The sequence below is a fragment of the Hymenobacter aranciens genome, from assembly GCF_030580865.1.
Taxonomy (GTDB): domain Bacteria; phylum Bacteroidota; class Bacteroidia; order Cytophagales; family Hymenobacteraceae; genus Hymenobacter; species Hymenobacter aranciens.
Genome location: NZ_JAUQSY010000020.1, coordinates 1 through 57671, shown reverse-complemented (window position 1 = coordinate 57671; position 57671 = coordinate 1). Strand labels below are relative to the sequence as shown.

The 57671-nt window shown below is 62.8% G+C and carries 39 protein-coding genes, 3 tRNA genes and 1 riboswitch; of the genes, 21 read left to right on the top strand and 21 right to left on the bottom strand.

All coding sequences use genetic code 11. The features are described 5' to 3' along the window. Positions 1–136 precede the first annotated feature (136 nt). From Q5H93_RS22240 to Q5H93_RS22230, 3 genes are all read right to left on the bottom strand, one after another. The gene (locus Q5H93_RS22240) at positions 137–1927 is read right to left on the bottom strand and encodes a T9SS type A sorting domain-containing protein (RefSeq protein ID WP_305008913.1); all 1791 of its coding nucleotides are present in this window, start codon (positions 1925–1927) and stop codon (positions 137–139) included. 169 nt (positions 1928–2096) lie between these two features. Further along, a complete protein-coding gene (locus tag Q5H93_RS22235) occupies positions 2097–2342 on the bottom strand; it encodes a hypothetical protein (RefSeq protein ID WP_305008912.1) in 246 nt (81 codons plus the stop codon). 173 nt (positions 2343–2515) lie between these two features. Further along, a complete protein-coding gene (locus tag Q5H93_RS22230) occupies positions 2516–3535 on the bottom strand; it encodes a chemotaxis protein CheB (RefSeq protein WP_305008911.1) in 1020 nt (339 codons plus the stop codon). Between the two features lie 94 nt (positions 3536–3629). On the opposite strand from Q5H93_RS22230, the gene Q5H93_RS22225 reads away from it, so the two are divergent. From Q5H93_RS22225 to Q5H93_RS22205, 5 genes are all read left to right on the top strand, one after another. Beyond that, positions 3630–6701 (top strand): CheR family methyltransferase, encoded by a 3072-nt coding sequence (locus tag Q5H93_RS22225; protein WP_305008910.1) that lies wholly within the window; start codon positions 3630–3632, stop codon positions 6699–6701. Positions 6702–7273: 572 nt separating this feature from the next. Then, on the top strand, positions 7274–9265 hold the full coding sequence (locus tag Q5H93_RS22220; protein WP_305008909.1) for a PAS domain S-box protein: 1992 nt from the start codon (positions 7274–7276) through the stop codon (positions 9263–9265). 295 nt (positions 9266–9560) lie between these two features. Continuing rightward, positions 9561–9947 (top strand): hypothetical protein, encoded by a 387-nt coding sequence (locus tag Q5H93_RS22215; RefSeq protein WP_305008908.1) that lies wholly within the window; start codon positions 9561–9563, stop codon positions 9945–9947. Positions 9948–10049: 102 nt separating this feature from the next. Beyond that, a complete protein-coding gene (locus Q5H93_RS22210; RefSeq protein WP_305008907.1) occupies positions 10050–11114 on the top strand; it encodes an MbnP family protein in 1065 nt (354 codons plus the stop codon). 6 nt (positions 11115–11120) lie between these two features. Beyond that, positions 11121–12284, top strand: a complete 1164-nt coding sequence (locus tag Q5H93_RS22205; protein WP_305008906.1) for a cytochrome-c peroxidase — start codon at positions 11121–11123, stop codon at positions 12282–12284. A 73-nt stretch (positions 12285–12357) separates the two neighbouring features. Here Q5H93_RS22205 and bglX read toward each other — a convergent pair whose 3' ends face one another. From bglX to Q5H93_RS22180, 5 genes are all read right to left on the bottom strand, one after another. Then, positions 12358–14697 carry a beta-glucosidase BglX gene (gene bglX, locus Q5H93_RS22200; RefSeq protein WP_305008905.1) on the bottom strand — a complete coding sequence of 780 codons (2340 nt, stop codon included), beginning with the start codon at positions 14695–14697 and terminating at the stop codon, positions 12358–12360. Positions 14698–14903: 206 nt separating this feature from the next. Continuing rightward, positions 14904–16361: a glycoside hydrolase family 30 protein gene (locus Q5H93_RS22195; RefSeq protein ID WP_305008904.1), complete on the bottom strand. Its 1458-nt coding sequence runs from the start codon at positions 16359–16361 to the stop codon at positions 14904–14906. Between the two features lie 58 nt (positions 16362–16419). After that, positions 16420–16977, bottom strand: a complete 558-nt coding sequence (locus Q5H93_RS22190; RefSeq protein WP_305008902.1) for a hypothetical protein — start codon at positions 16975–16977, stop codon at positions 16420–16422. Next, the gene (locus Q5H93_RS22185; RefSeq protein ID WP_305008901.1) at positions 16949–17104 is read right to left on the bottom strand and encodes a hypothetical protein; all 156 of its coding nucleotides are present in this window, start codon (positions 17102–17104) and stop codon (positions 16949–16951) included. Before Q5H93_RS22185 ends, Q5H93_RS22190 begins: the two co-directional genes overlap by 29 nt. A gap of 94 nt (positions 17105–17198) precedes the next feature. Then, the gene (locus Q5H93_RS22180; protein ID WP_305008900.1) at positions 17199–17714 is read right to left on the bottom strand and encodes a hypothetical protein; all 516 of its coding nucleotides are present in this window, start codon (positions 17712–17714) and stop codon (positions 17199–17201) included. Between the two features lie 145 nt (positions 17715–17859). On the opposite strand from Q5H93_RS22180, the gene Q5H93_RS22175 reads away from it, so the two are divergent. From Q5H93_RS22175 to Q5H93_RS22160, 4 genes are all read left to right on the top strand, one after another. Next, entirely contained in the window at positions 17860–18834 is a 975-nt protein-coding gene (locus Q5H93_RS22175; protein WP_305008899.1) for a T9SS type A sorting domain-containing protein, read from the top strand. Positions 18835–18957: 123 nt separating this feature from the next. Then, on the top strand, positions 18958–19410 hold the full coding sequence (locus Q5H93_RS22170; protein ID WP_305008898.1) for a GNAT family N-acetyltransferase: 453 nt from the start codon (positions 18958–18960) through the stop codon (positions 19408–19410). A gap of 27 nt (positions 19411–19437) precedes the next feature. After that, the gene (locus tag Q5H93_RS22165) at positions 19438–21540 is read left to right on the top strand and encodes a glycoside hydrolase family 97 protein (RefSeq protein ID WP_305008897.1); all 2103 of its coding nucleotides are present in this window, start codon (positions 19438–19440) and stop codon (positions 21538–21540) included. 278 nt (positions 21541–21818) lie between these two features. Next, positions 21819–24317: a PAS domain-containing protein gene (locus Q5H93_RS22160; protein ID WP_305008896.1), complete on the top strand. Its 2499-nt coding sequence runs from the start codon at positions 21819–21821 to the stop codon at positions 24315–24317. A 29-nt stretch (positions 24318–24346) separates the two neighbouring features. Here the strand turns inward: Q5H93_RS22160 and Q5H93_RS22155 are convergent, their stop codons facing one another. Together Q5H93_RS22155 and Q5H93_RS22150 are read right to left on the bottom strand one after the other, a co-directional pair. Beyond that, complete coding sequence (locus Q5H93_RS22155) at positions 24347–26401, bottom strand: cation:proton antiporter (RefSeq protein ID WP_305008895.1); 2055 nt, start codon at positions 26399–26401, stop codon at positions 24347–24349. Between the two features lie 10 nt (positions 26402–26411). Then, on the bottom strand, positions 26412–27023 hold the full coding sequence (locus Q5H93_RS22150) for a hypothetical protein (RefSeq protein ID WP_305008894.1): 612 nt from the start codon (positions 27021–27023) through the stop codon (positions 26412–26414). 198 nt (positions 27024–27221) lie between these two features. On the opposite strand from Q5H93_RS22150, the gene Q5H93_RS22145 reads away from it, so the two are divergent. Then, on the top strand, positions 27222–28361 hold the full coding sequence (locus Q5H93_RS22145) for a putative sensor domain DACNV-containing protein (RefSeq protein ID WP_305008893.1): 1140 nt from the start codon (positions 27222–27224) through the stop codon (positions 28359–28361). Here Q5H93_RS22145 and Q5H93_RS22140 read toward each other — a convergent pair. Then, positions 28350–29627, bottom strand: a complete 1278-nt coding sequence (locus tag Q5H93_RS22140) for a chloride channel protein (RefSeq protein WP_305008892.1) — start codon at positions 29625–29627, stop codon at positions 28350–28352. The two genes, Q5H93_RS22145 and Q5H93_RS22140, sit on opposite strands and share 12 nt — an antisense overlap. Positions 29628–29678: 51 nt before the next feature. Then, a riboswitch (Fluoride riboswitch) is annotated at positions 29679–29752 on the bottom strand. A gap of 166 nt (positions 29753–29918) precedes the next feature. Between Q5H93_RS22140 and Q5H93_RS22135 the strand changes: the two genes are divergently transcribed. Beyond that, positions 29919–36068: an Ig-like domain-containing protein gene (locus Q5H93_RS22135; protein WP_305008891.1), complete on the top strand. Its 6150-nt coding sequence runs from the start codon at positions 29919–29921 to the stop codon at positions 36066–36068. Between the two features lie 177 nt (positions 36069–36245). Continuing rightward, positions 36246–36770 carry a gluconokinase gene (locus Q5H93_RS22130; RefSeq protein ID WP_305008890.1) on the top strand — a complete coding sequence of 175 codons (525 nt, stop codon included), beginning with the start codon at positions 36246–36248 and terminating at the stop codon, positions 36768–36770. A gap of 80 nt (positions 36771–36850) precedes the next feature. On the opposite strand, the gene Q5H93_RS22125 is transcribed toward Q5H93_RS22130, so the two are convergent. Together Q5H93_RS22125 and Q5H93_RS22120 are read right to left on the bottom strand one after the other, a co-directional pair. Continuing rightward, positions 36851–36994 carry a hypothetical protein gene (locus tag Q5H93_RS22125; protein ID WP_305008889.1) on the bottom strand — a complete coding sequence of 48 codons (144 nt, stop codon included), beginning with the start codon at positions 36992–36994 and terminating at the stop codon, positions 36851–36853. 285 nt (positions 36995–37279) lie between these two features. Further along, on the bottom strand, positions 37280–39613 hold the full coding sequence (locus Q5H93_RS22120) for an endonuclease (RefSeq protein ID WP_305008888.1): 2334 nt from the start codon (positions 39611–39613) through the stop codon (positions 37280–37282). A 183-nt stretch (positions 39614–39796) separates the two neighbouring features. Here Q5H93_RS22120 and Q5H93_RS22115 point away from each other — a divergent pair, with 183 nt between their 5' ends. Next, entirely contained in the window at positions 39797–40087 is a 291-nt protein-coding gene (locus Q5H93_RS22115; RefSeq protein ID WP_305008887.1) for a rhodanese-like domain-containing protein, read from the top strand. A gap of 78 nt (positions 40088–40165) precedes the next feature. On the opposite strand, the gene Q5H93_RS22110 is transcribed toward Q5H93_RS22115, so the two are convergent. The 3 genes from Q5H93_RS22110 to Q5H93_RS22100 all read right to left on the bottom strand — a co-directional run bounded on the left by Q5H93_RS22110 (position 40166) and on the right by Q5H93_RS22100 (position 44246). After that, on the bottom strand, positions 40166–42094 hold the full coding sequence (locus Q5H93_RS22110) for a RecQ family ATP-dependent DNA helicase (protein WP_305008886.1): 1929 nt from the start codon (positions 42092–42094) through the stop codon (positions 40166–40168). Between the two features lie 192 nt (positions 42095–42286). After that, on the bottom strand, positions 42287–43093 hold the full coding sequence (locus Q5H93_RS22105) for a hypothetical protein (RefSeq protein WP_305008885.1): 807 nt from the start codon (positions 43091–43093) through the stop codon (positions 42287–42289). Between the two features lie 496 nt (positions 43094–43589). Further along, complete coding sequence (locus Q5H93_RS22100) at positions 43590–44246, bottom strand: ABC transporter ATP-binding protein (protein WP_305008884.1); 657 nt, start codon at positions 44244–44246, stop codon at positions 43590–43592. 203 nt (positions 44247–44449) lie between these two features. Here Q5H93_RS22100 and sucC point away from each other — a divergent pair, with 203 nt between their 5' ends. After that, positions 44450–45643, top strand: a complete 1194-nt coding sequence (sucC, locus tag Q5H93_RS22095; RefSeq protein ID WP_305008883.1) for an ADP-forming succinate--CoA ligase subunit beta — start codon at positions 44450–44452, stop codon at positions 45641–45643. A 92-nt stretch (positions 45644–45735) separates the two neighbouring features. On the opposite strand, the gene Q5H93_RS22090 is transcribed toward sucC, so the two are convergent. Further along, positions 45736–46215, bottom strand: coding sequence for an organic hydroperoxide resistance protein (locus Q5H93_RS22090; protein ID WP_305008882.1), 480 nt, complete (start codon positions 46213–46215; stop codon positions 45736–45738). Between the two features lie 142 nt (positions 46216–46357). On the opposite strand from Q5H93_RS22090, the gene Q5H93_RS22085 reads away from it, so the two are divergent. Further along, positions 46358–46429: transfer RNA gene (locus Q5H93_RS22085), tRNA-Arg, on the top strand. A gap of 2129 nt (positions 46430–48558) precedes the next feature. Here Q5H93_RS22085 and Q5H93_RS22080 read toward each other — a convergent pair. Further along, the gene (locus tag Q5H93_RS22080; RefSeq protein ID WP_305008881.1) at positions 48559–49359 is read right to left on the bottom strand and encodes a hypothetical protein; all 801 of its coding nucleotides are present in this window, start codon (positions 49357–49359) and stop codon (positions 48559–48561) included. 574 nt (positions 49360–49933) lie between these two features. On the opposite strand from Q5H93_RS22080, the gene Q5H93_RS22075 reads away from it, so the two are divergent. After that, complete coding sequence (locus tag Q5H93_RS22075; protein ID WP_305008880.1) at positions 49934–51298, top strand: T9SS type A sorting domain-containing protein; 1365 nt, start codon at positions 49934–49936, stop codon at positions 51296–51298. Positions 51299–51486: 188 nt separating this feature from the next. Here Q5H93_RS22075 and Q5H93_RS22070 read toward each other — a convergent pair whose 3' ends face one another. Together Q5H93_RS22070 and Q5H93_RS22065 are read right to left on the bottom strand one after the other, a co-directional pair. Beyond that, a complete protein-coding gene (locus tag Q5H93_RS22070) occupies positions 51487–51843 on the bottom strand; it encodes a helix-turn-helix transcriptional regulator (protein ID WP_305008879.1) in 357 nt (118 codons plus the stop codon). A 110-nt stretch (positions 51844–51953) separates the two neighbouring features. Beyond that, the gene (locus Q5H93_RS22065) at positions 51954–52289 is read right to left on the bottom strand and encodes a type II toxin-antitoxin system RelE/ParE family toxin (RefSeq protein ID WP_305008878.1); all 336 of its coding nucleotides are present in this window, start codon (positions 52287–52289) and stop codon (positions 51954–51956) included. 415 nt (positions 52290–52704) lie between these two features. Between Q5H93_RS22065 and Q5H93_RS22060 the strand changes: the two genes are divergently transcribed. The 5 genes from Q5H93_RS22060 to Q5H93_RS22040 all read left to right on the top strand — a co-directional run bounded on the left by Q5H93_RS22060 (position 52705) and on the right by Q5H93_RS22040 (position 56457). Next, the gene (locus tag Q5H93_RS22060) at positions 52705–53412 is read left to right on the top strand and encodes a hypothetical protein (RefSeq protein ID WP_305008877.1); all 708 of its coding nucleotides are present in this window, start codon (positions 52705–52707) and stop codon (positions 53410–53412) included. A 325-nt stretch (positions 53413–53737) separates the two neighbouring features. Further along, positions 53738–53809, top strand: a tRNA-Gly gene (locus Q5H93_RS22055). A gap of 43 nt (positions 53810–53852) precedes the next feature. Beyond that, positions 53853–53925: transfer RNA gene (locus Q5H93_RS22050), tRNA-Cys, on the top strand. 20 nt (positions 53926–53945) lie between these two features. Continuing rightward, a complete protein-coding gene (locus tag Q5H93_RS22045) occupies positions 53946–55292 on the top strand; it encodes an SDR family NAD(P)-dependent oxidoreductase (protein WP_305008876.1) in 1347 nt (448 codons plus the stop codon). A 19-nt stretch (positions 55293–55311) separates the two neighbouring features. Then, a complete protein-coding gene (locus Q5H93_RS22040; RefSeq protein ID WP_305008875.1) occupies positions 55312–56457 on the top strand; it encodes a leucine-rich repeat domain-containing protein in 1146 nt (381 codons plus the stop codon). 54 nt (positions 56458–56511) lie between these two features. On the opposite strand, the gene Q5H93_RS22035 is transcribed toward Q5H93_RS22040, so the two are convergent. Further along, positions 56512–57228 carry a hypothetical protein gene (locus Q5H93_RS22035; RefSeq protein ID WP_305008874.1) on the bottom strand — a complete coding sequence of 239 codons (717 nt, stop codon included), beginning with the start codon at positions 57226–57228 and terminating at the stop codon, positions 56512–56514. Between the last annotated feature and the right edge of the window lie 443 nt (positions 57229–57671).

Here is a 57671-nt window from a genome sequence, read left to right as displayed (position 1 = left end):
GCCGCGCAGGGTTGCCTGCGCGGCGGAGCAGCCTGGAATACCCCCCCCGACCAGATGGGCAATGGCATTAAATACCAAACGGCCAGCCCGAACCCGAGGCGGGTCCGAACTGGCCGTTAGACAGTTCCTAGGCAGCTTATTCGACTACCAGTCGCGCCGTGGCCGCGCCCGTGCGCAGCACGTAGAGGCCGGGCGCCAGGCCCATCAGGTCGAGCGGGGTTTCGGTGGCGCGGGCGGGCACGGTGTAGTGGCGCACGGCCCGACCCAGGGCATCGAGCAGTGCTATGGGCTGAGCCGTGGCGGCAGCCGCCGGCAGGCGCAGCGTGGCCGTGCCGCGGGCCGGGCTGGGAAAGCAGCTCGGTGCGGCTGCAGCCGCCGCGCTGGGGCGGCTGCCCAGAATGGTGACGTTGGTGAGCTTGGCTAGGAAGACGTCGCCCCAGTCGTTGGTGGCCACGAAACTGCGTCCGCTGCCGCTGAGCGTAGTGCCGCCCAGGGTGATGTTGCCGAACAAGCCGCCGGTGAGCAGCAGGTTGCCGCTGCGGTCGAGGGCCTGGGCCTTGGGGTTGATGCCATCCTGCAGGGCCGGCTGGGGCACCGTAGTCACGTAGCGCCACTGCCCGGCTGCATCGAGCCCCGCCACGAACAGCAACACGTCGTCGTTGGGCGAGGTAAGCATCTGGCTGCCCAGCTGGCCCGTTACGGGGCCATTGTCGCCGCGCAGGGCGCCCATCACCACGGGCAGGCCGTTGGTGTCGAGGCTTAGCAAACCCAGCGCGCCCAGGCCATCGCCGGTAGCGGCAAAGGTCTGCACGGTGCCCCACTGCCCCGCGGCCGACAGCTGCCCCAGGAAGCCCGCCAGGTTATTGGCGTTTGGCCCACCGCCCGCCGTCAGCGTTTGCGAGCCTACCACAGTGCCGGTGCGGCCCCCGCCCACGGCCCATACGGTGCCGCCGGGCGTGTAGGCCAGGTCGTAGGTGCGGCTGTCGGTGCTGCCGCTGCCGCCCACGGCCCACTGCCACTGGTTGGTAGCATCAAGCTGGGCCACGAAGTAGGCGTTACTGTTGCTGCTGGCGATGGTCAGGCTATGCGCGCCGAAGCTCAGCGTGCCCGGCAGATACGCACCGCCCACCGCCACCTGGCCCGCGGGCCCCACCGCCAGCTGCACGCCGGAGCCGATGTTGGCCGCGCCGGTCGAATTAGTGGCAAACGACCATTGCCCACCAGCCCCTAGCCGGGCCACAAACACGGACCCTAGTTGGGCCGTTGGGGCGGGCAGCGGGTTGTTGCCAAAGCTCATGGGCACTTCGTAGAGGCCCGCCAGCACCACACCGCCCGTGCTGGGGTCGGCGGCTAGCTCGATGCCGCTGGTGATGCCTTCCACGATTTGCAGCCCCTGGCAGCTGCCCGCCGCGTCGAGCCGCGCCACGAACACGGCCTGGCCGGAGCCGGGCAGGGCCGCTGTGCGGCTGCCCACCTGCAGGCTGGTGCCTTGGGCCGTGCCGGCCGCGTACACCTCGCCGGTGGGCGTTACGGCCACTGCCGTTATGTCGGTAGCCGTGCCGCCGGTGTTGGCTACGCCAGTAGCTACGGCATTGGTCACCCAGGCCCACTGCCCGACGGCCGAGGCCTGCGCCACGAAGCCGCCCGCCGGCGCCGTCACGCTGCCCGCCGCGGCAAACTGCCGGCTGTACGGAATCAGCCCCGAGTTGCCGGAGCCATATTCGCCGCCCACGTACACGCGGCCGCTGGCATCGGTGGCCACGGCGTTGCCCTGGGCTTCGCTGCGGTCGGTGGGAGTGGGGTTGGTGGTTTGCAGGGCCCATTGCCAGGTCGGGGTTTGGGCGCGGGCCGGGCCGGCCAGCAGGCTGGCGCTTAGCAGGGCCGTGGCGCCCGCCAGCCGTCGCATGGTGGTAGAGTACATTAGCATAAGAAAGAAAGTGGGAGTGATACCAGCACCCAAAAGTAAGCCGGGCAGCCGTAGCCGCCAGCCATTTGGGGGCAGCAGGAAGATGCTGGCCCGGCCCCCGGGGTTGCAAGGCAAACGCCCCCGACACCAAAGATGCCGGGGGCGTTTGCAGGCAAGGCCTGAAGGGGGATTACGCGTTGCGCTTGGTGTCGGCGTCGCGGTTGAGCGAGGGGCGGGCCAGGCCGCCCTTGCGCCCGGCGGCGCGGGCCGATTCGCTGGTCCACTGGTGGCCGCGGCCGCTTTCGTGGGCGGCCTTGCCGCCGGCGCTGGCAATGCGCTGGCGGGTTTCGGCGCTCATGGCTGCAAAGCCACGCTTGGCGGGCGTGCGGGCCGGGGTAGGGGGAGTGGCGTTGGTGAGAGGAGTGCTGGCTTTCATATACTCAGAAAGGCTTGTGGAGTTTGTGGAATGGTTGGAACAAAGAACCACTGCCTCCAACGAGGAAAGCAAGCCCCCGGCTGCTGTTTTATGGACAAAAAGGAGTTTGAATACCCAAAATACCAACATCTACGGAGCCACAGCCGAGTTTTCTACGTAGGCTATGGCCGGGTTTACGTAGACGGTTGCGAGTTATCTCCGGGGCGCCCTTCGCCGGCCGCCCCGTTCAGCAAAAACTCCCGCAGGCGGTTGACGTGCCGCTTGATTTCCTCCACTCGCTCTTCCTGCTGAATGCTCCACTGCCCCTCGCCGCGGCTGGCCATGCTGGTGAGCAGGTTTTTGCGCTCCTCCATCGTGCGCAGGGCCACCCAGAGGGTTTCTTCGAGCTGGTGCTGCGACTTCAGCAGCAGGCCGTCGGCGGTGTAGGCGTGGCCGGTGTGGCAGCGGAAGCGTAGAATGTTGCCCTGCTGCATTTCCCAGAGCGTGCCGCCGCAGTCGGGGCAGCTGAGGGGCGCCAGGCGGCCAATCTGCTGCACGGCCTCGGTGCTGCCCACCACGCGCTCGGCAATGGCGGCCTCGGTCTGCAGGTCGGCGGGCACGGGCGCGGCGGGCGCGATGGGCGCCTGCACCAGCTGCTGGAGCAGGGCCCCCATGGCGTCGAGCGGCACGGTATAGTCCACGGCCACGTGGCGGATGGCGCTCTGGGGCATGCTGTCGAACTCGGCATCGTGCGGGTCCTGCACCACGGCCCGGCCGCCGCAGCGCTTGATGAAGTCGAGGCCGGCGGTGCCGTCGTGCAGCATGCCCGTCAGCACCACGCCGATGACCCGCTCGCCGTAGTACACGGCGGCCGAGCGGAACAGCGCGTCGGCGGCGGGGCGGTAGTGGTTTTCGTGGGGCCCTTTGGTCACGAGCAGCCGGTTGTCCTTCACCAGCAGGTGGTGGTCGGGCGGGGCTAGGTAGAGGTGGCCGGGCTCGATGGGCGTGCCGTCCTGGGCCAGGTGGCAGAGCAGGGTGGTGTGGTGGGCGAGGCGGTCGACGAGGTACGCGCCCAACGAGTCGGGGGCCAGGTGCTGCACCACCAGCACGGCGGCCGGCAGCGAGCCCGGCAGTTGCCCAATGAGCCGCACCAGCGCCGGCATGCCGCCCGCCGAGGTGCCAATGACGATGAGGTGATGGGGGGAAAGAGCCATAGGCAAAGAGTAGGTTGGACGCTCTACGTAAGCCAGCCTGCTTCCGGCAAGGCCCGTCGGGCTGGCGCTACCTTTGGCCAACATTCTCCCCACTATGACAACTCCGCCTCTATCTGCCGATGCCGCTGCTGCCCAGCCCGACCCCAGCAGCCCTCCCCCGAATGCGCCCGAGGCCGTGGGGCCCGCCGGCCCGCGCCCGGGTCGCATGGTGGGCGAGGCCGACAAGTTCCCGATAGTAGCGCTGGGCGGCTCGGCCGGGGCGCTGGCGGGCTTCGAGCTGTTCTTTAAGAATATGCCTGCCGACAGCGGCCTGGCCTTCGTGGTGATAAGCCACCTGCTGCCCGGCCAGAACAATGAGCTGCCCGCCGTGCTGCAGCGCAGCACCACCATGCCCGTGCAGCAGGTGCAGGACGGCCAGCGCGTGCGCCCCAACCAGGTCTACGTCATCCCGCCCGACAAGGACCTGAGTTTGCTGCACGGCGCGCTGCTGCTGCTGGCGCCCACCCAGCCGCCGGGCCGCCGCCTGCCCATCGACTACTTCCTGCAAAGCCTGGCCAAGGACGCCCGCGAGCGCGCCGTGTGCATCCTCTTCTCGGGCCTGGGCGCCGATGGCGTGATTGGCCTGAAGATGGTGATGGAAAACTTCGGCATGGTGATGGTGCAAAGCCCCGAAACCGCCGAGTTCGACGCCCTGCCGCGGGCGGCGCTGGGCACCGAGTTTGTGGACTTTGTGCTGCCCGCCGACCTGCTCCCCGGCAAGCTGCTGGAGTACGTGCGCAAGCCCCTGCTGGCCCGGCCCAGCCGCGAAGCCACCGAGGCCGCCGAGGGCAAGCCCGCCCACGCCCTGCAAAAGATTTTCCTGCTCATCCGCACCCAGACGGGCCACGATTTCAGCCACTATAAGCGCAACACGGTGTTCCGGCGCATTGAGCGCCGCATGAACTCGCACCAGATAAAGGAGTTTGCCAACTACGTGCGCTACCTGCAGGAAAACCCCCAGGAGGTGGAGCACCTGTTCAAGGAATTGCTGATTGGCGTCACCAGGTTTTTCCGCGATGCCGAGGCCTTCGAGCTGCTCAAGCGCCACCTGCGGCCGATGTTGCAAACCAAGCCCGTCGACAGCACCATCCGGGTGTGGGCCCCCGGCTGCTCTACCGGCGAAGAGGCCTACTCACTGGCCATGACGCTGCTCGAAGGCCTCGACAGCGTGGACCCCGCGCTCTACCTCAAAATCCAGATTTTCGCCACCGACATCAACGCCGAGGGCATCGACCAGGCCCGCATCGGCCTTTATCCCGGCAGCATCGAGGCCGACGTGAACCCCGGCCGCCTCCAGCGCTTCTTTCACAAGCTCAACGGCCACTACCAGATTCGCAAGGAGGTGCGCGATGTGGTGGTGTTTGCCCTGCACGACGTGAACAAGGACGCGCCCTTCACCAAGCTCGACCTGCTGTGCTGCCGCAACCTGCTCATCTACCTCTCGGCCGAGCTGCAAAAGAACCTGCTGCCCATCTTCCACTACGCCCTCAACCCCGGCGCGCTGCTGCTGCTGGGGCCCAGCGAAAACATCACCGGCTTTAATGATTTGTTTGTGCCGCTCGACGTGAAGTGGAAGCTCTCGCGCCGCACCGACGCCAGCACCTCGCTGCCCCGTATTCTTAACTTTCCGTTTTCGATGGCCCGGCAATACGCCAGCGGGCCGCAAGCCTCCGCCATGATTGCCGCTTCTTCCTTGGCCCGCCGCGACGGCGGGCCCTTTGCCACCCTCGTGCAGAAAGCCCTGCTGCGCACCTACGCGCCCCCGGCGGTAGTCATCAACCAGAAGGGCGAAATCCTGTACATCAACGGCCGCACCGGCAAGTACCTGGAGCCCGCCCCCGGCCTCAGCGGCATGAACATTTTTGACATGGCCCGCGAGGAGCTCAACTTCGAGCTCAGCGGGGCCGTGCACCGCGCCTACCAGCAGCACGAGGAAGTGGTGGTGGACAACGTGAAGGTGCGCACCGACACCGGCCACCAGCTGTTGCGCCTCAGCGTGAAGCCCCTCGGGGAGCCCGAAGCCCTGGCCGGGCTGGTGCTGGTGGCGTTTGAGGATGTGCCCACGCCCCGCAAGGTGCGCGTGGCCAAAGCCGACCCGGCTGCCCCCGCCAACAGCCGCGACGCCGCCGTGGCCACCCTTGATAAGGAGCTGCAGTACACCAAGCACCGCCTCCAAACCACCATTGAGGAGATGGAAAGCAGCCTGGAAGAGCTCAAAAGCACCAACGAGGAGCTGCAAAGCGCCAACGAGGAGCTGCAGAGCACCAACGAGGAGGCCATGACCAACAAGGAGGAAATGCAGAGCCTCAACGAGGAGCTTATGACCCTCAACATGCAGTACCTGAGCAAGACTGAGGAGCTGAGCGAGGCCGCCAACGACATGAAGAACCTGCTCGACGCCACCGAAATCGCCACCATCTTCCTCGACCACGACCTCACCATTAAGCGCTTCACGCCGCCCGTCGGCCGCATCGTGAACCTGATGCCCAGCGACGTAGGCCGCCCCCTGGCCCACTTCGCCTCCAACCTGCGCTACGAGGGCCTGATGGCCGACGTGCAGCAGGTGCTCGACCGCCTGGTGAGCATCGAAACCAACATCCAGACCGTGGCCGGCGAGCGGTACGCCATGCGCATTCTGCCCTACCGCACCCTCGATAACTACATCAGCGGCGCCGTCATCACCTTCACCGACGTCACCAGCCTCAAAACCCTCGAAGCCCGCCTCCAGGAGGCCGCCCGCTACACCCAGACCCTGCAGGACGCCATGCGCGAGCCCGTGGCCGACTTCGACCACGACCTGCGCCTGGGCTTCCTCAACCGCGCCTTTGCCGAGCTGCTCCAGCGCCGCCCCGCCGAGCTGCTGGGTCAGTCGCTGGCCGCCCTCGGCCCCGCCGCCACCTGGGACCAGCCCGCCCTGCGCACCGCCCTGCTGGCCCTGCTCGACCCTGCCTCCGGCAGCACCGGGTTCGACGGCCTGCCTTTGGACGTGGAGCTGCCCCAGCAGGGCCGCCGCCGGGTGGAGCTATATGGCCGCCGCTTGCAACACGAGGGCCAGCCCACCGGCCGGGTGCTGCTGGGCGTAAGTAGGGTGGGGGGAGAACCCAATGAAGACCGAAATAACTATTAGCAGTCAACAGCTAGTAGTAAAATGGTGACTACTTAACGTGTCGTGGCAACAAGTAGCACTATCGGAGTGTCAACCGACCGTGTTAGTAGCAGTAGTAAGTGCATCGGAAGTGTAAATAGCTAAGTTAGTGCCGCTGCTAGTCGTAGCGGCAATAGCAGTAACCGCAAAGGCGTCACTAGTCACCGCATTGGTGTAACAAGCAGCTGCGTTGGCAGTATTGGTAGCTGTATTGGCAGTACTGGTAGCTGTATTGGTGGTACTAACAGCTGTATCGGTGGTACTAGTAGGCCTATCGGCGTGGCAAGCAACCGCATTGGTGCTACTTGGCGAACCACGGTCCACAGCCGCTAACAGTCGCATTGCTGACGGTGATGCTAGGGTTAGTTGCAGTACGGACCGCTACGTCGCCGCTCGCTGCTGCTCCGAGAATAAGCAGCGACCAGAACTGCCCTCCAATGGGGTTTAGGAGAGGCAAGGGGAGCGAGCCCCGATAGGGCACCTTGGCAGCTCTTTCGGAGTGCAGCTCCAAAAGATCCGCCCGCACCTCCCCCCCAAAATCGTACCTTGCGCACATGGACGAAACCGCTACCCCGGACCCCGCCGACCGCACCCCCTTGCCGGAGCAGGCCGCCCTGCTGCGCCTGCGCGAGCGCGCCGACGAGCGCCGCCGCCTGGCAACGGCCGCTGCGCCCCACGCCCCCGAGGAAGTGCAGCGCCTGCTGCTGGAGCTGCAAACCCACCAGATTGAGCTCGAAATGCAGCACGAGGAGCTGCTGCTGGCCCGGGCCGAGGCCGACGCCCTGCGCCTGCAATACACCGACCTCTACGAGTTTGCCCCCGTGGGCTACCTCACCCTGCGCCCCGACGAAACTATTGCCCAGCTCAACCTTTTTGCTGCCCGGCTGCTGGGTGGGGTGCGTCAGCGCCTGCTGCACCAGCACTTTCTGCAGTTTGTAGCCGCCGCCCACCGCGCCCGTTTCACCGGGTTTATGGGCCAGGTGCTGCACTCGGCCGACACCCAATACACCGAGCTGGAGCTGTTGCGCGACAACGGCCGGCCCTTCTTCGCCCAGCTGCAGGGCCTCAGCCGGCCCGATGCCCAGGGCCGCCCCCAGTGCCAGCTCGTCATCCTCGACATTGAGGAGCGCCGCCGCGCCGCCGACGCCCTGGCCGCCAGCGAGGCCCGCTTCCGCGCCACCTTCGAGCAAAGCGCCGACGGCATGCTGCTGCTCGACGGCCCCCGGATAGTGGAGGCCAACCGCGCCGCTGCCCGCCTGCTGCAGCTGCCCAACCCCGCCGCCCTGCGCGGCCAGTCCCTGGCCCGGTTCTGGCCCGAGCACCAGCCCGACGGCCGCCGCTCCCACACCCTGCTGGCCGAGTGCCTGCACCAGGCCAGCACCACCGGCTGGAGCCGCCTGGAGTGGACGCGCCGCCCCGCTGCCCCCGGCCCGGAAGTGTGGGATGAGCTGTCGTTTAGTCCCGTGGTGGTCAATGGCCAGCTGCTGCTGCACTGCCTCTGGCGCGACACCACCGCCCCGCGCGCCGTGGCCCAGCGCCTGCGCCAGGAGCAGGAGTTCAGCAACCGCCTGCTCGAAAACAGCGTCGATGGCATCGCCGCCGTCGACCGCCACGGCCGCCTCACCGCCTGGAACGCCCGCATCGTGGAATACACCGGCCTGCGCGCCGCCCAGGTGCTCGGCCGCCCGGTCATCGACGTGCTGGGCCACTTCAATACCGCCACTCACAAGGATGGCTTCCAGCGCGTGCTGGCCGGCGAGGCCGTGACGCTGCTCAGCCAGCCCTTCCGCTACCGCGAGGGCCGCTACGACGCCTACCTCGTGCCCATGCGCGACGGCGACGAGCTGCCCATCAACGGGGTACTCTGCATCGTGCGCGACGTGACCGAGCGCGACCGGCTGGCCGAAGAAGCCACCCAGCTGCGCCTGCGCCAGCAAAAGGAAGTGCTGGCCGCCGTGCTCGACACCCAGGAAAGCGAGCGCAAGCGCATTGCCGAAGCCCTGCACAACGGCCTCGGCCAGCTGCTCTACGCCACCAAGCTCAACCTCGAAGGCCAGCACACACCCGCCGCCGAAGCCGCCCAGGAGCTGCTCAAGGAGGCCATCCAGGCCACCCGCCGCATCTCGTTCGAGCTCACCCCCGGCATCCTCGAAGACTTCGGCCTGCGCGCCGCCCTCGAAGAAATCGTCAAGCGCATCGGCGCCCGCCAGCTGCGCGTGAGCCTGCACCCCGTGGGCCTCGAAAAACCCCTGCCCGCCCCGGTCGAAATTGCCGTGTACCGCATCACCCAGGAGCTGCTCAACAACGTGATGAAGCACGCTCAGGCCACCGAAGCCCGCATCTACGTGGTGCGCGAAAACGCCCGCCTGGAGCTCACCGTGGAGGATAATGGCGTTGGCTTCGCCGCCGCCCGCCTGGCCACCGAGCCGTTGGGCGGCATCGGCCTCACGGGGGTGCGCAACCGCGTGCTGCTGCTGGGTGGCACGCTGGATATTGACTCGCGGCAGGGAAAGGGAACGATTGTGAGTATCGAGTTGGGGTTTTAAAAAACGGGAGTTGGGAGTTGGGAGTTGGGAGTTGGGAGTTGGGAGTTGGGTGTTGGGAGTTGGGAGTTGGGAGTTGGGTGTTGGGAGTTGGGAGTTGGGAGTTGGGAGTTGGGTGTTGGGAGTTGGGTGTTGGGAGTTGGGAGTTGGGTGTTGGGAGTTGGGTGTTGGGTGTTGGGTGTTGGGTGTTGGGTGTTGAGTAACTGTTATCCGAATACCTAAAACCAAACACCCAACACCTATTTGTAGGCGCGATTTTTGTTAAGCCCAGTCCTACATTTGAGCTTGTATTGTTTCTATGGCGCGCCTCCTGGCCTGGTTCTTCACTGTCCTCATCCTGCTGCAGTCGTTCAGCCAGGAGTTGCTGGTGGTGAACTACCAGGTCAATAAAACGCGCATTACCCGGCTGTTCTGCGTCAATAAAGCCCGGCCGCGCCTGCATTGCAACGGCAAGTGCTACCTTGCCCGGCAGCTGCGCAAAGCCAGCGGCGGCTCCGAGAAGGCCCCCGCCACCGCCCGCGCCAAAGTGAAGTGTGAAGTGCTGCCCACGGCCTTTATCTGCCTGCGTGCCCCGCGTCGGCACCACTGGCTGCCGCCCGCCCGGCGCTGGCCCGCCGCCCCGGCCCCGCCCTACGCCTTCGAGTGGGCCGCCCGCCTGCTACGCCCCCCGGTAATGCTCGGCTGAACCCGCGACTTACTGCGCCGGGCGCACCTTTTTGCCGCGCAGCGTGTCTGCTACTGGCGGCGCCCGGGCTGGTTTCACCTGAAATTTTACCGCTTTCCGTTTATGAAAATGCCTTTTCCCAAAGTATTGCTGCTGGCCCTGGGCCTGCCCGTCGCCCTGAGCTTATCGGCTGGCCTGAGTGGCTGCAGCAAAGAGGATATTCCGCTGCAAGCGCCCGCGCCCGTCACCAGTACGCTGGCCGGCACCACCAGTCCCCTCGGCTCGGTGAGCACCGTCACGGCCACCGCGCCCAACGGCACTACCTTCACCGCCACGCCCGACCCCCTCACCGGCAATTACTCGCTGGCGGGGCTGACGGTGGGCACGGCCTATATCATCAGCTTCACCCCCACCACCAACTACGCGGCCCCGGCTACCCAAACGGCCACGCCGGCGGTGGGCACCATCGTCGTGGTGCCGGCCGTGACGCTCACTACTGCGTCCACGGCCACCGCCGCTAGCTTCACCATCGACTTCGATACGCAGGTAAACGGCAACGCCTTTGCCCTCGACACCGACTACACCAAGGCCGATGGGCAGAACGTCAAGTTCAGCAAGTTCAAGTATTTGTTTTCGAACATCCGTTTGTTCAAGCCCGATGGCAGCAGCTACCTCGTGCCCGAAAGCTATTACTTATTTGACGCCACCGTGCCTGCGTCGAAGCGCCTGCTGGTGCAGAACGTGCCGGTGGGCAGCTACACCGGCATGAGCTTCATCGTGGGCGTCGATTCGGCCCGCAACTTCTCGGGCGCCCAAACCGGCGTCCTCGACTCTGGCAGCGACATGTTCTGGAACTGGAATCAGGGCTACGTGTACCTGAAAATGGAAGGCACCTCGGCGCAGTCGGGCGCCCAGGGCGGGGCGCTTGTCTTCCACGTGGGTGGTGTGCGCAACATCCGCACGGTGAAGCCAAGCTTCGGCGGCAGCACCTTGCCGGTGGCGGGTGGACACCTGCCCGCCGTGCACGTGCGGGTGAACCCGCTGGCTATGTTTGAAAACGCGGCTAACCCGGCGGCCAACATCAACTTCGTGACCACCTACACGCTGGGCCACGTTGGCGGGGCCACATCCCTAGCCGACAACTACGCCGCCGGCATGTTCAGTGTCGACCGCATCGAAGCCAACTAAACTCCTATGAAAGCACTGCAAACCACTGCCTGGGTGCGCCACGGCCTGCTGGCCGTCCTGCTGACTACCGCGCTGGCCTGCTGCCGCGACAAGGAGCCGGTGACGCCCGACCAGCCCGTGTCCGACCCCACGCCCTACAACCTGGTGCTGCCCGCCAACTTCAACCAGACGCCCACCCAGCCCCTCGACAACCCCCTGACGGTGGAAGGCGTGGAGCTGGGCCGCCACCTGTTTTACGAAAAGGCGCTGTCGATTGACAACACCGTGTCGTGCGCCAGCTGCCATAAGCAGGCGCTGGCCTTCACCGACGGGCTGGCCCGCGCCACCGGCGTACACGGCAGCCAGCACGCCCGTAGCACCATGCCTATTCAAAATATGCTCTGGGAAAAGGACATGGCTTGGGATGGGGCTACCAAAACCCTGGAAACCCAGGCCCGCGTACCGCTGCAAAACCCCATCGAAATGGGGCAGTCGGTAGAAGCCAGCGCCGCCAAGCTCCAGCAGATGCCGAAGTACGTCACGCTGTTCAACAAGGCGTTTAAAACCAAGGTCATTACTTCCGACAACCTGCTGAAAGCCCTGGCCCAGTTTGAGCGCACCCTTATTTCGGGCAACTCGCGCTACGACCGCTACATGCGCGGCGAGTTCAGCGCCCTGACGGCCGAGGAAATCGATGGTGAGAAGCTTTTTAATCAGCATCCGCAGAATGAGTGGGTTAACGGCCGGCAGGTATTTGTGCGGGGGGCCAACTGCGGTGACTGCCACAAGGGCAACCTGCAAAACGGGGGCAGCCTGCAAAGCGGCAACATCATCAACAATGGCTTGGATGTGACGTTCACCGACCTGGGGCTGGGGGCCGTGACTGGCAAAAGCTCCGACAACGGCAAATTCAAGGTTGCCTCGCTCCGCAACATCAACCTGACCGCGCCCTACATGCACGATGGCCGCTTCAACACGCTGGAAGAAGTGCTCGACCACTACAGCGACCACGTTAAGCGCAATAGCCCCAACATCGAAGTCAATATGCTGACTTCCAGTAATGACCCCGACGACGCCCGCGCCCAGCTGGGCATGACAGCCGCCGAGAAGCGTAAGGTCATTGCCTTCCTGAAAACGCTGACGGATGAGGACTTTGTGCGCGACCCACGCTTTGCCGCGCCGGCACCGTAATCTATTGGCTTGCTACCAAAAAGGGCCTCCCGCACGGTGCGGGAGGCCCTTTTTTACGCTGAAATAAAACGAATCAATTCTGCAGCGTGAACGACAATTCCTGCACATCGCGCGAGTTGGGCCCCACGAACACGCGGAACTCGCCCGGCTCGGCCCCCAGCATGAGGTCGTGGTTGTAAAACTTTAAGTCGTCGGGCGTGAGGTGGAAAGTGAGCGTGCGGCTCTCACCTTTCCTGAGCATGATTTTCTGGTAGCCTTTGAGCTCCTTCACTGGGCGCGTTACGCTGGCAGCCACGTCGCGCAGGTACAGCTGGGCTACTTCCTCGCCGTCGTAGCTGCCGGTGTTTTGCACGGTCACGGTCACGTCGAGGCCTTCACCGGGGCGCAGGCTGGCTTTGCTGAGCTGGGGCTTGCCGTAGCTGAATTTGGTGTAGCTCAGGCCGAAACCGAAGGGGTAGAGCGGCTCGTTGACTACGTCGAGGTAGCGCGACTTGTACTTGTCGGGCGCCACGCTGTCGTAGGGGCGGCCGGTGCTTTTGTGGTTGTAGTAGATGGGAATCTGGCCCACGTTCTGCGGGAAAGTCATGGTGAGGTGGCCGGCGGGGTTGTAGGCCCCGAAGAGCACGTCGGCAATGGCATTGCCGCCCTCGGTGCCGGCCAGCCAGGTTTCCAGGATGGCGTCGGCGTTGGCCTGTTCCCAGGGCAGGGCCAGCGGGCGGCCGTTCATGAGCACGACAACCAGCGGCTTGCCGGTTTTCTTCAGTGCCTTCAGCAACTCCAGCTGCTGGCCGGGCAGGCCGATGTCGGAGCGGCTGGCGGCCTCGCCGCTCATGCCGGCGGCTTCGCCCACGGCGGCCACCACTACGTCGGCCTGCTGGGCGGCCTTCACGGCCTCCGCAATAAGCTGTTCGCTGGGGCGCGGGTCGAGGTCAAGCAGGCCGTTGTCGCGGTTGAGACGCTCAATGAGCTGCGGGTCGTCGATGACGTTGGCACCCTTGGCGTAGATGACTTTCACGCCGTTACCGGCCACGTTCTTAATGCCTTGTTCCAGTGACACGGCCTGCTTCCAGTCGCCGGCCGCGCTCCACGGGCCGATGAGGTCGCGCTGGCGGTTGGCTAGCGGGCCGACCAGCGCAATAGTGCCGGACTTTTTGAGCGGCAGGGTCTGGCGCTCGTTTTTCAGCAGCACCATCGTCTTGCGGGCAATGTCGCGGGCGCTGGCCCGAAACTCGGGCTTGAGCATGGTGGCGGCGGCGCGCGCGGGCGTCACGCCTCGGTAAGCATCCTGAAAGAGGCCGAGCTTGTACTTGGCTTCGAGAATGCGGCGGCAGGCCTCGGTAACCTGCGCCTCCGAGAGCTGGCCGCTTTTCACGGCCGCGCCGAGGTGGTGCAGGAAGGTTTCGCCCACCATGTCCATGTCGGAACCGGCGGCTAGGGCCTGGCGGGCGGCCTCGGCCTCCGTAGCGGCGTAGCCGTGGGTCGGAATCTCGTTGATGGAAGCGTAGTCGGTGACTACGACGCCCTTGAAGCCCCATTCTTTCCGCAGCAGGTCGTCGAGCAGCCAGCGGTTGGCAGTAGCCGGAATGCCATCGATTTCATTGAACGAGCTCATCAGCGAGCCCGCGCCGGCGTCTACGGCGGCTTTGTATGGGGCCAGGTACTCGTTGTACATGCGCACGCGGCTCATGTCGGTGGTGTTGTACTCGCGGCCGGCCTCGGCGGCGCCGTAGAGGGCAAAGTGCTTCACGCAGGCCATCACGGCATTGTTGGCGCTCAGGTCGGGGCCCTGGTAGCCGCGCACCGTGGCGGCGGCCACCAGGGCGCCGAGGTAGGGGTCTTCGCCGGCGCCTTCCATCACGCGGCCCCAGCGCGGGTCGCGGGCAATGTCCACCATCGGCGAGTACACCCAGTTGAGGCCGTCGGCGCTGCTTTCTTCGGCGGCCACGCGGGCGCTGCGCTCCACGGCGGCCATGTCCCAGGACGCAGCCAGCCCCAGCGGCGCCGGGAAGATGGTGCGGTGCCCATGCACCACGTCGTAGCCTAGGATGAGCGGAATGCCCAGCCGGGTTTGCTTCGTGGCCAGCTCCTGCAGCTTGCGGGTGGCGTTGGGCGTGTAAGTATTGAACACGCCGCCCACCAGACCTTTGCGAATGTTCTCGTCTACGTTTTTACTCACCATGGGGCCGGTCACGTCGAAGCCGATGGTGAGCAGATTGAGCTGACCGATTTTTTCGTCCAGCGTCATTTTGGCCAGCAGGGCGTCCACGTAGGTACGCATGGCCGCCGCCTTATCGGCGGGCGACGCGGTGGGGGCGGGGGCCTTGGTTTTGGCGGGTTTGGTTTTTTGGGCGGCGGCGGGCAGGGCCAGCAGCGCCCCGGCTAGCAGCAGCGGCGAAAGGCGACGGGAAAGCAACGGTCCGGGTGGGGTTTTGGTGAAGGAGAGAACGTGCCGCGAAGCTACGGCGGGAAACGGAAGAAGTGGAACGTGACAAACGCCTGTCATGCTGAACGCAGTGAAGCATCCTCTCGCGCTTGAACGATTGGGTTACTGCCTCGTTCCGGCGTGAGAGGATGCTTCACTGCGTTCAGCATGACAGGTGTTTTGTCAGATTCCTGTTATTACTTAATCAGATAAGTAGAAATCGAGTGCGGCAGGCTCTCCGTTTTGGCGCCTTGGCCTTTCACCCACAGCTGCAGGTCCTGCTTCTGGTTGCTGTTGTTCATCACCACCACGGCCACGCTGCCGTCGGGGTTCACGAAAGCGGTGGTTTGCAGGTGGTCGCGGTTCGAGCTGCTGCTGACGCGCTTAGCGCCGGGGCGGATGAACTTCGAGAAGTGGCCGATGTAGTAGTAGCTGTTGGTGTAGATGAGCTTGCCGGCCTTGATGTCGGCGTGCACGGGGGCGTAGCAGAAGTTGCCGACGTGGTTGGGGCCGCCGGTTTCGTCCAGCAGCACGTTCCAGTCGGTCCAGGCCACGGTGCCGGCGTTGAAGTCGTTAATCATCGAGTGGCCGTAGCGCTCGCCCAGGGCCCAGTCGTTCACCTTGGTGAGGTCGAATTTCTCGACGCAGCCCTCGGTGAAAATCAGGTTTTTGTCGGGATAGGCCTCGTGGGTGCGGCGCAGGTTGTCGAACAGCATCGTGCTGCCGGTCCAGGTTTCGTACCAGTGGTAGCCGATGCCCCACACGTACTTGGCGGCCTCGGGGTCGTCGAGCATCGTGCTGGCGCGCTGGTAGATAAGGTCGCGGTTGTGGTCCCAGGCAATGAGCTTCTTATCAGCCATCTTATTCTTGTGCAGCGTGGGGCCGAGGTAGCTTTTCACGAAGTCGCGCTCCTCCTCGCCGGTGTAAATGCACGACTCCCAGGTCTGGGTGGCCATCGGCTCGTTCTGCACCGACAGGCCCCAGATGGGGATGCCCATCTTCTCGTAGGTCTGAATGAATTTCACGTAATAATCGGCCCACACCTGGCGGAATTCCGGCTTCAGCTTGCCGCCTTTCAGCATGCTGTTGTTGGTTTTCATCCAGGCCGGCGGGCTCCAGGGGCTTACGTACATCGTCAGCTTGCCGCCCGCCGCCGCAATGGCCTGCTTGATGAACGGAATGCGAAACTGCTCGTCGTGCTTCACGCTGAACGACTGCAGCTTGGTGTCGTTGTCCTGCACGTAGGTGTAGCTGCCGCTCGAAAAGTCGGAGCTGTGAATGGTGGTGCGGCCCAGCGAGTAGCCGATGCCGTCGGTGGCACTGTAGTAGGCTTTCAGGAATTCCTGCTGCTTGTCCTTGGGCAGCTTGGCGAAGGTTTCGGCCGCCGCATCGGTCAGTGCCCCGCCGATGCCGGTGAGCGTCTGGAAGGTATGGCTGGGGTCGACGAATACGCAGACCTGGGTTTCGAGCGGCTGTTGGGTGGGAGTCAGCGTTAGCTCCGGGCCGGCGGCGATGCGCAAGTCGGTGTTGGCGGCAGTGGTGTACACGCGCACTTTTTTGCCGGCCGGTGAGTAGGGGACAATCTTATGCTGGGCCAGGGCCGGGGCGGTGCCCAGCGCCGACAGTAGCAGGAGGGGTAGGAATTTGTTAGCCATTGAGGGAGGAAAAGAGAGAAACAGTGGTGTAAAGTCAACGTGTTTGCTATGGGAGGGGCTACTTTTTGCCGGTCGTCAGGCCCGGCCACGCATCAGTGCGGAAGGGCGGCGCGGGCAGTCCTTCCTGGTTGTACAGATTCACAAACGGCATGTTGCCCCAGGCGTAGCGCACCGCTACCGGCGCGGCCACGGCCGCACTACGCAGCACCAACGTGTTGCCCTGCACCTCGCCCTGCGCCCACACAAACTTACGGTCGGCCCCGGCAATGGCGAAGCCTTTCAGGTGGGGGCCGCTGGCGTCTTTCAGTACCAGCCCGGTGCCTTGGTTTTTAAAGCTGACCCGCAGCGTGTTGCCCTTGATGACCAGCTTGTCAAACTCTGGCCCGCTGGCCACGGTTTTGGCTTCGCCATATGCCACGCGGCGGGCCTGCAAAGCCAGTCGGCGGCCCACTTCCTGCTTGTTGCGCGGGTGGATGTCGGTCGAGTCGCCCACATCGATGGCCGTGGCCATGCCGGTGGCGGGAAACTGCAGCGCCAGCTGCTGGGCCTCGCGCAACTCGGAAAAAGTCGATTCGACGGGTTGGTTGCTATCGGGCTGGTAGCCGGAAATCTGCACAAACAGAAACGGCAGCGTCGGCTGCTGCCCCGCCAATGGTGTTGCCGCTGATAGTAGCGCCGGTGGCGTTGCCGACCACCGCAATACCAAACACCGTGCTGCCCAGGCTGCCGGTGGTATGGTACACATTGTTGTTGGTAATGACGTGGCTCCTGCCCCCGTGAGGCGAATGTAACGCAACGCGCCGGTGCGGCTGGCCGTTTGGTAGAGGTTGTTGCCGCTCACCGTCCAGCTCTGCCGCCGGCGCCGGTGTCGCTCATGTACACGCCGCCCGCCGTGAAATCATACACGTTGCAGCTTTGCACGGTGTTGCCGCTGTTGGTAGCGGTGGTGCTGGCGGCGCCCGACGTAAACACGGCGTAGGCCGGCACAGCCGCGCCGGCTCCATGTATATCACAGTTTGATAGTGTATTATCGTCGTTGCTGCTCGTGGTGCCCGTGCTAAAGAACGCCGTGCCGCTACTGCCGTTAATGGTGGCGCTTTCCAGGTTGAGGTAGCGCAGGGCGTTGCTGGTGGCATCGGCTTGCAGCAGCACCGCCGCCCCGGTCGTGGCTGTGTTGCGAATGGTGATGTTGCGGGCGCTGGTGCTGCCGTTGTAGCCGTCGAAGCGGAGGTTGTCGGCGCCGTTCAGCACAATCAGGCCCGTCGTGGCCCCGGCCACGCTGCCCGAAATTACCGGCGTCACGCCCGTAGCCGGCACGAAGCTGATGGTGTTGGCGGCGCTGGCGCCCGTCACGGCTGGAATAGTCAGCGTCGCACTCAGCGTGTAGCCAGGCCCAGATTACCTCGACGGCGTAGTCGACGCCACCGAAATCGGGGCGGGCAAATACGCGTCGCTGGGCGCCTTCACGCCCACGCACATCCCCACGGCCGGGTTTGGCATGTTTGGTTTGCTGCATATGTACGGCGCCAACACCGGCCGCAAGCTCTGCGTGGCGCTGGCCGGCAACCCCGAGCCCAGCGGCAATAACTTTCAGATATACATGGACTTGCCGGGCCGAACGGGTGTGCCGGACGGTACCCCGCTGCCCGACATCACCGGCCCCGGCACCGTATTTGACCCCAACGACCCGGCCAAAAACTACGGCGGCACCAAGCTGGACATGGAGGTAGATGCCGCCTTCGCCATGCAGGGCTCGGGCGACGTGCAGGCCGCCGTCTTCAGCTCGGCTACCAGCGCCACGGCCAAGTCGCTGGGCGGCGGCGCCGCCATCCTCACCGACGGCACCGTAAACCCCTTTCCGGCCTCCGAAACCACCGGCGCCTACGCCCTCTTCGCGGGCACACAGGTGGCCTACATGGCTTCACCCACCAACATGGACGGCAACCCCGGCAGCCAAAACAGTGGTGGTGCGGGCTCGCTAGCCTTCGAAATGGATTTCGACAACGCCGCGATGGGCCTGCCCTCGGGCGCTTCCATCGTGCACCTGCTGGCGGCCTACGTGAGCGGCGACGGCTACTGGTCGTCGGACGTTATCCCGGAAGTTACTGGCAACGCCAACAACAATCTCGGCTTCCGTCCCGACTTCTCGGCCCTGGCCGGCACGCAGTCGGCCACACTCAACGTGGTGCTGGGCACCCGCCAGGCCGATGAGGCCGTGGTGGCCATGAGCGTGTTCCCGAACCCGGCCCAGGGCTTGTCCACCATCAGCTACCGCGTGCTCGGCGGCGCCCAGCCGGTGGCGGTGGTAGTGTCTGATTTGGTGGGCCGCCAGGCCAAAACGCTGCTGAGCCAAACCCAGAGCGCCGGCATCCACGACCTGAAGGTGCAAACCGGCGACCTGGCCGCCGGCACTTACCTGGTGAAGGTGCAGGTGGGCGACAAAGTGGCGACCCGCAAGCTGGTGGTGGAATAGTTGGTTGAGTTGAAATGAGAAGCGGCCAGCGGCGGAGTGATTCGCGGCTGGCCGCTTTTAGCGTCTGCGCATTCGCCGCGACGGGCGCAGTACATTCGTGCTTTCCTACCGCCGTTCCCGCCGATGCTACTCCGAGAAGCCCAACTGGCCGACATTCCCCAACTGGCGGTTATTCGCTTCGCCGTCACCGAAAACGTACTTTCCAACCCCGGCCTCGTCACCGAAGCGGATTACGTAGAGTTTCTGACGCAACGGGGCAAAGGCTGGGTGGCCGTCATAGAAGGTCAGATTGTTGGCTTTGCCATTGTTGATTTGATGGGCAGCAACGTGTGGGCCTTGTTTATGCAGCCGGGCTACGACCGCCAGGGCATCGGCCGCGCCCTGCACGACACGATGCTGGATTGGTACTTTGCGCAAACCTATGAAACACTGTGGCTGGGCACCACGCCCGGCACCCGCGCCGAAGGCTTTTACCGGCACGCCGGGTGGCACAGCTCGGGTTTGCGGCCAAATGGAGAAGTGAAGTTTGAGATGACGGCCGATAAGTGGCGCGGCTTCTATAGAGTTGAAGAATAAATTGATTTCTGGTTGGAAATAATCTGCATGCGAACCCTCTTCGTTTCTTTGCTTGTGGCCCAAATCACTTTTGCGCAAGCCCAAACCATCCACTCGCCCAGCCACAAGCTGGCTCTGCGCTTCGCTCTCAACGCCGCGGGCGAGCCCACTTACCAGCTCAGCCACGGCAAGAAAACAGTGCTGACGCCCAGCCGCCTGGGTATTTTGTTGAAAGACCAGGCCGGCTTCGATAAAGGCTTTACCGTGGCCGGCATCGACAGCAGCCGGCACGACGACACCTGGGCGCCAGTGTGGGGCGAGGTGAAGCAGATTCGCAACCACTACCAGGAGCTGGCCGTGACCCTGCGGCAGGCCGGCGCGCAGAACCGCCGGCTGGTGCTGCGCTTCCGTTTGTTCGACGACGGCCTGGGCTTCCGCTACGAGTTTCCGGCGCAGAAAAGCCTGAACTACTTCACCGTGAGCGACGAGTTGACCGAGTTCAACCTACCCGCCGACCACACCGCTTTCTGGATTCCGGGCGACTACGACACCAACGAGTACGCCTATACCCGCTCGCGCCTGAGCGCCGTGGACAACCGCCCCGTAGTGGAAGCGGGCAAGAGCATTGCCGTGCGCGACGCGCCCGATGCCCAGGCCGTAGCCACCCCACTGATGCTCAAGGCCGACGACGGCCTGTACGTGAACATTCACGAGGCGGCGCAGGTGAACTACCCGGCCATGCAGCTGCACGTCGACCGCGCCACCCACCACCTGAAGGCCCAGCTGGTGCCCGATGCTGTGGGCACCAAGGCCTACCTGCAGGCCCCGGCCCACACGCCCTGGCGCACGCTGGTAGTGAGCGACAAAGCCACCGACATTATTGCCTCGAAGCTCATTCTCAACCTCAACGAGCCCAGCAAAATCGCGGACACCGGCTGGATTAAGCCCATGAAATTCGTGGGCGTGTGGTGGGAAATGCAAATCGGCACCGGCACCTGGAGCTACGCCGACCGCACCGACACGCTCGACGCTAAGGGCCAACTGATTCCGCACGGCCGCCATGCCGCTAATACGCAGAACGTGAAGCGCTACATCGACTTTGCGGCGAAGCATGGCATCCAGGGCGTGCTGGTGGAGGGCTGGAATACCGGCTGGGAAGACTGGTTTGGCAACTGGAAGGAGGAGGTGTTCGACTTCGTGACGCCGTACCCGGATTTCAACGTGACCAACATTCAGCAGTACGCCAAAAGCAAGGGCGTGAGCATGATAATGCACAACGAAACCTCCGGCTCGGTCACCAACTACGAGCGCCGCCTGGAGGCCGCCTACGATTTTATGAACAAGCACGACTACCCGGCCGTGAAGACCGGCTACGTGGGCCGCATCATCCCGCGCGGCGAGCACCACGACGGCCAGTGGATGAGCAACCACTACGTGCACGTGGCCCAAGTGGCTGCCAACCACCGCGTGATGGTGGATATGCACGAGCCCGTGCGCCCCACCGGCCTGCACCGCACCTACCCCAACTGGCTGGCCTGCGAAGCCGCCCGCGGCAACGAGTTCAACGCCTTCGACCCCGCCGGCAACCCGCCCGAGCACGAAACCATCCTGCCCTTCACCCGCCTCATGGGCGGCCCGATGGACTACACGCCCGGCATCTTCAAGCTCAAAAACCACGTGCCCGGCCACCCCGAGCGCCAGATGCACACCACCTTAACGAAGCAGCTGGCGCTGTACGTGACCTTGTACTCGCCCCTGCAGATGGCCGCCGACCTGCCCGAAAACTACGAGCCGCACCTCGACGCCTTTCAGTTTATCAAGGATGTGCCGGTGGACTGGGACGATACCCGCGTGCTGCTGGCCGAGCCCGGCGACTACCTCGCCATTGCCCGCCAGGCCAAGGGCAAGGACGAGTGGTATCTCGGCGCCATCACCGACGAACAAGCGCGTAATCAGGAAGTAAAGCTCGATTTTCTGAAGCTTGGCCAGCAGTACGAAGCCACCATTTACGCCGACGGCAAGGGCGCTTCGTGGGATAAAAACCCTGAGGCGTACCAGATTCGGAAGCAGAAAGTGAGCAGCAAAACCACCCTGAAGCTGCAGCTGGCCGCCGGCGGCGGCACGGCCATTAGCATCAAGCCGTTGCGCTAAGCTCAACCGTTGGAGTGGCCGAAACGGCAGGTTTCCTAAATTTTTGGGAAACCTGCCGTTTTTTATTTATCAGTCAGCTAATTACATAGGCGCATTAGGGCGGCGGTTGGTCTGAAAATTGGCAACGCAGTTGCTTCTTTTCCGGTACGCAAGTAGTAGTTTAGGTAGCAAAACTGCGAGTTTTCCAATAATGCCGCTGAATTGCTGCTAGTTGTCAGGTTGACAAAGGCATTGACTTACGGGCTTTCTACTTCTCACCCCTCTGGTTATATGGCGCCATGGATACGCATCTACCTTCCGACCCCATATCCTGGGCTGCCCAGTTGGCCGCCGAACGGGAGCGCCGCCAACAGGCCGAAGCGGCGCTGGCGGCGGCCGAAGCCCGTATAGCCGCCCTGGAGCAGCAGCGCGACAATGTCGCAAACGCCCTAATGCTGAACCAACAGGAGGCACAAAAGCTGTTCGAGCGCTGCCATTTCTACGAGACTGTGCTGGAGCAAATTCCCGTAGCGGTGGCTGTCGTCGATACCGAGTTTCGCTACCTGTATCTGAACCCGGCCGTGGAGCCGGACCTGGAAAAGCGGGTTTGGATGCTGGGCAAAACCAACGAGGAGGTATGTCTTTTTCACCAGCGGCCGCCAGCCGTGACGGCGCAGCGGCAGCGCGGCTTTGAGCAGGCCCGCGACGAAAAGCGGGAGGTGAGCTGGGAGGATGCGTTGCTTGATGGCCGGGCACCGCGCTACGTGTTGCGGCATCTGAAGCCAATTTATGAGGAGGATGGCGAACTGCGGTTTATGATTGGCACGGGCATCGACATTACCGACCGTAAGCTGGTGGAAGCCAAAGTGGCACAGCAACAGGAGTTTTACGAGTCCATCTTGAACTTCCTGCCCGTCGATGTGGCCGTATTCGATAGCCAGCACCGCTACGTGTTCGTCAACCCCTCGGCCATTGCCGACCCGGTGATGCGCCGGAATATCATCGGTATGACCGATGCGGAGTACCTGGCGTTTCGGCAGCGACCGGCGGCGCTGGCCGAGCAGCGCGAACATCGTTTTGGCCAGGCCATCCGCATGCGGCAGGACGTGACCTGGGAAGAAACCATGATGAGCGCTACGGGGCCCAAGCACATTCTGCGCACCATGCGGGCCGTATTCGGGGCCGACGACCAGCTGCAGCTGATGGTAGGCTCGGGTATCGACATCACGGCGCGCTACGAGGCCGAGCAGCAGCACCAGCTTAGTGAGGTGTTGCTGCGTGAGCAACAGGATTTTGTTCGGCTGATTGTGGATGCTTTGCCCAACGTTGTGTACGTGATAAACGCGCAGAATAAAGTGTCGTTTCACAATGCTGCTTTCGACAAGATAACGGCGCTGAGCACGCACATACACCCCGAGAAGCGCGACCGGGTGGTGCAGGAGCAGGTGGCCCAAATCAGAGCCTGGCGCCAACAGGTGGAGCAGACGGGCAAATCGGTGAGCGGCGAGCTACCCGTGACGCTGGCAAACGGCGAAGTGTGCCAGATGCAGATGCACATGCGCCCGCTGCGCCGCACCGATGGCTCAACGGATGTGCTGGCCGTCAGCACCGACATTACCGACCTGAAAAATGCCAAGCAGGAAGCCGAGGCCAATGCCCAGGCCAAAGAAGCCTTTCTGTCGCGCATGAGCCACGAAATTCGCACGCCCCTCAACGGTGTGCTGGGCATGATGGCGCTGCTGAAACGCACCACCCTCACCCCGCAGCAGCAGGAATACCTGGTGACTATGCAACAGGCTGGCCAACACCTGCTGGCGCTGGTAAATGACGTGCTGGACCTAGCCAAAATCACCACCCACCACCTGCAGCTCGACCTTGCCGCCTTCGACCTGAGCGTGCTGCTGCACGGCGCCAAGCAGACGGTGGCGCCGCTGGCCTCGCAGAAGGGCCTGCGGTTTGTAATTGAGCCGCTTATCCTGGAATCGGCCCGCGTGGTGGGCGATGCCTACCGCCTGCACCAGGTGCTGCTCAACCTGCTCAGCAACGCCATCAAATTCACCATGCGCGGGCAGGTGCGGCTGGGTATCACGCCGCTGCGCGAAACGCCGCAGGCGCTAACTCTGCGTTTCTGGGTGGAAGACAGTGGGGTAGGTATTGCACCCGAAGAGCATACGCACATTTTCGACGCCTTCGCCCAGGCCAATGCCGAAACCAGCCGGCGCTCCGGCGGCACGGGCCTGGGGCTGGCCATCAGCGAGCAGCTGGTGCATCACATGGGTGGCACGCTGCTGCTGTGCAGCACGTTGGGCGAAGGCACCACGTTTTCCTTCGTGCTCACGCTGCCCCGGGCCCCCGAAGAGCTGGCCGAGCAGCCTGTCGTCACTTTCGAAAACAATTTCGAAGGACTACGCGGCCTGCGGGTACTGTTGGCCGAAGATAACCTCGTGAATCAGTGGATTGCCATTGTGCTGCTCGAACACTGGGGCGTGGAGGTGTATGCCGTGGCCAACGGTACCGAGGCGCTGCATCAACTCCAGGAAAACGAGTACGATGCGGCCTTGCTCGACATTCACATGCCCGGCCTCAATGGGGTGGAGGTGACGATGGCGATTCGCCAGAATCCGGACCCCGGGCGGGCTGTTATCCCCATCATTGCTCTCACGGCCAACGCTTTTGCGGCCGACCAGGAAAAATACCTGGCCGCCGGGATGAACGGCTGCGTCACGAAGCCTTTCCAGGAAGCTGATTTGTGCCGGATGCTGCTGGAGCTGACGCGGGGTAGCAAAGAACCGCAGTAGCGCGGAAACAGCGTTTCGCGCTACACATTCTACGCCGCCGGCACCTGGTGCGGAAACAGCAGCAGGAAGCTATTCTCGCGGAAATACCGGTCGAGGTAATACGGCAGGCGCGCCAGTTGCCGCAGGTAGGAAACGTGGCCCGGCCGCGAGGAAACAATCAGAAACAGGTCGTTTGCGCGCACTTCCTTGCTGAAAATCAGGAAATCATCCCAGTTTTCGAAGGTGCTGTACTGCACGTTGTTCAGGGCCGTGTCGGTGACATTGGCTTCGCGTAGCGCTTGCAGCGTAGCCGGGGCGGCATACAGTGCCAGCGGCAGCCCGGCCTCCTTGGCAATGGTGCGTAGCGTGCCCAGCCAGTGCCCGAACCCAACCTCCTGCTCGGCCAGCGGCGGCACCACGGCCACAATGCGCGTGAGGGTATTGAGCGGCTGGCGCGGCTGGTACACAAACAGCTCTTCGATGGTGCTTTCGAGGACTTTGGCGGCCACGGGGCCCAGCAGGTTGTCGGCGTCGGCATCGCGGTGCAGGCCTAGCAGGGTGCTGGTGATTTTCTGTTCCTTGATGCTGTAAATGATGCCGTTGCTGCGGCTGGCGTCGTAGCGCAGCAGGGGCAGGAGGGTGTTTTCGGTGGCGGCGGCGTGCATCTGGGCCTGGTCCATCATCTTTTTGCCGGCGGCCTCCTGGGCGTCGGCCTCGTCGTCGCTCACGATGTGCAGGGCGTACACCGGCACCGTGCTTTTGCGCGGGCGCAGCAGCAGGCCGAAGTCCACGAGGTCCACCACGGTGTCGGGGTAGGCCATGGTAATGAGGATTTTCTCGCCGCTGTCGTCGGTGCCGGGGGTGGCGCTTTCCTCCTGCAGGGCCAGGGCGCGAGCCGCCCGCTCCACCTGGAACGAGCTGATGGCGCAGCTTATCAGAATGAGCAGAATGGTACCGTTGAGCACGTCTTCGTCGAGCAGGCGGATGGGGTCGCCGTTCGGCGTTTCCCCCACGATGATGTTGTAGCCCACCAGGATAATGGCCAGCGTGGCGGCCGCGTGCGAGCTGCTGAGGCCGAAAATCAGGTCGCCCTCGGTGGGCGTCATCCGGAAGACTTTCTGGGTGAATTTGGCCGCGATGTACTTCGTGGCAATGGCGATGACGACGATGACGCCGGCCACTTTCAGCGCCCCGGTGCCCTTCACCAGCACGCTCACATCGACCAGCATACCCACACCGATGAGGAAAAACGGAATGAAAAACGCATTGCCGACAAAGTCGATGCGGTTCATGAGCGGGGAGGAGTGGGGCACGAACTGATTGAGCACCAGCCCCGCGAAGAAGGCCCCGATAATGGCCTCGATGCCCGCCGCCTCGGCCAGGAAGGCCGCTAGGAAGACCATCGCCAGCACGAAAATGTACTGCGAAACGCTGTCGGTAAAGCGTTTGAAAAACCAGCGGATAACCGGCGGAAACCCAAAAAACACGAGGCCCACGAACACCAGCGACGAGCCCCCCAGCCGCACCCAGAAGGCGGCATCGGCGGTGCCCTTGGTCATGCCCGAAATGGCGGCCAGGATGAGCAGCGCCAGGATGTCGGTAATCATGGTGCCGCCGATGGTGAGCGTCACGGCGCGGTTGCGGGTGATGCCGTAGCGGCTGGCAATGGGGTACGACACCAGCGTGTGCGTGGAGAACATGCTGGCCAGCAGTACCGACGACATCATGCTATACCCCAGCACATAGTGGCTGGCCACGACGCCGCAGCTCAGCGGCAGCACGAACGTCACGAGCCCGAAAACCAGAATCTTGCCGCTGTTCTTGCGGAACTCGCTCAGGTCGATTTCCAGCCCCGCCAGAAACATGATGTACAGCAGCCCCACCGTGCCGAACAGCACGATGCTGCTGTCGCGCTGCAGCAGGTTCAGGCCGTAGGGGCCCACCAGCGTGCCCGCCAGGATGAGCCCGATGATGTGCGGCACCTTGATGCGCTGCAGCAGAATGGGCGCAAACAGGATGATAAACAAAACCAGCGAGAAGATAATGACCGGGTTTTTCAGCGGCAGCGAAAACTCCAGCGCATTGAGTAGCAAAGTCGATAGCATCGGCGCAGGGTTAGCGGATGGAAATGGTGGCCTTGACGGGCTCCTTGGTCAGCTCCAGGGCATACACGATGCGGCAGTTGTCGGGCGCGGGCTTGCTGATTTCGCGGCGGCCTTCGAGGCGGCGCTCGCCGCTGGCCTGCAGCAGCACGGTGAAACTGGCGTCGGGCAGGGTTTCGTTGGGGATGTGCTGGGCGGTCATTTTCAGCTCGCTGCCCTCCAGGGTGCCGGTGTACACGCGGATGATTTTCTTGTTGGCCGTAGCTGTGGCCCGCACCGTATTCTGCTCCACCGCAAACTCCCATTGCTCATTCTTGCTGTCGCCGATGGCCGAGCCGGGGCAGTCGGTTTCGATGCAGCTCATGCGGGTGGCCCAGGTGCCGGGCAGGGTGCGCAGCAGGGCCGTATCGGCGGGCTGCACCTGCTGCAGGGTGTCGGCGGGCGGGGTTTGTTCCTTTTGAAGCAGGCTTTGTTCGCGCACAGCTAAGGCGTTTTCGCGGCGGGCAATTTCCTGCTCGCGGCGGGTGATTTCGGCTTCGCGCTTTTGCAGTTGCTGCTCGTGGGCTTCATCTTTACAACTGGCCAGAACTAACAGGAAGAGAAGGAGAAGGGCGGGTTTTTTCATGCGGCAACGGGGGATTGGGCGGCAACGGCGCGGCACAGGCTACTGCCAAAGCTTACGGCTGAGGTAGGGGAGGGTTGGTAAATCAACCTCCGGGTGGCGCCCGCCGGCCGCCGCGCGAAGCAGTTGGCGTAGCCCGGTTTTAAGCATTCTGCCGCCTTACTTTGTTGCTGCAAACCGGCCGTTTTACTTCCTTTCCCGATGCTTTCTGAACCCAGCTACCTGGCGGCCCGCATGGTCGCGCCCACCATTGCCGAACACCTGCGCCAGCACCGGCTGTCGGCGGAAGAGCTGGGGTTTGAGCATCTGGCCGAACTGCCGTCGGTGGCGCTGGTGGAGGCTATTATCGACGCTACGTTCTGGGCCAGCCTGCGCAAGGAGGAGGGGCGGCCGCCGCGCATCACCCTGGCCCTGCTGCCGCCCGGGCAGGCGGGGCAGGCGCTGGTATTCGGCCACCGGCGGCGGCTCACGCCGCAACACCTCATCAAGCTGGCCCCGGCGGTGGAGCAGCCGGGTATTCACCTGGGCGTGTGGTACGAGGCGGAGGAGCTCTACGTGTGGGGCACGGCCACGGGGCTGCCGCCCCTGTGCTTCGTGGTGGAGGTGGTGGAGCCCGGCGTGCTGGTGGCCAAGCACCGCCGGGCCGACGGCTTCGGGAAGTTCGTGAACGTGGCCGTGATGCGCGGCGACCAGATAAAGGTGGTGGACGAAACCAACGCCGGCCTGGCCGACTGCCCGGCCCTGCTGGCCTCGCTGCCCAGCCTGCCCCTGCCCACCGCCACCAATGCCGCCGACAACGTGCTCGTGGAGCTGGCCGCCGCCATGCGCGCCCACGGCCGCGGCGGCTTGCTGCTGGTGGTGCCGCCGCACACCGAGCAGTGGCAAGAGTCCATCGTGCAGCCCCTCAACTATCCCGTGCTGCCGCCCTACACCGGCATCGCCCGGCTGCTGCGGCAGCCCGCGCTGCTGCGCAGCGCCACCTGGCAGCCGGCTTTGCAGCAGGCTATTGGCACGGTGGGCGGATTCACGGCCGTGGATGGCGCCACCGTTATCACGCAGCAGTACGAGGTGCTGGCCTTCGGCGCCAAGGTGACGCGGGCGGCCCACAGCACGCCCGTGGAGCAGATGATACTAACCGAGCCCGTGGTGGATAGCCGCATGCAAACCCTGCACCCGGCCCAGAACGGCGGCACCCGCCACCTGGCCGCCGCCCAGTTCGTCTTCGACCAGCGCGATGCCGTGGCCATGGTGGCCTCGCAGGATGGGTATTTTACCGTTTTTGCCTGGTCGGTGGCCCTGGAAACGGTACACGCGCACCGCATCGATGTGTTATTGATGTGAGGAGGATGTTAAGCTGCGCGGCAGTTTGGCCTGCCCCAGCACCTGCGCCGCATAAATGCCCCGCTGCCCCGAAAACATATAAGCCACCACGCAGCACAAGCCCAGGTAAATACCCGCCCCGCTGCCAAACAGCTCCAGCCCCAGCAGCGTGCAGGCCAGCGGCGTATTGGCCGCGCCCGCAAACACGCCCACGAAGCCCATGCCCGCCAGCAGCGCCACCGGCAGCGGCAGCACCAGGGCCAGCGCCGAGCCCAGCGCCGCCCCAATGAAAAACAGCGGCGTCACCTCGCCGCCTTTGAAGCCCGCGCCCAGCGTGAGGGCCGTCAGCAGCAGCTTCAGCGCAAAATCCTGGGGCGGCAGCGGGTGCTGGAAGGCCTCCACGATGACCGGCACGCCCAGGCCGGCATAGCGCATGGTGCCCAGCGCCCCCATGCTGCCGGCCACCAACACTCCGCCCAGCACCGGCCGCAGCGGCGCGTACTTGATGCGCCCAAACCAGCGCCCCACCGCGTGCGTGAGCCCGGCAAAGCTGCGCGCCGTGAGGCCGCACAGTGCCCCCAGCAGCAGCGTGCCGCCCAGCGCCAAGGGCGTAAGCGGCAGCGCCGCCAGCATAGGGTAGGCGGTGTGGCCTACGCCCCAGGCGCGGGTCACGTAGTCGGCCAGCACGGCGGCCAGAAAGCTGGGCAGCACCGCCTCGTAGCGGATGGTGCCCAGCAGCCACACTTCCAGCCCAAACACGGCCCCGGCCAGCGGCGTGCCGAACACCGCCGCGAAGCCCGCACTCATGCCCGCAATGAGCAGCAGGCGCCGCTCGGCCGGCGGCAGCCAGCGGCTGAGCTGGTCGGCCAGGGCGCCGCCCATCTGCACGGCCGTGCCCTCGCGCCCGGCCGAGCCGCCCACGAGGTGGGTGAGCAGGGTGCCGCCCAGCACCAGCGGCACCATGCGCAGCGGAATAACCCCGCTGGGACGGTGAATTTCCTCCAGAATCAGGTTGTTGCCTTTCGCCACGCGGTCGCCGAAATGGTGGTAGGCCAGGCCGATGAGCAGGCCCGCCGCCGGCAGCAGCGCCAGCACCCAGGGGTGGGCCTCGCGCCAGCGGGTCGCCCAGTCCAGCGCTACCAGAAAGCCCGCCGAGGCGGTGCCGGCCAGGGCGCCCACCAGGCTGGCCAGCACCAGCCAGCGCAACAGGAACTGCGTGGCTGCCACCGGGCTGAATGCTCGCAAACGCACTGCTTGTCGGCGGAAAGAATAGGAGGGACGACGCATAGCGGGCGAACGGGCAGGATGAAACAAGCGGCCCCGCCAACCAGGCCGGGCCGAAGCGCAGGAATCATCAGCGTGACGTGCGGGCCGTCAGCGGTTCGGGGCGGAAATCCATCGCCGTAAGTGAAATGCGAAGATACAGGCTGGCCGCAGTTGCGGAAGCAATGCCTTAAAATTTAGCACCTGCTAATCGGCATGGGTTTTATTATGGAATTCCTGCTAAAATCTTGACCTTTTTCTTCAAACACTAGCGGGCTTACACTATCTTTGGGCCTTCACTTTAGCTTCATTTTCATGAAACAACTCTTTACTCCCGCGCTGCGGCCATCCGGCCGTATGGTTTTCCCCGTGTGGCGGTATCCGTTGGCCTGGCTGTTGGTTTTACTGCTATCGATTGGGTTGGTGCAAAGCACACAGGCCCAGACGTCCATCACCAGCTTTGCGCCTACGGGCGGGCCGGTGGGCAGCACCGTTATTATCACGGGCGGCCCGTTTATCAACCCGGTTTACGTTACCATTGGGGGCGTGAGCGTCACGAGTGGCAATTTTAACTCGACGCAAATAACGGCTATTGTCCCGGCGGGGGCCGTTACCGGCCCTATTGGGGTGACCTCGAACGGCGGAACGGCTACCAGCGTCACCAACTTCGTGGTGACGACTGCCGGCCAGTACCTCATGAACAACGACCCGGTGACAGCCTGCTCGGGTACGCTCTACGACTCGGGCGGACCGACGGACCCCTACTACAACAATGAAACCTACATCAAGACGCTGACGCCCTCAACGGCGGGCGCCAAAATGCGGTTGACGTTCAGTAGCTTCGAGCTGGAAAATGGCTTCGACAACCTAGTGATTTACGACGGGCCGAGCACGGCTTCGACGCCCATCGGCACTTATACCAGCACGAATAGCCCCGGCACCGTAACGGCGACCAACGCTACCGGCCAGCTCACGGTGGTATTTACCTCCGACGTGTCGCAGACGCCCTCGGGCTTCGCGGCGGCCATTTCCTGCGTGACGACCAACACCTTCCTGATGAACAACACGCCCGTGACGACCTGCTCGGGCACGTTCTACGACTCGGGCGGCGCGGCTGGAACTTACTTGAGCAATGAAAACTATACCAAGGTGTTTTCGCCGGCTACGGCCGGGGCCAAGGTGCGCCTGGCTTTTACAAGCTTCGAGCTTGAGCAGAACTGGGACAGGCTGTCTATCTACGACGGCCCCAGCGCTGCCTCAACGCTAATCGGCACGTACACGGGCACTGTCAGCCCCGGTACCGTAACGGCGACCAATGCTACCGGGCAGCTCACGGTCGTCTTTATTTCCGATGTGAATACGGAATATAATGGCTGGGCAGCTACGGTTTCCTGCACCGCCCCGGCTACGTTCAGCGTGACCAGCCGCAGCCCGGTGGCCAACGTGGTGAATGCCCCGCTGGCCTCGAACATTGCGGTGACGTTCAGCGCCACACCGGCTTTGCTGGCCTCCAATAACATCCGGGTGTTTGGTAACCTGGGGAAAGGGCAGCGGACCATGGGCCTGTCCACGATAAGCGGCACCACGGCCACGCTGCCGCTGACCTCGCCGGTATTCCTGCCCGGCGAAACGGTGAGCGTGACCGTGCCCAGCACGGTGCAGAGCACCACGGGTGCCGTGGCAGTTCCTTACACTTACCAGTTTACCACGGCCACGACGGCTTCGTCGGGGCGCTTTGGGGCACCGGTGGCCTACACGTCCGGCACCAACCCCGGCGACATGGTGATGGGCGACATCACCGGCGACAACCGGCCTGATATTGTGGTGGCCAACACCACCGACAACACCGTGTCGGTGTTTCCCGGCTCCAGCACCGGGGCCTTCGGCACGCGGGTGGACTACGCGGCCGGCAGCGGCCCGTTGGGCATCGTGCTGGGCGACATGAACGGCGACAGCCGCCTCGACGTGGTGGTGGCTAACAGCACGACCAACTCGGTGAGCGTGCTGCTGAATACGGGCGCCGGCCTGGGTGTTCCTACCCAATACCCGGCCTCCAATGTGCCTGGCCTGGTGACCGTGGGCGACATGAACAGCGACGGTCGCCTCGACATTGTGGTGAGCAACGCGGGCAACGCTACGGCGGGCTTCGGCAACACCGTTTCGGTGTACCTCAACCTGAGCAACGGCATCTTCGGTACCCCCACCGACTACGTTACCGGCACCAATCCTAACGGCGTGGCCGTGGGCGACGTGAACAACGACGGCAGGCTCGATATCGTGACCAGCAACCTGAATGATAACAGCGTGAGCGTGCTGCTGGGCACCGGCGCCGGCAACTTCGCCGCCAGAGTGGACTACGCCACAGCCCTGACGCCCTTCTACGTGGCCCTGGGCGACCTCAACGCCGATGGCCGCCTCGACATCGTGACCGGCAACAACTCGGTGAACGGCGTGAGCGTGCTGCTGAGCGCCGCCGCCACCGGCAGCGGCTACCTGGCCCGCACCGACTACAACACCGGTGCCACCCCGCAGGACGTGGACCTGGCCGACGTGAACGGCGACGGCCGCTTCGATATCATCACCGCCAACCAGGGCACCAACAATGCCTCGGTGCTGCTGGCTACCGGCGCCGGCACCTTCGGCACCCGCACCGACTTTGCCACCGGCCTGGGCACGGCGAGCACGGCCCTGGCCGATGTGAACGGCGACGGCCGCCTCGACCTGGCCGCCATGAACTCGGGCGCTAACACTGTGAGCGTGCTATTGGGCATACTGGCACCCACCATCGCCAGCTTCACGCCGGCCAGTGGCGCGGTGGGCACCACCGTGACCGTGACCGGTGCCAATCTCACCGGCGCTACGGCCCTCACGCTGAACGGCGTGACGGTGAATGGCTTCACCGTGAACGGCACCGGCACCAGCATCACCTTCACCGTGCCCAACGGTGCCTCGACCGGCCTGATTGCCGTGACGACGCCCGGCGGCACCGCTACCAGCGCTACCAACTTCACCGTGACGGTGGCCGCGCAGCTGGTCGTGACGCAGGGCGGCTTCCCGTACCCCAGCAACGGCACGGCTTACAACTTTGGTAACCAGACAGTGGGCTCGACTTCGGCCGCCGCTACTTTCATCCTGGCCAACCCCGGCTCGGGAGCGCTGACGCTGACCGGCGTGACCACCACCGGCAACTTCGCCGTGAGCGGCCCGGCCCCGACGACGGTGCCGGCCGGCGGCACGGCTTCGGTAAACGTCACCTTCAGCCCCACCACTGTGGGCGCCCAAACGGGTACCCTGCGCCTGACCTCGGCGCTGGGCACCTACGTGGTGAACCTGAGCGGCAACGGCTTGTACGCCGTGCCCACCATCGGCGGCATCTCGCCGGCCACGGGCCCGGTGGGCACGGTGGTGACGGTGACCGGCACGGGCTTCGTGAGCGGCGGTACTACGGTGACCATTAACGGCGTGACCATCGCGGGCGTGACGGTGGGCGCGGGCGGCACGACGCTGACCTTCACCGTGCCGGCCGGCGCCACCAGCGGGCCGGTAGTGGTGAGCACCCAGGGCGGCACCATCACGGGCACCACGCCCTACTGCGTGCAGTACACCCCCACCACGGCGACGACGCCCGCCAGCCGCTGCGGCGCGGGCAGCCTGACGCTGACGGCCAGCGGCGCCCCTGCGGGCGGCACCTACGCCTGGTACACCCAGGCCACCGGCGGCACGGCCATTGCCGGCGCCACGGCGGCCACCTACACTACGCCCAGCCTCTCGGTTACCACTCCTTATTATGTAGCCATCAGCACGGGCAGCGGCAACGCGGCCTGTCAGGGCCCGCGCACCCTCGTGTCGGCCGTCATCAACGCCGTTCCGGTGGTGACCATCAGCACGACTACCTCGACCACCTTCTGCCAGGGCGGCAGCGTGGTGCTCACGGCCAGCGGCGCCGCTACCTACCAGTGGAGCAACGGCTCGACGGCCCCGAGCATCACCGTGACCACCGGCGGCAGCTACGCCGTGACGGGCACCAGCGCCGCCGGCTGCTCGGCCACTTCGGCCGCCACCGTGGTAACCGTGACGCCCCTGCCCAGCGCCCCCATCACCACGCCGGCCAGCCGCTGCGGTACGGGCAGCGTGACCCTGACGGCCAGCGGCGCCCCCGCCGGCGGCACCTACGCCTGGTACACCCAGCCAACGGGGGGGACGCCCGTTGTTGTGACCCTTGCCACCAACTATACCACGCCCAGCCTGACGGCCACCACGCCGTACTTCGTGAGCGCCCTCACCAGCGGCGGCTGCGAAGGCCCCCGCTCGGAAGTAGTTGCTACCATCAACGCAGTGCCCCTGGTAGAAATTGACGCCAGCGGCCCCGTGGATTTCTGCCAGGGCGGCAGCGTGGTGCTGACGGCCAACGGCGCCAACTCCTACGTGTGGAGCACCGGCGCTACTACCCGCACCATCACCGTAACCACCAGCGGCAGTTACACCGTCACCGGTGCCAGCACCGCCGGCTGCCCGGCCACCTCGACGGCCACTACCGTGACCGTGAACCCCCTGCCCAGCGCCCCCACCACAACCCCTGCCGCCAACTGCGGCCCCGGCAACGTGGTGCTGAATGCCAGCGGCACGCTCACCGGCGGCAGCTACGCCTGGTACACCCAGGCCACCGGCGGCACGGCCATCGGCGGCGCCACGGCGGCCAGCTACACCACCCCCAGCCTCGCGGCCACCACCACGTACTACGTGAGCACGGTGTCGGCCAGCGGCTGCCAGAGCCCGCGCACGGCCGTGGTAGCCACCATCAACGCCGTGCCCACAGTGAGCATTGCCGCCGCCGGCCCCACGACCTTCTGCTCGGGGGGCTCGGTAACCCTGACGGCCAGCGGCGTCGCTACCTACCAGTGGAGCACCGGCGCCACCACGGCCAGCATCACCGTGAGCACCAGCGGCAGCTACTCTGTGACGGGCACCAGCGCCGCCGGTTGCCCGGCCACCTCGGCCGCCACCACCGTGACGGTGAACCCGACGCCCGCCGCCCCCGCCACCACCGGCGCGGCCAGCTGCGCCGCCGGTAGCCTCACCCTCTCGGCCAGCGGCGCCCCCACCGGCACCACCTACGCCTGGTACCCCACGGCCACGGGCGGCACGGCCATTGCCGGCGTCAGCGGCGGCAGCTACACCACCCCCGTGCTCAACGCCACCACCACCTACTACGTGAGCGTGGTGGGCACCGGCGGCTGCGAAAGCCCCCGCACGGCCGTGGTAGCCACCATCAGCGCCCTGCCGGTGGTGACGGTGACGACCACGAGCCCCACCAGCTTCTGCCAGGGCGGCAGCGTGGTCCTCACGGCCACCGGCGCCAACTTCTACACCTGGAGCACCGGGGCCACCACGGCCAGCATCACCGTGAGCACCAGCGGCACCTACACCGTGACCGGCACCGTAGCCGCCGGCTGCGTGGCCGCCCCGGTAGCCACCACCGTCACGGTGAACCCGCTGCCCGCTGCCCCCAGCGTCGCTACGCCCACCGCTAACTGCGGCCCCGGCAGCCTCACCCTCACGGCCAGCGGCACGCCCACGGGCGGCACTTACATGTGGTACACCCAGGCCATCGGCGGCACGCCCATCAACGGCGCGGCGGCGGCCACCTACACCACTCCCGTGCTCAACGCCACCACCACGTACTACGTGAGCGCCGCATCGGCCAGTGGCTGCGAGGGCCCGCGCACGGCCGTGGTGGCCACCATCAATGCCGTGCCCACGGTGAGCATTGCCGCCGCCGGCGCCACGAGCTTCTGCCAGGGTGGCAGCGTGGTGCTCACGGCCAGCGGCGCCGACACCTACCTCTGGAGCAACGGCGCCACCACGGCCAGCATCACCGCCACGGCCGGCGGCAGCTACACCGTAGTGGGCACCACCGCGGCCGGCTGTTCGGCCACCTCGGCCGCCACGGCCGTCACCGTTGAGCCCCTGCCGGCCACCCCGGTTATCACCCAGAGCCCCGCTGGCACGCTCACCAGCAGCGCCGCTACCGGCAATCAGTGGTACTTCGGCCCGACGGCCATCCCCGGCGCCACCGGCCCGACCTACGTGGTGACCTCGGCCGCCAGCAACGGCAGCTACACGGTCGTCACCACCTCGGCCACGGGCTGCGCTTCGGCTGCCTCGGCCGCCGTCACGGTTACCATCACGGCCACGGCTTCGGCCGCCCTCACGGCCGCCGTGCTGGTGTATCCCAACCCCGCGCACAGCACCTGCACCGTGCAGGTGCCGGCCATCGCCGGGGCCAGCAAGGTCGAGCTGACGCTGCTCAACGCCCTCGGCCAGACGGTACAGCAGCACTTGCTGGCCCTGCCGGCCAGCGGCGCCCGCACCGAGCTCGACCTGCACCACGTGGCCTCGGGCGTGTACCTGGTGCGCCTGCAGGCCGGCACCACCACGGTCTACAAGCGTCTGACGGTGGACTAAGTCCCGCGCTTAGGCGCTGACCACTCCGCAAGCCCCGTCGCCACAGTGTTGGCGGCGGGGCTTTTGTTTTTCGGGGCGAAGCTGAACAAATGCCCGCGCCCGCCGTTGGTGTTCCTGGCCCTTGCCCCGGGCTGCCTGCCGGTCTGTTCCTCTTGCCTCGCCACCCGCCCAATGCCTATGCCCGCCGCCCCCCTTCCCGGTAACGTTATCATTGTCATGGGCGTGTCGGGCAGCGGCAAAACTACGGTGGGCGAGCTGCTGGCCGCACGCCTGCACCTGCCGTTTCACGACGGCGACGATTTCCACCCCGCCGCCAACGTCAAAAAGATGGCCGCCGGCATCCCCCTCACCGATGCCGACCGCGCCGGCTGGCTCGCCACCCTGGCCGCCGCCGTGGCCGAGTGGCAACGGGCGGGCGGCGCCGTGCTCGCCTGCTCCGCCCTGCGCGAAGCCTACCGCGCCACCCTCCAAAGCCAGGCCGCCCGCCCCCTGCAGTGGGCCTTCCTCGACGGTCCCGACGCCGTGCTCGAAGCCCGCCTCACTGCCCGCAAGGGCCACTACATGAAGGCCCAGATGCTGGCCTCGCAGCTCAGCACCCTGGAGCGCCCTGCCTACGGCCTGCGCGTTCCCCTCGAGCTGCCCGCGGCCGCTGCCGTGGCCACCATCGTCGCCCACCTCGGCCAGCCGGTGATGGTAGCCTAAGCCCCATTCGCCCGCCAGCTCCCAGCAGCTGCCGACGAGCATTTGGCAACTGCCAACAAGCATTTGGCAATCGCCGGCCGCTACTTGGCGATTGCCAAATGCTTGCCGGCAATTGCCAAGTACCAGCCGGCAATCGCCAAGTCGTATTTGGCAATTGCTAAATGGTTGCCGGCAATTGCCAAACACTCGTCGGCAATTGCCTCGAAGCATTCGGCGATTGCCAAGTGCTTCCAGGCAATTGTCAAGCGTCAGTAGGCAGTTGCCAAATGCTTGCCGGCGATTGCCAAGTGCTTGCCGGCAATTGCCAAGTGTCAGTAGGCAATTGCCAAATACTCGTCGGCAATTGCCTGACGCTTCAGGAAGGCCGTCACAAGGCCGCTGCCAGTCGTAGCCACTGCTTTTCCGGCTGCTACCCCGGGGGCGGCATCCGCCGCCCGCCCGCCGCCCAAACAAAAAGCCCTGACCACGGAGGCCAGGGCTTTTGAGGAAATCGACGGAAGCGACCGCGCCTAGCGCAGCACCAGGCGGCCGGTGTACTGCACCGCGCCGGTGGTCACGCGCACGGCGTAGAGGCCCGCGGCCAGGCCGCGCAGGTCCACCAGCACGGCATCGGCGGCGCCGATGTTGGCCGGGCGCGCGCGCACCACGCGGCCCAGCGGGTCGAGCACTTCCACGGTGGCGGCCAGCGTGCCAGCCACGGCCGGCAGGCGCAGGCGCACGCTTTCGGTGGCGGGGTTGGGGTAAATCTCCAGGCCCTTGCGCAGCACCGAGGGCGTGCGGGTGCCCGTCACCACGCAGGCAATGCTGGTGTAGGAGCCGAAGCCGGTGTAGATATCCACGCCGCCGCTGGTCCAGGTGATGCTGCCGTTGGGGCCGTTCCAGTTGCCGCCCATCTCGGTGGCGGGCAGGCGCACCAGCGTGTTGTTGAGGGTCGAGCCGCCGCCGGCGGTGGTCCACTCCGTGGGCGACTGCCCCACTACCCCGATGATGTCGAGCGTGTCGGTGCCATCGAAAAGCACGATGGCGTCGTTGCCGTTGAAGAACGTCACGTTGCTGGTGATGTTGCTGGCCGCAATCAAGCCGGCATCGGTCGAGCCGCTGTTGGTAACGACGTAGGTGGCGCCGGGAGCCAGCGTGCCCGTCAGGGCCAGCGTGTTGGTGGGCGTCGTAGCGCCGTTGGCAAACAGCTCAATGCGCTTGCCCGTCAGGTCGATGGTCACCTGGCTGGGGTTGAAGAACTCCAGCGCTTTGTTATTGCCGGCCGAGGCCTCGGCATACTGCGTGAAAAACAGACGCGAGCAGGGCGTGCCCGTGGGGTTGGCGTCGTCGTTGGTGATGTTCAGCGTGTAAGTGCTGGGCGTGCCCAGCACCACGCCAGCGGCCGACGGAGCACCCAGGTGCAGCACCACAGTCTCGGTGGGCTCGGGGTTGGTGTCGCCCACCACGGTCACCGTGATGGCCTGCGTAAGTGCCGCGGCGCTGGCAAAGGTCAGCAGCGGTGTGTCGAGGGTGTAGTCGGCCGGGGAGGTGGCGGTCGAGGTGGCGTCCACCGTCACGGGCAGCGTGAGCGGGAAGGTGATGCCGGAGGCATTGCTCAGGGTCACGTTCACGGTGTGCGTGCTGGTGCCGCTGTTGCCTTCGGCAATGGCGCCCGTAGCGCTGGCAAAGGCCAGGGCCGGAGCCGCGCCGTCGTCGTTGGTGATGGTGAGCGTGTGGGTAGCTGGGCTGCCAATGCTGGCGCCGGTGCCGGGCGTGGTCAGATTCAGGATAACCGTCTCATCCAGCTCCGGCTGCGTGTCGCCGTTGATGGTGATGGTAGTAGTAGCCGAAGTCTGCCCGGCCGCAAAAGTCACCGTAGCAGGCGAGGTGAAGGTGAAATCCGAGCCATTGGTAGCCGTCGAGGCCGCCGCGTTCAGCGCCACCTGCACCGTGAGGGCAGCAGCCGGGGCCGGGGCCACGTTCAACGTCAGCGTGTAGGTGCGGGTGCCGCTGTTGCCCTCGGCAATGCTGCCCGTAGCGCCGGCGAAGGTGATAACCGGGCCGGTAGGGGTGAGGCCATAGGCCAGCGCCGCCAGCTCCGGGTACTCGATGAAGGGGTTATAGTTGCCCTGGCTGGCGGCCACGCGGCGGTTGCGCTCACGCTCGCGGGCATCCACCGGGTCGGCCAGGTGCCACTGGTACAAGGTGGCCAAATCGGCCAGCGAGGTGATGCTCTGGTGCCCGGTAGCGGCCAGCTGCGGCTGCCCTTCGTGCATGGTGTAGAAGTAGAAGGCCGTGCGGGCCACGTTGCCCTTGTGGTCCTCCCGGGGCTCAAACTGCGAGCGGGTGGCCTCGCTATACTCGTCGATGTTGGTAGTGGGAATGGTGGTCTGGCTGGTGGTGTTGCGCATCCAGGTCGTCCCATTAGCATCCGGAATCTCGAAGAAAGGGTTGTTGCCCCGGTTCGAGTTCCACTGAATATACGTGGGATAGAGGTGGTGCATATCCGACACCATGCGGGGGACTTCACTGAACCACGACTGCGGAATCGTGTGCTCGCAGTTGATGTTGGCCGCCGAGCTGGTGCTGGAGCTGTTGAAATTCAGCGGCACCGGCGTGTTATAGCCCGAGTACACGCAGGTCACCGAGTTGTTGTAGTTGTCGGCGTAGTTATACATCTTGGCCCGCGCCTGGCCGTAGCTCAGCACGTTGCGCTTGCCATCATACCAGTTGGTGCGCAGCCAGTCGCGCAGGGCCTGGCCTTGCAAAGCGGCCGGCGGAAAGGCTGGCACGGGTGGAAACGTCTGGGCCGCCGCCGGCAACAGCGGCAGGCTCAGTAGCAGCGCAAAGAAGAGTTTTTTCATAAAGTTGACAGGGAGGGAAACAACAAAGGTACGGAAGCCGACGGAGAGGTAAGATGAAGGAGTGAGGAAACGGCCCTGGCGCCCGGCCGCGTTCCCGCGCAAACCGCGCCACCGCCCAAAACAATTCCCCGGTGCCGACCTTTGTTCCCATCCATCTTTTATCATTCCATTACCCCAACCATCATGGCCGACATCACCCCCGCCGAACTCCAGCAGCGCCAGCAAGCCGGCGAAACCCCCACCATCATCGACGTGCGCGAAACCTGGGAGCACGAAGAGCGCGCTATTCCCGGCAGCCAGAACATCCCCCTGGGTACCCTCCCCGACAAGCTCGATGACCTTGAAGAGCTCAAAGACCAGGAAATCATCGTGCACTGCAAAGGCGGCGGCCGCTCGGCCCAGGCCAAGGCTTTCCTGACCAGCCAAGGCTTCACCAACGTGCGCAACCTGCTGGGCGGCATCACAGCGTATTAGGTCAATTAATAATGAGCAATTAACAATGAGCAATCAGCAATTGAGGATGCGTCCTGCGTGATTGTTAATTGCTCATTATTAATTGACACGCAAGCGTCCGTCGGCCGCGTAGTTCAGCTCCCCCAAATCTACCAGTTCCCGCAACGCTGCCGTGGCGGCCGTGGCCTCCTGGGGCGCAAACTGCGCCAGCAGCTCCTTTGGGGTTTGCGGCGCGTCTTTCAATAGTTCCAGCAAGCGCGGGCGCCACGCCGCCGCGTCGGTCGCCGCCTTCTCGGCCTTTTTGGCGGCCAGGCACACGTCGCACACGCCGCAGCGCGCCGGGTTGGCTTCGTCAAAGTATTCTAACAATAGCTGTTGCCGACAGCGCGTGCCCGCCACGTAGTGAATCACGGCGCTGGTTTTGTGCTGGGCCAGCTCGCGGGCAGCCTTCAGGCGCGGCTCGTCCAGCGGCAGCTTGGCCGAGTCGTAGCGCTGGGTGATAAACATGGCCTGCGGCGACTCCTGCCGGGCCTGGTAATGCAGAATGCCCGCCGTGTGCAGGTAGCGCAGCTGCTGCCGCACCTCCGTCACGCTCCGCCGCAGGTGCGTGGCCAGGCTATTCTCCGAAATGGCCTGAAAGCCCACGAACAGCTCGCCCCCGTGCAGCCGCAGTAGTGCTTTGATAAGTTGGTCGTGCTGCGCATTGGCCACCTGGAAGGCGTACAAATCCTGGTGTCCCATAATCAGATGTACCCGCGCTGGCGTGTTCACTGCCTCGTTCACCTGAATAAACCCCTCGCGGGCCAGAATCCTGAGCGAATTATGGGCGTCCACCGCCCGGATGCGGTAGGTTTCGGCAAACTGCTGAATGTCGAAGTCGAACGCCGCCAGCTCGCCGCCGCCCACGGCCGTGCGCGAGTAGTTGGCCAGCGCCTGGTACACGCGCCGCACTGTGTCGAGCGGCGGGAAGGCCTGCGTGGTGCGCCGCCGGGCCTCGTCGGCATCGCTGGGGCCCGCCAGCACCACGGCGAAGGCGTACTGCCCGTCGCGCCCGGCGCGCCCCGCCTCCTGATAGTAGGCCTCCAGCGTGTCGGGCGCGTCGAGATGGGCCACCAGCCGCACATCGGGCTTGTCGATGCCCATTCCGAAGGCGTTAGTAGCCACGATGACGCGGGTTCTATCCTCAATCCAGTCCTGCTGCACCTTCGTGCGCCGCTCCGGGGCTAAGCCCGCGTGATACGCCGCCGCCGGAAACTTGTGCTGCTGCAGAAACGCCGCCGTGTCCTCCGTCTGCCGCCGCGTGCGGGCATACACGATGCCCGTTTTATTAGGCCCCACACCGCGTAGCACCTCCAGCAGTCGCCGCATTTTGTCCTCGGTATGCAACACGGAGTAAGATAGTTTCGGCCGCGCAAAGCTCTGCCGAAACACCCCGAAGCCCGGGCGGAACTCCAGCTTCTCCACGATGTCGGCGGCTACCTGCGCCGTGGCTGTGGCCGTGAGGGCAATTACGGGTATGCTTTCGGGCAGCAGCGTGCGCAACTCCGCAATGCGCAAATAAGGCGGCCGAAAATCATAGCCCCACTGCGAGAGGCAGTGGGCCTCGTCCACGGCCAGTAGCCCCACGTTCATCTTCCGCACCCGCACTTGGAACAATTCCGTCAGCAGCCGCTCCGGGCTCACGTACAGAAACTTCACATTGCGCCCATACACGCAGTTGTCCAGCGCGTGGTCGATTTCCTGGTGGCTCATGCCCGCGTAGATGGCCTCGGCCCGCAGCCCGCGCTTGCGCAGGTTTTCCACCTGGTCCTTCATCAGCGCAATCAGCGGCGACACCACGATGCAGATGCCCGGCCGCGCCAGCGCCGGCACCTGAAAGCAGATGCTTTTGCCGCCGCCCGTGGGCAGCAGCGCCAGCGTATCCTTACCGTTCAGCACCGAGTTTATTATCTCCTCCTGCCCGGGCCGAAAGGCCTGGTGGCCCCAGTGTTCTTGCAGAATGGTGAGGGGAGAGAGTTCGGTAGACATGGGATAGAAAGATAGCAGCCGCAATTTCTAACAGAAAAGTGGATTGCACTAGAGACGCAATATTTTGTGTCTCGTCGGTTGCGCCGTTGGGGAACCGTTCAACTACGAGACGCAAAATATTGCGTCTCTACACCCCACAAAAAAAGCCCGGTACCTCACGGCACCGGGCTTCTAAAGTCAGCTGGCATTCCCCTACGCAGCTACTTTCTCAGGCGTATTCTCGCGGTCGTCGATGGCCTTGCGCAGCTTGGCAATAGCTTGTACGGCGCGCTCCTCGTCGAGGCGGTTAATGTTAAGCAGCATCTTGGTTTTCTCCTGGCGGGTAATCACCGGATGATTCAGCAGACGGATAATTTCTTCCTTCTGCGAGGCCGTGGCGTAGTGCACCGGCGTGGGCTCGGCAGCTACGGTGGCGGGAGCATCAGCCGGCACAACTTGCATGGTGGGCAAGGCCACGGCCGGGGCCGGAGCAGCTACCGGCGCGGTGGCTACCGACGGCATGTTGGTGTTGTAGTCCATCTCCTCGGCGGGCGTGGGCTCGTAGCCAGCGGCGCGGATAATCCAGGCCAGGATGTTGCGGTAAGCCTTACCCACGGCGCGGGTCTGCGCCATGCTCATGATGGCAAACTCCTGGTAGAACTTCTTACCGCTCTCCTTATTGGAGCACACGGCGAAACCAGCGCCTACGGTGTGCTGCGAGCGCAGGTCCCAGAGCTGAACTTTAGCCTGGTACTTGATTTCCTGGTCGTTCGAAACGTTGATAACGTGCTCCACAATGGGCACGATGCCCAGGCGCGAGCCGGCGTACTGCCAACCTTCCACGTTTACGAACTCTTTGCCCTGCACGGTAGTGCTGAGCTTGTTGTCCTTAATGAACTTGGCGAGGTCCTTCGCCAGGTCCAGAGTCTCGTCGGAGCGGCTGATGTCGTAGCTCTCGACTTTCGCTTTTTTGGTAGCTTCCTTGGTGGTTTTGGTGGCCTCGTTCATGACAGTTGGCATTAGTGGTTCTGTAGTACGTTTAAAGTGTCTGGTCTTACAACCCAAAGATACGAGAGATAGTGCCAGAAATGCCAGAATTTTTAGTAAATTTTTTCTGCTGATGGTTAGTTTGTTAGATGGTATTTTGAAAAATATTATGCCCCGACCTGAAACTAAGCTAATTGGGAGGTTGATTTTTTTAGCATTCACTGCCGGAAAAAGCAAACGCGGCAACTCGCTGAATCGTTCGGTTCAGCGAGTTGCCGCGAGTAGTCGGGCGAAACGAAGTTCGGCGGAGCCAATTCCGCGCTGCGGTTCGTCCGACTACTTCTGGTAGAACGACCTTGGTGTTGGGTGTTAGGTGTTAACCACCCGAATACCTAAAACCAAACACCTAACATCAAAAAAAGCCGAGCAATGCGCCCGGCTTTTTCCATTTCAATCATTCTAGCGGAAGTGGTCGGACGAACCGCAGCACGGAATTGGCTCCGCCGAACCTCGTTTCGCCCGACTACTTTTAACCCTCCAGAATATGCCCGTCGCGCATCACAATCTTGCGGTCGGCCATATCGGCCAGCGTGTCGTTGTGCGTTACGATGACGAAGGTTTGCCCGAACTCCTTTCTTAAGAGGAAGAAAATCTGGTGCAGCTCCTGGGCGTTTTTGGTATCGAGGTTGCCGGTGGGCTCGTCGGCGAAAATGATTTCGGGTGAGTTGATGAGCGAGCGGGCCACCGAGACGCGCTGCTGCTCGCCGCCGCTCATTTCGCTGGGCTTGTGGTCGGCGCGGTGCTCCAGGTTCATCAGGCCGAGGAGCTCGCGGGCCCGCACGCGCACTTCTTTTTCGGTGCGGCCGGCGAGGTAGGCGGGCAGGCACACGTTTTCGAGGGCCGTGAACTCGGGCAGCAGGTTGTGGAACTGGAATACGAAGCCAATGTGCCGGTTGCGAAAGCGCGACAAGTCGTTGCGTCCCAGTGAGCTCACCCGCTCACCGTCGAAGAGCACCTCGCCCGAATCGGGCAAATCGAGCGTGCCCAGAATATGCAGCAGCGTGCTCTTGCCGGCGCCCGATGAGCCCACGATGCTCACGATTTCGGACTTTTCAATCGTCAGGTCGATGCCCTTGAGCACTTCCAGCGAGTTGTAGCTCTTGCGAATGTTAATGGCTTGCAGCAACGGCGGGCGCGGGGTAAGTGGAACGGTGCAAAGTACGGCATTTCCGGCCCGGCTGGTTCGTTTTGGGGCGCTTATTTGGCACGGTTGCGCTTGAAAAACGCGCCGGTCCGGCATATTCCTGCCACTTGTTCCGTACTTTCGCCCCCGCAAAGGCCCTCGCGGCCTCGCGTTGCGCAGCATCCAACCACCCCTCTCATTTTCTCATGAACATTCACGAATACCAGGGCAAGGAAATCCTGAAAAAGTACGGCGTTCGCGTGCAGGAAGGCATCACCGCCGACACCGCCGAAGAAGCCGTAGCCGCCGCCAAGAAGCTCACCGAAGACACCGGCACCGGCTGGCACGTCATTAAGGCGCAGATTCACGCCGGCGGCCGCGGCAAAGGGGGCGGAGTGAAACTCGCTAAAAACCTGGACCAAGTGAAGGAAATTGCCGGCCAAATCATCGGCATGCAGCTCGTGACCAAGCAAACCGGCGCCGAAGGCCGCAAAGTGCACAAAATCCTGGTGGCCCAGGACGTGTACTACCCTGGCGCTTCCGAGCCCAAAGAGTACTACATGAGCGTGTTGCTCGACCGTGGTACCGGTAAAAACGTCATCATCTACACCACCGAGGGCGGCATGGACATTGAGGAAGTGGCTGAAGCCCACCCCGACAAAATCCACCGCGAGCACATCGACCCCGCCGTGGGTCTGCAGGGCTTCCAGGCCCGCAAAATCGCCTTCAACCTCGGTCTCGAGGGTGAAGCACAAAAGGAGATGGTGAAGTTCGTAACCGCTTTGTACAAAGCTTACGACGAAACCGACTCCAGCATGTTCGAAATCAACCCGGTGCTGAAAACCTCGGACAACAAAATCCTGGCCGTGGACGCCAAGGTGACGCTGGACGAAAACGCCCTCTACCGCCACAAGGACTTCGTGGCCCTGCGCGACCTCAACGAAGAAGACCCGCTGGAAGTAGAAGCTTCGGCCTCGAACCTGAACTACGTGAAGCTCGACGGCAACGTGGGCTGCATGGTGAACGGCGCCGGCCTGGCCATGGCTACCATGGATATCATCAAGCTCTCGGGCGGCGAGCCCGCCAACTTCCTCGATGTAGGCGGTGGAGCTAACGCCCAGACCGTTGAGGCCGGTTTCCGCATCATCCTCAAGGACCCGAACGTGAAGGCCATTCTCATCAACATCTTCGGCGGCATCGTGCGCTGCGACCGCGTAGCCAACGGTGTAGTAGAGGCTTACAAGAAAATCGGTGACATCCGCGTGCCAATTATCGTGCGCCTGCAAGGTACCAACGCTGAAGAAGGCGCCCGCATCATCGACGAAAGCGGCCTGAAAGTGTACTCGGCCGTGTTGCTGAAAGATGCTGCCGAGCGCGTGAAAGAAGTGCTGGCAGCTTAGTAAGTAAGTCAAAAGCCGTCCGTACAAAAGCAGAAAAGCCCGCTAGACGAACCTAGCGGGCTTTTCTGCTTTTGTACGGACGGCTTTTGACCTTATTTCCCTTCGGCTACCCCGGCGTTTTCGCCAGCTTCCAAGGGAATATCTTCGCCCTGCACTTTTAAAGTAACTTCCATATTGCCCCGGGTACCCACTGAGTAAGGACAAATCTTGTGGGCCTGCCGCACCATCTCAATGGTTTTGGCCCGGTCGAAGGATTTCAAATCAACATCGAGCACAGCGCTCAAGCCATAGCCTTCGCCTTCCTGAAACAACGATACTGAGCATTTTACCTCGGTAGCTGGGTCGAGCTTATCGCCGGCCCGTTGGGCAGTAACCAGCAGCGCCTGCTGAAAACAGGACGAGTAGCCCGCCGCAAATAATTCTTCGGGGTTGGTAGCGCCTTTTTTGCCGCCAAGGCCTTCGGGCACGCTCATATCGAGGTCGATGATGCCGGAGGCAGAGCGTACGTGGCCGCTGCGGCCGCCCACGGCCGTAGCGTCGGCCGTGTACAAAGTTTTTTTCGTGGATTCCATAAGGTAAGAAAGGAAGATGTTTGGTTTGTCGGGCTTAACTCAATTTTACGAAGTGGGGTTGTGGCAACAAGCCATCCGGTGAGAAAAAGTCTGCCAGGTTTGGCAACGCCGGCTTTTGTGGCTACTTTTGCAGCCCCGTACTGGTCGCGTCGTACAACGGATAGTATTAGAGTTTCCGAAGCTCTCGATCTAGGTTCGATTCCTAGCGCGACCACGAAAAAACCCCTTTTCCAAGCCGGAAATGGGGTTTTTGCTTTTTCGGGGTACAACTGGGGGTACAAGCGCTAATTAGGGGGTACAAGTGCGTGGGAATTGGTAGTAGGGGGTACAGGCCTGCACTGGGTCAGGCCAAAGCCGCCCATGGCTAGAAAGCTTGGTACAAGGCTACTCAAGGATGAAGGGTTGCAGGGATAAGCTGTGAGTGCAGCTAAGCGCGAAGGGGCATCGGTAAAAACTCAGTCCAGCTACCAACCCGTGCCGTGAGTGAACGTCGTATCACATGACTAGGAAATAGTGGCTCGGATAGTTTGGCGCTGACCCTGGTTTAGCAGTCTGGGCCTGTAAGGGGGAGGCGCTTGGTGAGGCTTGCAGGGGATATAGCATGGCTGCCAGCGTATACTGTAGCCTATGCGCCGAGTAGGGCTTTTGGTGAGCCATCTTGCATCCCAGGTGCTGCAGCGTTCCGTGGTGCCAGCTGCCTAGCAACCTGCGCATGGACTACGTTGCTTAGTCGGAATTCTGGCGTTTGTGAGGCCTTCTATTTGCTTCAAGCGAGGCCACTACTGGAAGTATTGCTTGCATAAAAGCAGATTTTATGCAAGTGTCTGATAGATACGAGGCATGTTCCAACCCTGTAGGATGCTCGTAGCAAAATCGCACCCCAACTTAGCGTTGTTTTTAGTAGGGAGTATTGCTTGAATGTTTGGTTGAACTACCGGCCACATCTAGGGGCTAGATGAGATAGGGGTTCTATTCTTTGGTCGCATGCTTGTGGAGGCAAAGGTGGCAACTCTCAAGGTATGCATGCCATTCTCTCTCGGTTAAGAGAAGAGGTATACGCTGTTTCTAGACACTGCTTGGGCGCTTGGTTAGCGCGCGGAATTTGGCCGTCGAAGGGTGGTTTTTTCGCTTCACGCGAAGCGATTGCTTGGCGTTACGCTTCAAGTAAATGCGGTTTTTGCATAAATGATTGATAGATAGCGTATGTGGCCGAGGCCGGCGTAACACTTATAGCGAACATGCACCCCATTCTAGCGCTCTTTTAGCAACAACTTTCCCTTGGATGTACGCTTGGTGCACGCTTGAATTTTCCCTTGGTGTACGCTTGAATGTACGCTACCACCACTAAGGGAAGTGTTGCCTTGGCTTAGTAGTAGGCTACGCACTCCCCCGTGTAGCTTGCCCCTTGGCTAAAGAAAGAACAACTGCGCGCCTGCTTTGCACCAGCGGCGCTGACGCCTACGTTTCAACTTCTATTTCGAGGCCGGCCTCATTCCCCACATCGGGTGTGAACCGGCAGCTCTGGCTTGCCCGATGTGTTTCCCAAGTCTGCGCAGGATGCGCGCCGCGGGCATCGGTTCGTTGGCGACCCATCGTGGTAGCGCGTATCTACCGCTGCGGCCCAAAACGCCCCGGCCGGTAGACGAGTAGGGAGCAGGGATGAGGGCGGTGTGATATGGCGCAGAATCTGGACGAGTGGTTGCGCTTTACGACGCTGAATGTGCAGCCGTATGTGGGGATGGAGTATCAAAATTCTCTAGCTTGTACCTGCCTATGGCTTCCTTCCCTGCTCGCCTTACGCTGTTGTCCCTGGCTCTTGCCTGCGGCGTGCTTGCCAGTTGCCAGCACCACCCGGTACTAATGCCGGCCAGCATTCCTCTGCAGATTACCCTGGTACCTGGACCAGCTGCTGTCAACTGCTCCGGGCTTCCCGCGCGGGCGCAAGAACTGGCGCCGCTTGAGGCACCGTCTACCCGTCCGACACGGGGCTCTCTACAGATGGGCAGCTAGGGCCGCTACGCCAGCCGTAGCGTGTGGGAGTTCTTTGGGGTTGACTGCGTACTCCTGGCGGGCTTAGCCGCCGAGTTTCTCCTGGTTGATGCAGCCTTTAGGGCGGCACTCTGGTGCTTGGCTGGCGCGGCGGCCTCGGTGGTAACTGCTCTTGTGGCCTTTTTCATTCATGGGAGTTGAGCCCGCGCGGGTAGTTATTGCTTCTGTACTCTTTGGGCTTGTGGGGTGCTCTGGTCTGGGCTTTTTTTCTACTCTGCTATCCAATGGACTCCAACAATTGTTCCTCCTTACCTGGATGCTAGGCGGCATCCCCATTTTTTAATGACCAAGAAGTCACTTACCTGCTGCTAGCGTGCCCGGTGGAAACAGGCGGAGCGCCGCCACGCCCACGACCCAGCTTACGGCCATGCTGATGAGGGCCGGCCCCGCCACGCTGTCCCACTGCATACCGCCACTGTAGCGGACATTCAAAAAAGCCAACTGAGTCAGGTAGAAGGCCAGGTCGAGCCCGGCGGCAATAGCCGGCACCAGCCACCACGTATGGCGCACGGCCGCGTCGAGCGTCGGGAAGCCAGCGGTTTGCCGCAGCACCAGCCACCAGCTGGTCAGGCCCACAACGGCCGCCACTACTCGGATGCCGACCTGGTAGGCCAGGGTTTCGAACACGTGGTAGTTGCCCGTTCCACTCAGTAGCGCCTGCTGTCCCCAGCCGATGGGCATAAACAGCAGCATGGATAGCGCGACCACGGCTACTGCTGTCCACGTACGCTGGGCGCCGTCGGACAAGGCCTCGCGGGCAATGGTGATGGCACAGAGCCATACGCTGGCCCATACGGCGGCCTCCAGCAGTTCGGGAGCCAGGGTGAAGGGTGCGCGCAGGTCCTGGCGAGAGTTGCTCAGCAGCAAGAGCACGCCCACGCTGGGCACCAGCAGGGCGAAGAGGCCCGCCCGTAGCCCCCTGCGGGCTGGCTGTCGGTAGGCCCAGATGGTTAGCATGGTCAGGACGGCAGCCAACATCATCCCCAGCACGCTGGAGCCGATGAGCAGTACCTCGCCGAGGCTATCCAGCGCGTCGGCGTGAGCGAGTTGGGGAGCGAGCAGGGCAAACGCCAGGAAGAGGAGGAGCTTCTTCATGGGAATAAGCTACGCGGGGGCAGGTCGGGGCGTTGTAGTTCGTCTCCCATTGGGTTTGCGGGGTGGCTTGGGTGGGGCCACTTTGCTACGCAACTGCCGCAGGGGCGCCGGTGGGGTGGGCGCGATGGGCGGCAGCACGGGTGCAGGAGGCAATACACTGCCTCGGGCCAGAGCCTGCGCCCGCTCGGTGCTGTCGAGCCGGTGATGGATGCGGCGGAGGCGGACCTGGCGTGTGCTGTCGAACAGCCACCGCTGTCGCGCCTCGGCCGGGGCTACCTGCGCCTGGGTGGCCAGGGAGATGGGGAGCAGCCAGAGCAGCAGCAGATACTTCACTAAGTTAGGAGTGCGGGAGGCTCGAAGATAGCGAGAAAGGAAAACCTCGCTCGTGTGGGGCTTCTCTATTCCCCCGGCGTGGCATCCGAGATGCCCAGGTAGCCGGTAATCTGCCCAGCTGCTGGCGCCGTTCATTAGGCACCGGGCAACGTTCGGCGGGCAAAATGCCCGGATAGGCGAAGTGAATTCTGCCGGCGCTGGGGCGGACGGTAATTTTGTGACCGTTATCTACCCAACGCTCATGAAGAAGTATCTCTTTTCCCTGGCCCTCTGGGGCGCCTTCCTGACCACCCAGGCCCAGACCACGGTAGTGAACCGTGTAACCGGCATCGTCACCACCTATAATGGGTTGTGGAATAGCTCGACTGCGGCCATCAATCCGCTCAAGCCGGACAGCTCCCACGCCCTGTTGGCCTTTACCGTGGATGGCACGCGCTACTCGACCGGCGTGAATGACACCCGCCTGCGCCGGGCTGGCCTGGCCTTTACGGCCGGCACCTACCGGGCCCTGCCCGTGGCCACCCTGGCCACCCCTACCAGCAACACCAAGGCCGGCTACGGCCAGCTTTGCGACCGCGTCGACAACGGCCCGAGCGTGCCGGCGCCGGCCCGCAACTTCGCGGCCCTGCTCACCGACGGCCCCCAGGGGCTGGACTTGGGCACGGGCATGGTGAACCTGCCGGCCGGCACACTTGCCTTCACCATCTCGAACGTGTCGACGGCTGCCCTGGGCGACGGAGTGCCGGACCTACTGGTGACGCAGATTGCCTCCCCCGGGGGCGGGGACGACGTGTACCGCTTCCTTGATGCCAATGGCAACCAGCTCGGTAACACGGTGACCGTGGCCGTAGCCGGCCTGCCGTCGGTGGGACGCTGGGTGGCCGACTTCTACGACGCCGATAAGTCGCCGATGACCTTAACGACCTACACCAAGACGGAGCGGGAGCTGCGCCTGTGGGCGGCCGATCTGAGCATGTTTGGCCTGACCCCAACAACGCTGGTCCGGGTGGCCCGCTTCGAAATGGCGCTCAATGGGTCCAGCGACGTGGCGTTCGTGGCATACAACACCCGTACGGCCCAGGCCGCTGCCGCCGCACCGGCCCCGCTGCCGGTGGAGCTAACGGCCTTCACGGCCACGGCCACCCCCACGGCCGTGCAGCTGGCCTGGCGCACGGCCAGCGAGAAGGATGCCGCTGCCTTCGAGGTGGAAGCCCGTACCGACGGAGGCTGGGCTCGCCTGGGCCGGGTAGCCGCCCAAGGCACCAGCAGCCGGCCAACTGATTACGCTTTCGAGGCCCCGCTGAGCAGCGCGGCCCTGACCTACTACCGCCTGCGGCAGGTGGATACTGACGGCAGCGAGCACTTCTCGCCGGTGCAGGTGGTGCGCCAGATGTTGGGTACGGAGCCGCTGCGCCTAGTACCCAACCCCGCCCATGGGCAAGTGCAGGTGCTGGGGGGTGCGGCCGGTGAGGCTAGGCAGCTGCTCGATGCTCAGGGCCGGGTGCTGCGGACCAGTGATGGTAATCTCCTATACCTGGAAGGGCTGCCCACTGGGTTGTACCTGGTGCGGAGCGGGAAACAGACGCAGCGCCTGGTGGTCGAGTAAGGTCATAGTGCCTATGCATGAAAAAGCCCCGCTCGAGGAATCGGTGGGGCTTTCTTTATTCTACCGGCGTGGCACCCACAGTAGCGACGTAGCCTGGCCATCCAGTCTTGAGCTTGAAGTGCAGGGAGTGTTTATTGGGGGGAGGTAGGGGAAATAAAAAAGCCCCAGCCGTTGGGACTGAGGCTCCTTTATAGGGAAGCTTCGGGCTCGAAGCTCAATTTTATGCGGGTGTGCAGTGCTTTGAATACCTTTAATAGAGTTTCCAACGTGACGTTAACGGCGTTGGTTTCTAACTTGGAAATCTGGGTTTTTTGTACTCCCAGCAGGGCTCCTAATTCTGATTGAGTAAGGTTATTCTGTTTGCGGTATTCCTTTATTTTCAGAGGAATTAGCTCCAGGCTTAACTCGAATTCGAATTGTTCACGTTCAGCGGTACCGGCGGCACCAACATACTTGTCTTTTAGGTCCCGGTATTTTCTCACGCGAATCGGGGATTGCGCGGAGCCGCTATGTTGGTCTGTTTCTTTAGCGGGTCGGTCTTGCATATATAATCTTATTGGGGTGTGTCTCTTATACGTACGAGGGGAAAAGTGGAACCAAGGGCAGGGCGGCTACAAATGAGCGGGACGGCGGCACCCGTCCCTGTTCTACTCATCTAGCCGAGATATTCGCGGCGGATTCGCTCCGCTTTAGCAATGTCTGCTTTAGGCGTTTTTTGGGTTTTCTTGTCTAACCCGTGGGTGCAGACAACAAGGGTTTCGGTTTCTCCCCGACTGTCCCAGAAGGCAAACAGGCGGAAGGTATGGTTAGGTCCATCGACGCGAAACTCCCAGATGTCTTCAGTATTGGAGAGCTTTAAAAACCAGTCGCCTTTGAAACCACCTTCGGTTTTTTCAAAGGCTGTAACAAACCGTTTGCGAACGGCTAGTGGCAGGGCGGTTAAGAATTGGTCGGCTTCGTCAGTTAGGGCAATTTCTATTGGTTTGTTCATGGAATGGAAATTTAGGCGTGGGACATGTCACGCCACCGTGCATCTGATACTCCATAATTGGCGAGGAAAAGTGAATTAGCAATCGCCAGAAAGGCTGGCGTACCTATGCTAGCGATGCTAACATGATACAAATGTACGAAACAATACTCAAAAAGTCCGCTTATAGGCGGACTTTTTTTGGTCATGAAAAGCATATTGGTTTCATAATCAAATCAAAGACTCTGTCTTTGCGGAGCTTTCTTTATTCTGCCGGCGTGGCATCCGAGATGTCCGGTGCCACGGCAGCCACGTAGCCCGGCGCTTCGGACTTGCGCTTAAACTGCTTCGCGTGTTGCGCCTGCCCCCACTCGTAGGTCTAATAGCGTTATGCCGCCAACGAGGTAGTAAATGAGCGGGCAACTTCTGTACATTTGGTATGCTTAAAACTGTTCTCCTGTTTTGCCTGCTAACGATTCCTTTCGCCTGCACCACCCATTCTCCTGCGCAGGTGCGGGTGGAAAAAAAAGGGGTGAATGGGCATCGGTATACCATCTTCCATCCTGACCACTTATCTATTCAGGTCGTCACTACCCGGCCGCGGGTAGATGGAGAAAGATGTCAGTTGAGTGTGGCGGCGGCTTACACTGATTTGGAAAGCGATAAACCCCTGGACTTATTGGTGTGCCAGGGAGGGGTTTTGCAGGATTCGGCGCGTCTCGGGTATCTGGATGGGGTGTTGACGATTTTGGGTGACAGTTTAACAATCACAGCCATTGGCAAGGGGCAAACACCTTCTTACGTGCAGCAGGTGCGCCGTTTACGAGGCACTTTGCTCCTGCAGGAATTACTAGTATACAAGGGCAAAAATCAGCGGGCCGCCGGGGGCAGCTTGTTTCAGCGCCGGGCGCTGGTGGAGTTTTTACATCACTCCTTTGCCGTTGTGGAGGGGGAAACGAATAATTTGACTATGGGGCAGTTTGCGGATGATTTACTTGGTCTCGGGGCTGTTAATGCCTTATACCTTGATATGGGGGATTGGGACGAGGGGTGGTATAGGGAAGGGGGGGAAGTGAAGGTTTTGGGCAACCGGCGGACGCAGACGGGGCGGCAGTCGAACTGGCTGGTATTTGGGGTGGGGGATTAGGCTTATTTCTTTGCTGCGCGAATGGCCTCTACTTCGGCCGAGATTTGAGCGGTTAAGCGTTCGGCAGCGGCCTCTACCATGGCTAGCAGGTTAGCATCTCCCGGCCAATTTTGAGGTGCTTATTTCAGGTAATACTGTGTATGCCTCACTCACCGGTTTCGGCGGCGCGCCTCATGCGCAGGGCGTAGTCCAGGCTCACCGGCTCGGCGGCGCATCTCATATTGGCTACCGGCCAGAGAAAACGAACGATGTCTAACCGAGGTAGCTTCGACGCGGTGGCGTATGATGGCCAGGAATGCCGATTGTTTCCTACTTTTAACGCGCGTAAACTGTAGCTCAATGGAAGAGCGCCACCTTGCCAAGGTGGAGGTTGCCAGTTCGAGCCTGGCCAGTTTACCGACCAGGTGATATGTCTTTGAAGATTGTCCCCTACTTTTAGGTAAACTGTAGCTCAAATGGAAGAGCATCTGAATGCAAATCAGAAGGTTGTCAGTTCGATTCTGGCCAGTTTACCAATTTTTATACTATAGGCGATGTCTTTGCAGGAAGAGCCCCTTTTTTCACCGGAGGAATGGCAAGCTTGCCTGAAAGTGCTGCAAATCCTTTCCCGCAATCCCCAACTGGCCGACGACTCCCCGCAGCTCCAAGGGCTGGTGGCGAAGTTGAATCAGAAGGCCCGCAAATCGAAGCGCAAACAAACCCTCCAGCAGCAGGAGTCGGACCGGGCCATCAAGGAAAACACCTTCCGCTGCCGGCAGGAATCGGATACGCCCCTGACGCCGGCCTTGGAGGAAGGCACCCGGTACTTACACCGGTCCGCTCGGTGTTATGTGTGCAAGGGGCGTTATTTTGAGGTACACGCTTTTTACCATTTGCTGTGTCCGGCTTGTGCCCGACTCAATGTTGATTGTCGCTTTCAACGGACGGACCTACGGGGCAGAATCGCCTTGCTAACGGGTGGACGCATAAAAATTGGCTTCGAAACGGCTTTAAAACTGCTCCGGGATGGCGCTCAGGTAATCGTGACCACTCGCTTTCCGCAGGATGCCGTCAGTCGTTACGCCAAGGAACCCGATTTTGAGCGCTGGAAAGACCGGCTCCAGATTTACAGTCTTGACCTGCGGGATGTCAGGGCCGTGGAGGAGTTTATCGGGCACCTGAAAGGCACGTTGTCGCACCTGGACATCATCATCAACAATGCGGCGCAGACCATTCGGCGCCCGCGGGCCTTTTACGAGTCCTTGCTGCTTGCCGAAGAGGGGGGAGCCGCGAACCAGTTGGTATTAGCTACGCCCCCGCCTATAACATCCTCTGAGGGGCTGTCAGATACCCTCCCATCCTACTTCCCCCCAAACGTACTCGACCGGCACGGGCAGCAGGTCGACCTTCGTCCGCATAACAGTTGGCGGCTGCGCCTGGAAGAAGTGGACACCGCCGAATGGCTGGAAGTGCACTTGGTCAATGCCATGGCCCCCTTTCTGTTGAACAGCAAGCTGCAGCCGCTGCTACTGCAGTCGCCGTTCGAGCGGCGGTTTATTGTGAATGTCTCGGCAATGGAGGGACAATTCAATCGTGCCTTTAAAACAGAGTTTCATCCGCATACCAACATGGCCAAAGCGGCCTTGAATATGATGACCCGTACGTCAGCCGCGGCCTATGCCCGTGACGGCATCTATATGAACAGCGTGGATACCGGCTGGATTACCGACGAAGACCCCCACCCCCGGAAAGCCCGCAAGCGTAGCGCCGGTTTCGTGCCTCCTCTGGATGAAGTCGACGGGGCCGCCCGAATTTACGACCCCATCGTGCGGGGGATTACCCAGCCGCAGGAACCGCTGTCGGGATGTTTTTTAAAAGATTATCAGCCGCACCCCTGGTGAGAATAAAACCTATTTATTTATGAAGGATACCCATGTTCCGCTTGTTTGTCCGGTGCAGGAACCTGCCCTGGACCTGGCCGCTCAGCTGGAGCCGCTCGTGGCGTATTTGCGCACCAATCAGGCGTCCGAAACCGACCGTTCCTTTCCTCGGGGCACTATCACGTCCGATGGCCGACTGGATTTGTGCAAGCAGGACCTTGGTCCGGCCGGGGCAAAACTAGTCACCGAAGCATTGGCGCGGAATACCTTTGTGCGGCATCTGTTGCTGGGGACGAACGGCATCGGGGATGAAGGAGCAGCCCACCTAGCATCTTTAATTGAGCAGAATACGGCGCTTCAGACCATCTATTTGGGGTGCAATTATATCCAGACGGCGGGAATAGCGGCCCTTACCGGGGCGCTTCGGGAGCATACAACGGTCGAAGGGCTATGGCTGAAGCGAAACGCCCTACAGGCACCGGGCGTAGCGCACCTAACGGACTTGCTCCGGCATAATCGGACCCTTCGGGTGGTGGATTTAGTGAATACCAACTTAGGTGGGGAGGGGTTTAAGAGCTTGATAAAGGTCCTGATTGAGACCAACCGGACCGTCGAACGACTCTATTTGGGCGGCAATCAGCTTGGGGAAAAGGAGGCACCCTACTTGGCGGAGCTGCTGACGCACAATACGCAAATCGTCTCGCTGCAGCTGAACGTCAACCACCTGGGTGACAAAGGGGCTTATACCTTGGCCGAAGCCCTCGGTAAGAATAACACGCTGCAAGAACTAGGACTGGCCAGCAATGGCATCGCCTCGACAGGGGCCATTGCGTTGCTGCGAGCCCTGCAGCAGCATCCGGCGCTTCGCGTGCTCGACCTGGGCTACAGTCCTTCCACCCGGGTGCTCGGGGCCCCCGCCAACCAGTTGGACGATGAGGTCGCCCGGGAGCTGGGGGATTTTCTTCGTACGAACCAGCAGATTCAGAGTTTGAATTTGGTTCGTCATCAGTTTACGGAACAAGGATTTTACCAGGTGTTGAAGGGGGTAGAGCATAACACTTCGCTGCAACACCTGCTGTTAGACGGCAGCCCGCCGGAGCCCCTCAAAGAATGGCTTCGAGCTAGACAACGTTCAAGCGCTTCTAAGCCGAATATAGTAGCTGCCATTCGCAGTGTGTACCGCTAGGGACGGGGGGAAGTGGGGGGCTACTGCTTGAGGTGAGCTAATGTCCTTCCTCTCTCACTCGCCAGTTTCGGCGGCGTGTTTCATGCGCAGGGCGTAGTCCAGGCTCACTGGCTCGGCGGGCAGCCCCTGCAGCTGCGCGTCCTGCGCGACAGTGGTGGAGAAGCCGGCCCGGCGGCGCAGCTCATCGGCGCGGCGCACATCGGCCACGGGCCAGAGGAAACGCACGACATCCAGTTGGCCGGTTGAATGGCTTTTGATAAAGCAGTTCACCACCTGCGTGCCGTATAGCTGTTTTTTGCCGGCCTGCATGCGTTGTATATCCACAGCGCTTGCGTAGTGCTGGTAGGAAAGCTCACCTGCTTCAGCGGCCACCTTTAGTTGCGGCAGGAAGCGGGTCGTTTGGTTGGTGCGCTGGAGCACGCGCCAGGTGATTTCGCTGGCGGGCTGGCCCACTAGTGATTTGCCGGGGTAGCCGTAGCGCCGGATGACGGCGGTGACGAAGCGTAGGTCGGAGCTGTCTGGGGGGGCTTCCCAGGTGGGGGTTGCGCCGGTGTAGCCGGCTAGGGCACCGTTGGGGAGGTAGATGGGTTTCAGCAGCGAGTCGGCTTCAGCCCGCTCAAAGGCGGCGTCGTTGCGCCGCTCGTGCTGCTGGTAGGCTTGGTCTAGGCTGTTTAGCTGGTGGCGTAGGGTGGGGTTGAGTTTTTGGTGTTGTTGCGCTAGGGTGGGGAAGGGGAGGAGATAGAGGGGTAGGAGGTATAGTTTGAAGGTCATGGGAAGGGAGGAATAAGGAGGGACTCTTCGGTTGTGGCCCCGTCTACTTTTGACTCGATGTCGAAGTTGGGCCGCTGGCTGACAAGCGTGGCGTTACGACCGATTCTGAGGGAATAGGTGCGTCTGCCGTTATTTGTGAAGAAAAGTAATGTTTACCACCTTAGCGCGGCGCGGCCGGTGGCTTCGGCGGAGACATTGCTTGGGGTGGCGGACGCGGTGTATAGGTATTTAGTGGGTGAGGGAGAATTAAATGATTGTCTTATCAAACGCCCAATAAATATGCTCCTTGTTGAACCTACCCCTTATCACTTCTCATGGGTGCTGGAGGTGTTTGTCTTAGATGTGACGAATAAGCCACGCCCCACCTGTACGCTTCCCTAAGGAATGAGCCAGTTGTAAGTAGAGAAAGCCGTAACTTTCACTACCTGACGACTGACAAATGA

Coding starts and splice junctions, on each gene's coding strand:
- Q5H93_RS22110 (WP_305008886.1), bottom strand. CDS start 42,094: ATGTCTACCGAACTCTCTCCCCTCACCATTCTGCAAGAACACTGGGGC.
- Q5H93_RS22105 (WP_305008885.1), bottom strand. CDS start 43,093: ATGCCAACTGTCATGAACGAGGCCACCAAAACCACCAAGGAAGCTACC.
- Q5H93_RS22175 (WP_305008899.1), top strand. CDS start 17,860: ATGTTTGGTTTGCTGCATATGTACGGCGCCAACACCGGCCGCAAGCTC.
- Q5H93_RS22220 (WP_305008909.1), top strand. CDS start 7,274: ATGGACGAAACCGCTACCCCGGACCCCGCCGACCGCACCCCCTTGCCG.
- Q5H93_RS22045 (WP_305008876.1), top strand. CDS start 53,946: ATGTCTTTGCAGGAAGAGCCCCTTTTTTCACCGGAGGAATGGCAAGCT.
- Q5H93_RS22170 (WP_305008898.1), top strand. CDS start 18,958: ATGCTACTCCGAGAAGCCCAACTGGCCGACATTCCCCAACTGGCGGTT.
- Q5H93_RS22130 (WP_305008890.1), top strand. CDS start 36,246: ATGCCCGCCGCCCCCCTTCCCGGTAACGTTATCATTGTCATGGGCGTG.
- Q5H93_RS22235 (WP_305008912.1), bottom strand. CDS start 2,342: ATGAAAGCCAGCACTCCTCTCACCAACGCCACTCCCCCTACCCCGGCC.
- Q5H93_RS22205 (WP_305008906.1), top strand. CDS start 11,121: ATGAAAGCACTGCAAACCACTGCCTGGGTGCGCCACGGCCTGCTGGCC.
- Q5H93_RS22160 (WP_305008896.1), top strand. CDS start 21,819: ATGGATACGCATCTACCTTCCGACCCCATATCCTGGGCTGCCCAGTTG.
- Q5H93_RS22080 (WP_305008881.1), bottom strand. CDS start 49,359: ATGAAGAAGCTCCTCCTCTTCCTGGCGTTTGCCCTGCTCGCTCCCCAA.
- Q5H93_RS22195 (WP_305008904.1), bottom strand. CDS start 16,361: ATGGCTAACAAATTCCTACCCCTCCTGCTACTGTCGGCGCTGGGCACC.
- Q5H93_RS22060 (WP_305008877.1), top strand. CDS start 52,705: ATGCTTAAAACTGTTCTCCTGTTTTGCCTGCTAACGATTCCTTTCGCC.
- Q5H93_RS22115 (WP_305008887.1), top strand. CDS start 39,797: ATGGCCGACATCACCCCCGCCGAACTCCAGCAGCGCCAGCAAGCCGGC.
- Q5H93_RS22090 (WP_305008882.1), bottom strand. CDS start 46,215: ATGGAATCCACGAAAAAAACTTTGTACACGGCCGACGCTACGGCCGTG.
- Q5H93_RS22035 (WP_305008874.1), bottom strand. CDS start 57,228: ATGACCTTCAAACTATACCTCCTACCCCTCTATCTCCTCCCCTTCCCC.
- Q5H93_RS22145 (WP_305008893.1), top strand. CDS start 27,222: ATGCTTTCTGAACCCAGCTACCTGGCGGCCCGCATGGTCGCGCCCACC.
- Q5H93_RS22240 (WP_305008913.1), bottom strand. CDS start 1,927: ATGCTAATGTACTCTACCACCATGCGACGGCTGGCGGGCGCCACGGCC.
- Q5H93_RS22120 (WP_305008888.1), bottom strand. CDS start 39,613: ATGAAAAAACTCTTCTTTGCGCTGCTACTGAGCCTGCCGCTGTTGCCG.
- Q5H93_RS22135 (WP_305008891.1), top strand. CDS start 29,919: ATGAAACAACTCTTTACTCCCGCGCTGCGGCCATCCGGCCGTATGGTT.
- Q5H93_RS22065 (WP_305008878.1), bottom strand. CDS start 52,289: ATGAACAAACCAATAGAAATTGCCCTAACTGACGAAGCCGACCAATTC.
- Q5H93_RS22210 (WP_305008907.1), top strand. CDS start 10,050: ATGAAAATGCCTTTTCCCAAAGTATTGCTGCTGGCCCTGGGCCTGCCC.
- Q5H93_RS22040 (WP_305008875.1), top strand. CDS start 55,312: ATGAAGGATACCCATGTTCCGCTTGTTTGTCCGGTGCAGGAACCTGCC.
- Q5H93_RS22230 (WP_305008911.1), bottom strand. CDS start 3,535: ATGGCTCTTTCCCCCCATCACCTCATCGTCATTGGCACCTCGGCGGGC.
- Q5H93_RS22150 (WP_305008894.1), bottom strand. CDS start 27,023: ATGAAAAAACCCGCCCTTCTCCTTCTCTTCCTGTTAGTTCTGGCCAGT.
- Q5H93_RS22075 (WP_305008880.1), top strand. CDS start 49,934: ATGAAGAAGTATCTCTTTTCCCTGGCCCTCTGGGGCGCCTTCCTGACC.
- Q5H93_RS22140 (WP_305008892.1), bottom strand. CDS start 29,627: ATGCGTCGTCCCTCCTATTCTTTCCGCCGACAAGCAGTGCGTTTGCGA.
- Q5H93_RS22165 (WP_305008897.1), top strand. CDS start 19,438: ATGCGAACCCTCTTCGTTTCTTTGCTTGTGGCCCAAATCACTTTTGCG.
- Q5H93_RS22225 (WP_305008910.1), top strand. CDS start 3,630: ATGACAACTCCGCCTCTATCTGCCGATGCCGCTGCTGCCCAGCCCGAC.
- Q5H93_RS22155 (WP_305008895.1), bottom strand. CDS start 26,401: ATGCTATCGACTTTGCTACTCAATGCGCTGGAGTTTTCGCTGCCGCTG.
- Q5H93_RS22070 (WP_305008879.1), bottom strand. CDS start 51,843: ATGCAAGACCGACCCGCTAAAGAAACAGACCAACATAGCGGCTCCGCG.
- sucC (WP_305008883.1), top strand. CDS start 44,450: ATGAACATTCACGAATACCAGGGCAAGGAAATCCTGAAAAAGTACGGC.
- Q5H93_RS22215 (WP_305008908.1), top strand. CDS start 9,561: ATGGCGCGCCTCCTGGCCTGGTTCTTCACTGTCCTCATCCTGCTGCAG.